Source organism: Pseudoalteromonas sp. S3260 (genome assembly GCF_005886925.1).
GTDB classification, from domain to species: Bacteria; Pseudomonadota; Gammaproteobacteria; order Enterobacterales; family Alteromonadaceae; genus Pseudoalteromonas; species Pseudoalteromonas tetraodonis.
In genome coordinates this window covers 1-57671 of the sequence record NZ_PNCV01000022.1, presented here as the reverse complement: position 1 = coordinate 57671, position 57671 = coordinate 1, and the positions used below count along the sequence as shown (strand labels likewise).

The following is a 57671-nucleotide window of genomic DNA, read 5'->3' as shown; positions in this document are numbered from 1 at the left end:
CCTAAAAGCCAAATGGGAACATTGGTGTTTTCACCAGGTATTGCTCGCACGCGCTTAGTTCCCTCATAAGGGCCTAATAATGTTTGTAACTCGCTCACTTCATTAGGAAAGTTTTCAGCACGGCTGATATCGTTATTTAATGCACGACTTGTCACAGGATCGCTACCTGGGGCGCGCCCTAACCCTAAATCAATTCGATCTGGGTATAAACTTTCTAAGGTGCCAAATTGCTCAGCAACAACTAAAGGAGCATGATTAGGTAACATAATTCCACCCGACCCTACGCGTATTTTTTTAGTGTGACCGGCTATGTGCCCCACCAAAATTGAAGTAGCCGCACAAACAATCCCAGGCATATTGTGATGCTCGGCTAACCAAAAACGATTAAAACCGAGTTCCTCAGCTTTTTGCGCATAGGCTGTACTTTTATTTAAGGTGTCACTCACAGTGGCACCTTTAGGCATAGGCGCCAGTTCTAATAACGAAAAAGGAATGGTTGATAACAAAGTAGCACCTCCAAATTAAATAGCGATTTATGGCGCGTTAACCATAAATAATGAGTCTACGGTAAGAGATGGGGGGACATTACAGTCAATTCAAGGCGCCTTGCCTTTTAAAAGCTAAATAGCGATGTGACTGAACAACAATTAAGTTAGCTATTTTTAGCAGCAGCGTGTTGACGCTTTAGTTTATACGCCTCTGAATCAAGCCCTTTTTTCCAATAGCCCGATGCAACAATTTGACTGCGCGGTATAGCTAATTCATCAGTTAATATGGTTTTTGCTTTACGGACTAATCCGGCTTCAAGTGCCATAAATACAATAGGTTGTTGCTCACTAAGTGGTAGCGATTTTAATGCGTTTATCATATCTGTATCGGGGTTATTTGTTATTAACCAAGTTACATCACGCGAGGAGTCTAAGCTAATCACATCATCTTTTGTTGGTGCATGAATAATCGCGTCAATTTTTGCGTTTATAGGCAATTGTTGCACGTAGCCTTTAATTGCATTAACCGAAGTTAAATCGCCAAGTAATAGATAATATGAATGATCATAGTTATCCAACTTTTTAGGGCCTGGCCCTGCTATACCCACTTCATCGCCTACTTTTGCTTCTTTAGCCCAATTAGTGGCTGGACCTTGGTGCATATTTATCACAAAGTCGAGGGTAAGTGCACCAGTGTGCTCATCAACATGTCTTATAGTGTATGAACGCATACACGTAGTTTTAATATTAAAGTCAACGAGGCCATTTTGTGGAATAAGCACCTTAACGTAGTTACCAATGTATTGGGCACTCAGGTCGTTAAACTCATCTGAGCCAACAATAATGCGTTGTAGATGTGGGGTTATTTGCTTTGTGCTTAATACGGTTGCTTTGCGTACTTTTTTACCCATATAAATTTACCTCATTAAAAAAGATGAATTGCACAACGCCCCATTGGTTGATAAAATCAACTATAACAATTTAATTGACTTTGTCAACTATAATGGAGTTATTATGAACTCATCATTGGCCAATACATTATTTGCTTTAATGCAAAATTATCGCGTTACCATACGCGAAGCCATTAATGCAGGTGAGCTTGGGTTAAACGCGATGCATGTGCGTTGCCTGCATATTATTGCAGCGACACCTCAGTGCACTGCTAACGATATTGTGAATCAAACCCAACGCGACAAAGCCCAAATAGCACGGTTAGTGAAAGAACTGCTCGCGCTAAACTTAATTCATAAAAATGCCAGTAAGCATGACAAGCGTTGTTTTATTCTGTCGTTTACCGCACAAGGGTGCACGCTTTACGACAAATTATTAAACGCTGAGCAGCATGTAAATGCGCAAATGTGTAAAAACTTAAACCCACAGCAAATCAATGACTTTTTACATACTGCCCAACAAATGATCAAAAACATGGATTGATCTACCATTCATTACTTGGCATAACTGATACAAAACGCATATACTGTACACTTATACAGTATATGCATTTTAGGTTGTGTTATGTTTGTTATTCCCATTTATATAGAGGCCGGTGTTTGCGGGTTTGAATCGCCTGCAGCACAATATACAGAGCTTGGCGTTTCACTTGATGAGTTATTAATAAAGCATCCTGATGCCACGTTTATTGGGATAGCGTCTGGGTGCTCTATGCAAGAAATTGGTATTTTTGAGGGCGACTTACTGTTGGTTGACCGTGCAGAAATACCAAAAGATGGCGATGTTATTGTGGCTAACTTAAATGGTTTATTTGTATGTAAGCTGCTTGATAAGACCAATGCACGCTTGCTATCAGCCTCTTCTGCTTATAAGCCGGTGCAATTGACTGAGTCAGATGAGTTTCAGCTTGAAGGTGTGGTAACTCGCTCTATTAGGCTGCATCGCCAAAGCCCTGAGTTACTTTCATGTATGCCTTAGTTGATGCCGTTGCTTTTTATGCCAGTGCAGAAAAAGTATTTGATCCGGCTATTCGCTCAAAACCTGTGGTGGTGCTTACCAATAATGACGGCTGTGTGTGTGCGGTCTGCCCAATTGCGCGTAAGCTTAATATTCCTAAATTTGGCCCTTACTTTAAAGTTAAGCAGTTACTAGAACAAAACAATGTGGTTGTACGCTCTAGTAACTATGAACTATACGCTAATTTAAGCGACCGGATGATGAGTGTAATTGGCCGCTTTTGTGACACCCAGCATGTTTACAGTATCGATGAATCGTTTTTACACTTTAATGGTTATCAACCTTTAATTAACGATTGGCAAGCATATGGGCAACTAATTAGGCGTACTGTATGGCGCGAAACCAAACTCCCTGTTGGGGTTGGCTTTGGGCCAACACCGACCTTAGCCAAAGCCGCTAACCATGCAGCTAAAAAACTAACTGGCTTTAATGGTGTTGCAGTGATTGACGATGAAGTAAGTCGCCGCACTATTTTGCAACGAATGCACTGCCAAGATGTTTGGGGGGTGGGCAAACGTTTAGCTAAAAAGCTGGCTCTCATGGACATTCATACCGCGTGGCAACTGGCTGAGCAAAGCCCAAAAACAATTCGCCGCCAATTTAGTGTGGTGCTTGAGCGCACAATTAACGAGCTCAACGGCATTACCTGTTTAAACTGGGATGATGTACGCCAAGATAAACAAGCTATTTTTTCAACTCGTAGTTTTGGTCAGCGACTTTGCGACCCCGATGCAGTTAAAACCGCCCTAATAAATCATGCTAGTGTAGTTGCACAAAAATTAAGAGCGCAACAGTCGCTCACTCATCGTATTTATATTTTTGCTGCCAGCTCATCACATGAACACGCCTTTTATAAAAAGTCAGTTATGCATCAATTTGATCCGCCTACTAACGATACTCGCGTTATGGCCAATGCGGTATCAAAGAGTTTTGAGCAAATATATCAACCGGGAATTCGATTTTATAAATGTGGTGTGGGCGCATTAGAGCTCAGCCTGCAGCAGTTTCAACAACATCATTTATTTGATAAGCAAACCGATAACCCGCAGTTAATGAGCTGTTTAGATGCTATTAATCATAGATACGGTAAAGGAATGCTTAGCGTGGCGAGCAGCCAATTAAATGATCATTGGCATATGAACAGGGCTTTTTTATCGCCGCAATACACGACTCGTTGGCGTGATATTCCAAAAATACAGTGTTAGTCGGCAACTTTAATAAATTCACATTCTACACTCGGATTGTCCAATGTGTATTTAAGCGTATTGCTGGTTAAAAAAGTAATGCTTTGTTTAATCGTTCCTTCATGGATAGGATTATCACAGCGGCTCATGCGTAAGCTATTTTCTAGGCCATCTGTTTTATATTTTAGCGAGCTGGTAATAAAACAATAATTTGGTTTTTCAATCGTACGAGTACCATTGTGTAAGGAGTTAAACAAAATCTCTTTGCCTAAGCTAAAACCTTGCTCAGGATCTTCAGGGTTATTAAATTGTAATCGGCTATTAGTACATAACCCAGAATTACTGGAGGTCACTTCGTAATTACCCAGCTTAGTTTGTAACAGCGGAATAAAGCGAGTTTTATTACTTGGGCCTGCTACTGCATAGCAGCTAAAAAGGCTTATGGTAAGTAAAACCAGTGTGAAAAATTTCATTATAGGCTCTATCCTCGTGTATCAAATATGATCAAGCACTGTGACTATGCTTAGCTATTTCTAACTATAACAGAGATTTACTATAAAAGATGTGAAGTCGTTATACCATAAACACGTCTTTAAACTGTATTTAAAAATACGTAGCTCACAGCAAATACGATTACATTTTAAAACAGTTCAGTTAGTGAAATAAGAGGATGTGAAGGATAGCGCAAGCTGTATCAAAACCTAAGCAACATAAAATGCATTACCCCTAACCCAAAGTAATGCATTAATAGTCAAAAGTGAGCGATTACTGCCAATACTTAGCAAATAATTGCGGGTAATTTTGTTTTAAAAACTTAGGTTTGTCTTTAAAGCGCTTACCTTTAGGTTGTTCAAGCCCTGAGGGGATAAAGGGTAACTCATCGTCATTACGTTCTTCATATAACAAACCTGCAATTAGGTCATACTCATCTAAATACGGGTAAGGTTGCTCGTTTAAAAAATAAAGTGGTGTGCACTGTGCAAGGCTATCGGGGTTTTCTAACGCTGCTTTAAATACCGCTTCACCCCGAGAAATTAGCCAACAACGAAATTCAGAAAAACCATATTCATCATTACAACCAGCTATTACAAACGCCGCACCAAATAAATCCCAAGTATAACTTTGGCGCATACAAATACTAAACTGTTTATCAAATTCAATAAGCTGCTCGTCGGATAAATCACTCAATGCAGCCTTAAGGGATTGGCATACAGACTCAGGCTCTGCGGTTCTGTCGTTTACAGTTACCAATCGCCAAAAATCAGTTAAGGTTAAATCGCTCATGCAATGATCTCTTTTACCCGACCTACTTGACCATCTTCTAACTGTACTTTAATACCGTGCGGATGATTAGGTGACTTAGTTAATAAACGCGACACAATACCAATGGTTAAAGTACCACTGCGTTGATCTTGTTTAAGCACAATATTAACCTCAGTGCCGGGTGTTATTTGTGAACGTGTTGGAACAGCCATATATAATCTCTTTTGCTATTTTTGGGGATTATAGCCTGCTTAATAAAATCACTCCATATTAAAGCTTTTAAAGGCCCTATAAATGCATAATTCAAGCTAATGTGAAGAATAAACAAAACCCATCGTACACATTATGGCTGCTTAGAAAATGAAATGGCATTGGCTTTAATATGTATGTTCAAGCTGGCTAACGCATTACAAATAAGCTGCTCAATGTAATCAAACTGATTTTTTTGTTTAGCCTGCTCTAGTGCAATATCATCAATAAAATAACAACTTACTTTAAACTTAGAAGGTAAATTGTTTAAGTCTGCTGAATGGGTAAGAAAGCTAAAGTCCTCCACAATATCTTTTATTTGCTCACAAGCGAGCGTTAATTGCTGACGAATACGTTTATCTAGCTGCTTTTGGGTTTTGGTCATCGTTTATTGCTGCTCGCGAGCTTGTTGTTCTTTAAATTCTTTGTAACTGTCTTGCTGCTGTTTAACACACTCATGGTATTCCTTATCTGCCATGTGGCTGCATTCACCCAACCGCGCTGATTGAATTTCATGGTAGCGGCTATCGCTGCTACATCCCGCTAACACCAATAATGCGGATAACGAAAATAGATATTTTAACTTATTATTTAACATTCAAAATTCCTACTATTTTAACGGGAAAACTACTGATTTTCGTTATTTTTGCTGTATATTGCACTGGTTTTGTATTTATAACCGTTAAGGGCACGTTATGATGTTGTCGCAGTTACAAGAGCTGTTCCAGCGTATCGATAAAAGTAAACTATTTCAATCATTTGTTATTGCAGTTATTGTTGTTTCTGCATTGACCGTGGGCGCACATACTTATTCATTGCACCCAACCGCCGAACTCGTTCTACATTGGATGGATATAGGCATAACGGTGTTTTTCTTAATTGAACTGATTATTCGCTATATTGCCAGCAAAGGTATCAAGGACTTTTTCTCCAAAGGTTGGAACATTTTTGACTTCATTATCGTGATCGGAAGTTTATACCCCGCGGCAGGCTCTACTATTTTTATTGCTCGACTGCTGCGTATTTTCCGCGTGTTACGATTAGTCTCAATGATCCCAGAACTGCGCTTATTAGTAAATTCGCTAATAAAAGCAATACCGCAAATGGGCTACATCGCACTACTCATGTTCGTTATATTTTATATTTATGCCGCCACTGGCAGTATGTTGTTTGCTGATATAAATCCGGTACTTTGGGGCGATGTGTCTATTTCTATGCTCACCCTGTTTAGAATAGCCACCTTTGAAGATTGGACTGACGTCATGTACGAAACCATGGCCGTGTACAAATTAAGTTGGATTTTTTACCTAACCTTTATCTTTTTAACTGCATTTGTGTTTTTAAATATGATGGTTGGCGCTATTTTAGAAGTGATGAGTGAAGAGCATCGCAATGCACGAGAAGAGCAAGCCGATATAGACTCACTCCCTGCCACCCAAGGCCAAGTAAACGAATTAAAAGCACAACTAGCAGAGTTAAAAGAACTACTTAAAAATAAGTAGCAGGGATAAAAAGGGCATGCATTTGCTTGCCCTTACACTTTAAATTTACCCACCAACACCGTTAAAATTGACGAAAGACGATTCATTTCGTTGCCGTTCTCACTGGTGGTCACGGCAATATCACTCACCTCATCAGCCGCATTTTTAATTTCAGTAACATTGCGGTTTATATCTTCAGCTACATGTTGTTGCTCTTCAGCAGCGGTGGCTATTTGGGTATTTAAATCGCTAATATGAACGATAGATGCCGTGATCTCACTAAATTGTTGCTGCGCCGAATGCGCAAGCTCGACAGTTTTATTAGTGGTTTCTATACTGCGTTGCATATCTTTAGAAACTTTAGATGACATAGTGCGTAGTTTATCAAGCTGTGAAGCCACTTCTTCGGTTGACTCAGCGGTTCGTTGCGATAACGCGCGCACTTCGTCGGCCACCACAGCAAAGCCGCGTCCGTGCTCACCGGCACGTGCAGCTTCTATTGCAGCATTTAAGGCCAATAAGTTAGTTTGTTCTGAAATACCGCGAATAACACTGAGTATCGACATAATGTTTTCGCTTTCAGTATCTAGCTGAGTAATATCTGCTGAGGCATTGTTTATTACCTCACATAGCTGAACCACACTTTCCACAGTTTGTGTAATAACCGATTGCCCCAAGTCTGATGCTTGCTGTGTTTGAACAGCCAAATCCGCTGCATTTGCACAACTGCTAGACACTTCGTTTGCGGTGGCAGCCATTTCATTAATAGCCGTAGCTGCCATCTCTAAAGCTTGTTGCTGTTGGCTGAGGAGCTTGTTAATTGTGCCGCTTGCGATGAGGTTTGTGATGAGGTTTTACTTACATTTTGCGCGCACTCATTAATTTGAGTTACCAGCTCGCTGATCAAGTTTAAAAATAAATTAAAGCTATTAGCCAGTTTAGCGGTTTCATCTTTGGTTTTTATTGTTAAGCGTTGGGTTAAATCACCGCCACCTTGCGATATTTCAGTTAAGCCATCACTCACTTCAACAATAGGGGCTGATATTAATTTAGAAATATAACTCGCTATAGCAACAAATACGGCAATTAATATCGCACTAATAACCAATATGGTATAAGCCATGATATTCGCCGTGCTCATCACTTCGGCTTTCTCTACTACCCCAATAAACTTCCAGCCTAAGGTAGCAGAGGTATGAATATTAGCCATATATTGTTTACCATCTATCTCTACATCAAACAGCCCTTGGGTATTTTTAGCTAAGTCGGCGTATTTTCCCCCTCAAGATCTGCTAAGTTTTTAAATCGGTAATCTGGGTGTTTAACATCCACCAGCACACTGCCACTATCTTCAATCAACATTAAATAACCGGTTTCGCCTAATTTAATATCGGCAATAATATCGGTAAGCCCGCCTAATGATACATCCATTCCTTGGGCGCCAATTAATTGCCCGTTATCAATAATCGCTTTAACCGTAGTTATACGATGTTGCAACGTAAAATTATCACGCCTATTTTACAAAAAAAACTTGCTATATTCAGGTATGAGAGATGGTAAAGCGATCATCTAGCTACAATAAATTTATTTGTGCTCATTACTCTATCCCAATAATCATTATGATATTGAACTATAATTGGTTTAACGGAATTTTAAGGTAGATTATGCCGTTATCTTCGGCGGGAGGTGGGTTGCCGGCTCTAATATTCATTTGAATAGCAGGTAAAATTAAGCGAGGCATAGGTAATTCTTCGTCACGGCTATCGCGCATTTGAACAAACTGCTCTTTGCTTATTTTAGTCTTTACATGAATATTTGTTTCTTTTTGTTCTTTTACTGTGACCGCAAAACGGTGATTTCGTTTTTCAGTCGGATAATCATGGCATACATAGATTGTTGCCTCATCGGGCATCGAGAGTAGTTTTTGGATTGAATCGTATAATGTTTCAGAGCTACCACCTGGAAAGTCGCACCTTGCAGTGCCTACGTCAGGCATAAAAATCGTATCACCAACAAAAATGGCCTCTTCATTTATAATGTAAACTAAGTCGGCGGGTGTATGCCCCGGTGTGTGCATTACTCGTATCGATAACTGGCCAACATTAAAACTATCTCCATCTTTTAATAGTCGGTCAAAATCAGCCCCATTGGGTAAAAATTCTTTTTCAAGATTAAATAGCGCCTTAAAGCTTTGTTGTACCGTTTTGATATGTTCACCTATGGCGATTTTAGCACCAAAGTGTTTTTTAAAATAAGGAGCTGCAGAGATATGATCGGCATGAGCATGTGTTTCGAGAACCCACTCTAATGAAAGAGAATGGCTTTGAAGGTACTCGCCGATTTTTTTGGCGCCTGATTCACAGCTGCGACCTGATTTATAATCAAAATTTAAAACGGGATCAATCAAGATTGCTTGCTGAGAGTTACTATCAGAAACAACATAACTAAAGGTTTCGCTATCGTCATCAAGAAATGTGTGAACATGAAATTTACTGTGCATAATATTCTCCAATAAGTCTGAACTCATCACTTGAATTAATAAAAATGACCGGAAGCAATAATATAAACGTTGGTAAAGGCCATGAAGATATTAGCGATTTAATTATTAAATAAAAAGGGCTAGCAAATGCTAACCCTCAAAGTAAATATTATTTATTATCAACAATAATACGTAACATACGACGCAGTGGCTCTGCTGCGCCCCATAAAAGCTGATCGCCTACGGTAAAAGCGCTAATATATTTTGGCCCCATGGCGAGTTTGCGAATACGTCCTACTGGAATACTTAATGTGCCTGTCACTTTAACCGGTGTTAAATCTGTAGCTGTAATATCACGCTCATTCGGGATCACTTTAACCCACTCATTGTGTGACGCTAAAATTTGTTCAATTTTCTCAACGCTGATATCTTCACGAAGCTTAATTGTCATCGCTTGTGAGTGACAACGCATTGCACCAATGCGAACACATAAGCCATCAACAGGCACAGGTTGCTTAGAGGAACCTAAAATCTTATTCGCTTCAACTTGCGCTTTCCACTCTTCTTTTGATTGACCTGATGGCATTGGTACATCAATCCAAGGGATCAAGCTGCCCGCAAGTGGCACGCCAAATTGATCTTGTGGTAAATCGCTTGACGCAATTTGCTGCGTGACGAGTTTATCAATTTCTAAAATAGCCGCTTGCGGATCGGCTAATTTGTCAGCCACACTTGCGTGGATAGAGCCCATTTGCGCGATCAGCTCTTTCATATTACGCGCACCAGCACCTGAGGCTGCTTGATAAGTCATTGGGCTGACCCACTCAATCAAATCTTGCTCAAATAAACCACCCAGCGCTAATAACATCAATGAAACTGTGCAGTTACCACCCACATACGTTTTAACGCCTTGCTCAAGGCCTTGTTCAATCACATCTTTATTGACAGGGTCTAGTACAATAATACTGTCGTCGCTCATCCGTAGTGCTGATGCAGCATCAATCCAAAACCCGTGCCAACCCGCTTCACGTAATTGTGGATACACAGCTTTGGTATAATCACCACCTTGACAAGTAATGATAATGTCCATTTTTGCCAGTGAGTCAAAATCCATTGCATCAAGTAATGGCTTTGCAGGACCCGCTAAATCAGGGCCAAGTTGGCCGGTTTGTGAGGTGGTAAAAAAAGTGGTGTCGATATGAGCAAAATCATTTTCTTGTTGCATACGCTCTAGTAATACAGAGCCAACCATGCCCCGCCATCCGACTAATCCTACTTTTTTCATTGTTTGTTCCACTGTTTGAGTCATAAGAAATACCTAATTCATTAAAAATTAAAATTCATTGCGTGAGATTTAATTTTTAGAACAGTTAATCTAGCACCCTATACCCTGCAAAACTAGTCAATAACAGCTAACTTAAAATTATTTCATATGCTTTTTTTAATTCTGAAATTAATAACGGCACAAAAAAAGCCCTACACAAGGTAGGGCAATTATTGTAAGTTTTTATATTCGCCTTCCTAGGCTATTTTGAATTAGAACTGATATTTGTACTCAACAGAGAACTCAGTCCCTTTTTCTTTTGAGCGAGTTAGCGTACCAGCAGATTCAATTTCTGATTTTTGCCCCAAAATATTAAGCACTTTAAACTTAATACTTGAGTTAAAATCAGGGTAGTAAGTATAATTCAAATCAACTGAGTGGAATGGCTGTTCCATCCAATCATCTTGCCCTTCTATACCAGGGATAATAATACGCTCACCAAATACGTTATAAACCAATGTTGCAGCATGTTCACCTGATGGTGCATCATAGCCAAGCTGCATATTCACAACATATTTAGAATGTCCCGTTAAACGACGTTTAGTATTAGTGATCGCCGCAGATACACCAGTTTGATCAACAATAGCTTGACGGTCTAGGTTTATCTCAGAATCACTGAGTGTAACATTACCACTCATAAATACATCTTGCCAAAAACCACCTAAGAAAGTGAAATCTTTAAGATAATCAAACTCAACGCCGGCAACATAGCCATCTTCAGCATTGGCAATACGTACAAGTGGCGGTCCATCTTGAGAAGGAGATTGCACCGACTCAATTGGATCAATCATGTCTTTATAAAACAGACCAACAGAGAAGTTTTCACCAGTATCAAAGTAGTTTTCCCAGCGGAAATCGTAATTTTTGATTTGCGTTGTACGTAATCCAGGCGTACCGCCAACAGGATATTCAGTTAACGGATCAATGTAAGTAGATTCAGATATCTCACGTAAATCAGGACGTACAACCGTTTCACCGTAGCTTAAACGCCATTGTGTTTGGTCGTCCTGAATATAAGTGAATGCAAGCGCACCATAAATATCATCTTCTTGAAACGCTAAGTTACCTAAATCATCATAATCGATTGAAGGATCTAAGCCACCAGTAAACGGGTCAAGTGGCACTGACACTTGCCTGAAATCTTCCCAACGTAAGCCACCTGTCAAACGCCATTTATTATTGAAGAAAAAATCAGCTTCAAAATAATAAGCATCTGTTTTTTGTGCTGAGCGGTAATCATCACCTGCAAACGTTGTATCATTAAGTATGGGTAGATTTAGTTCTGCGTTAGCTATTGCATCATCAGAAAGAATCGTATTCAGCTCATTGCCATTTAAATCAAGGTCTTTAAATGCGCGAGTGTTTATGTCAAAGCGACGATTCGAAGCTGAGCGCTCTTTAGAGACATAATCAGCACCTGATTTTAATTCTATATCCAAACCATCTAACATGATTGGAAAAGTAAAATTAAACCCGTAGTTTTCTACTTCATCATTAAGGTCTTGGAATGTATAACGAGCAGCCGTTGTGGCATTGGTTAATGCGATTTCATTAACTAAATCATAATTACCATCTTCGTTTGCATCATTTACAATGAACCGCGTCTGCATATTTCCTGGTGCATAACGGTTTGAGCGGCCGTTTGAGTATTTCCAATCAAAACCTGCATAGTTAAGAAAATCGAATGTATGCATGCCTTTGATTTGGTTTACTATTAACTCTCTCTCTTCATACCTTACATCGTAAGAACGAATACGCTTATTATCAGACTGGTTATTATTCTCATCAATACCTAGACGATCACGAATTTTATCTTCGGTGTCGCGTAAAATCAGCGTACTAAGGTCAATGCGATGAGCATTATTATACTCAATACCAAAGTTTACCATTCCAGACATTTTCACATTATGCTCAGTGGCAATGATTTTATCGTAACCACGCACCATAGCAGCACTGTTCTCACCTAAACGGAAGTCTTCGCCTTGGTACTCTTCGCCAACAAAATATTTGTTATCATAGCTAACCGCTGATAAAAAGCCGTAACGCCAATCACCTGACTCAAAACTATTACCCAGTGTTGCTGTAAACTTAGTATTGGGGTTTACACTTGTTGCTTGCGGGTCATAATCACGGTTTAAATCAAGTGCTAAAGCACGACTTTGCTCTGGTGTGAGATCATCTAATGATTGCCCAGAGTTATAAATATCCATGATTGAATCTGGTATTTCACGGGTGCCATCATCAACACCATACCAGTCATTCGAGCCGCCATTGTACTCAATGCCATCATCAAAGTTATTGGTGTTATAACCAAGCTGACCTGATACATCAAAAACAAATTGGTCTGGAATGCTTTTTAAGCGTATATCCACATTACCACCACCAAAAGAGGCTGGCATAGAAGGAGAATAAGACTTTTGCACAGACAAACTTTCAATAATTCCTGATGGAAATAAATCAAGCGGGATGACTGAGCGGGTCGGATCAGGACTTGGCACTGCTGCACCATTTAACTGAGTACTTGAATAGCGCTCACCTAAACCACGTACATAAATAAATTTACCATCGACTAAAGTTAAACCCGTTACACGGCGTAACGCAGATGCCGCATCACTATCGCCACTACGGGATATTTGGTCAGCACCCATAATATCGGCAACAAATGCTTGTTGTTTTCGCTCTTCAAGCACGGCTGTTGCAGTGCCTTTTAAACGACTTGCGCTAACCACAACCTCCTCAAGTACAGCCTCATCTTCGGCTTCAGCAGCATGTGCTGAAACGCTTAAACTACATAAAATTGCTGCGGAAAGTGTGGATAAGCAAAACTTTTTAGAAAACTGTTTCATGTTTACCTCTATCTGAAATAAGTTACAGAAAGTGTTAAAAAAGGTACTAGTACTATGTGCTAGCACCCATTCTTACTGTGTTATTCCAGACCTACTGTCCAGCCAGCTGTCCAGTCATTATCACTCGATACAGCACCAATATGTGATGTAGTATCGAAGAAGCTATCTACAGCGTTTACATCTGTAGGAGTTGTTATATCAATAGTATAGATACCATTAACTACGTCAGTTTGTCCTGATGCTACTAAGTTACCTAACGTCGCTGTCCACCAGTTTTCTACGCTAAAATCAACACCACTTGGGTCTTTGAAGTTCTCAGAACAGGCGATAACCGATGACTTAATCGTTAAGGTGCCATCTTGTGCATTTTTAACTGTTTCACTTTCAGTAAATATTGGTGCACCATTTTCATCTACTGGAATACCTTCAACCTCTAGACACTCACCCATGCCTACTGGGCCTGTTACAATCGTGTTATAGATTTGCGCACCCGTTCCCTCACGGAAGTACATGCCTTCACCGTCATCTTCACCTTTAAAGGTATTACCAATAATGGTTAAGTTAGCAATCATTGGATTTGATTTAGGCATTTTAGATGGTGTTTTACCGTCATTATCGGCTTCTATACCACGGTTAGCATCTGAGTTATCTGCAGCTTGCTTAACAAGGATGTGCTGAAGCTTACCTTGGAAACCATTATCCCAATCGATGCTGTCATCTTGAATACTAGTTAGCACAAGGTATTTAGCCTGCACATTACCACCAAAGAACTCAACACCGTCATCAGCATTTTGATGAACTTGTAAATACTCTACAGTAGTACCAGAACCCACAGCACCAAACGTAATACCGTTAATTTCATTACCAGGTGACAGTAAGTAGCCGCCATTCATAACGCGAACATAACGTAATGTTCCAGAATTATCTGCAGTGTCAGTACCACCAAAAACAGCACCGGCTTCAACACCTTCAACTTGTAGCGCACACTCGCCTGTTTCTGGACATTTATTAGATGGCGCATTACCTAGTAGTACTAAACCGCCCCATTGACCTGCTGCCGTTGCTTGACCAGCAACATCTTGACTTGAAGTAAATGAAATAGGCTTATCTTTAGTACCGTTGGCTTCAATTTTAGAGCCACGGCTAATGACAATATAATCTTTACCGTTACGACCATAAACAGTAACGCCAGGCTCGACAGTTAGAGTTGCAGAGTCAGCATTATCATTACCAACAAAAACAGCGCCATCAACTGCGTATAAGTTACCCGCTGTTAATGTTAAGTCTGACGTTATACGGCCAGATATTTCACATGTTGTCGTTACGTTATCCGCTGGTGAAATTGAAGTAGTACCTGCAGGACAACCAGCAACTGCAGCAGGTGCTGTCACTTCTCCACCACCATAACCAAATGCCCAACCTTCACGCCAATCGTCAGAATCATTTAGAGCACCGACAAAATCAACCGTATCAAAGAAGGCATCAACCGTATTAGCAACATCTTGTCCTGCACCTAGTAGTGGCGAACCAGCAATTGGTTGACCATTCACACCAAGCATAGGCTTGTCGTTGATCACATTACCTGTTTGTTGACTAAACCAAGACTCAAGCGCAAGCAACGTAGAACCGTCAGCACCTTTTGGATCTTTAAAATTCTCACCATTGGTACATGACATAAAGGTGTTTTGCATCAAAATAGTGCCATCATTAGCATTATTAACGGTTTCACTATCAGAGAATAATGCATCTCCGTTATCATCCAGCGCAATACCTTCTAATTCTAAGCACTCGCCCATTTCATCAGAGCCTGTGATCACTGAATTATATAAATGTAAGCCGGTACCTTCACGCAGGTAAATGCCTTCGGCTTCATCTTCACCTTTAAAGTTATTACCAATAATGGTTAAGTTTGAAATAATAGGCAAAGACTTAGGCTCTTTTGATGGCGTTTTACCATCGTTATCGGCTTCAATACCGCGGTTAGCATCAGTCGAATTTTTATCTTGCTCAACATACACAAACTGCATTTTACCTTGATAACCGTTATCCCAATCAATACTGTCATCGTCGATGCTCGTTAAAACAACATGCTTTAAGTTAACTGCACCACCGAAAAACTCAACACCGTCATCAGAGTTATTATGTACTTGCAAGTAATCAACGGTAGTACCTGAACCTACGGCACCAAAGGTAATACCGTTTAGCTCATTACCGGTTGAAAGCTCGTAACCAGCGTTTTTAACAACAACATATTTTAACGTACCAGAGCTATCCGCATTATCAGTACCGCCAAATACCGCACCTGCTTCCACACCTTCAACTTGCAGTGCACAATCACCTTCAGCAGGGCATTTATTTGAAATACCATTCCCAAGTAAAACCATGCCGCCCCATTGTCCAGAGGCTGTTGTTTCGCCCATTACATCTTGTTTTGATGTGAAAATGATAGGGTCGCTTTTGGTCCCTGTCGCTTCAATTTTAGAATCACGGCTTACGACTAAGTAATCAGACCCATTGTTACCAAAAATAACGGCTCCAGGTTCAATGGTAAGGGTTGCGCTATCTGCTTTATCTTTACCTACAAACACAGCGCCATCTAATGCCCAAAATGCATCCGTCGTTAATGTCGTATCTTCAGTGATTTCACCTGAAAGCACTTGCACTTTTACTTCACGACCCAAGGCAGCTGAAGCTTCAGTAGAAAGACTTTGACTATATTCACCTGGAAGATCAGTTGGCACTGGTGGTGTAGGTGGTGTAGGTGGTGCTACTGTTTCTTCAACATTAATATTAATATCACCACCGCCACAACCAGCGAGTGTAATTGCAGAAGCCAAAAGGCTGATCTTAAATAAACCAGATAATTTCATTGTTCACTCCGTTAAGATATTTAATTATTTTATTAGCGCATTAAGTAAAAACCCAAGTCACGTTAAAACACGAAAGTCATGCTTTAAGATCACTTGAGTTTTTCAACGAGCACTACCTTACGGGAGCTATGTGACAATACAGTTACACTTTAATAAACATAAAATGACAATGTAATTTATTTAAATAACAACCTGTTATGATAAATTTAAACGAAAAAAACCGCCCTAAGGCGGTTTTGGTGTTGCGATTATAAAACAGGTTTTGTAATCAAACTGGCAGCGTTTAAATTACAATAGTAGCGTTGGCAAATTATAACAATGCGGTGCGTAATGTTTCCGCGTGTAACTTTTCACGCTTGACATATTTGATCCATTGTTCAGCCAATCGCTGCGATTTTTTGTGTTTCTCGGCTTGCTCAAACGCTAAAATAGAGGCATCAAAATTTTGCATGCTGTATTGGGCCATACCTAATGCAACATAAGCGTTGGATTCAAAATCAAGTGAACCTTTATCTAATGCTAACCGAGCAGCATCAGCGGCATCTTCAAATTGCTCTAAGTTAACAAGTACTTCAGCCATACGTTGATCGTACTTACCGTGTTCCGAAAGCTCTGCCGCTTTTGCAAAATAACTAACTGATTTATTATCTTCTTTAGCTTGCACCATGGCTTCTGCGATAAATGCATAATTCTTCGCAGACTTTTCAGCAACGCCTGATTCAATCGCTTTACTCATTACACTGGCGGCTTTGTAAGCAAGCTGATTGTATAAATATACCTGTGCAAGCTGCCTTAGATCAGATTTAGAGGTTAAAAATCCTTGCTGATAAGCCGCTTCTAGGATTGCTAGCTGTTGTTTTTCTTTGCCTGTTTCGCCATACATACCACCGAGTTGCACCCAGTATTCAGGCTTGTTATAAAGCTTTACCATACGCTCAAGTACAGCAACAACATTGTCAGTTTGATTAAGTGAATAATACATAGCACGTTGCAGTACTAACCAGTTTTCTTTTGGCTGTTTGCCTTCGCTATCGCTTTGGGCAATCGCTAAATTAATATTATCAATGCCTTTTTGGTAATCTTTTAACTGATAATACGCTTGTGATTTAAGTACATAATAGGCATCAGTTTTAGGCTTGGTATTAATTGCATCCCACTTAGCTAAGAAATCAATTACCTTATTGTAATCACTGTTTGCCATTGCTAATTGCGCTAAGCTAAACGTAGTGCTGACACGTAATGTTTCTGGAATACCTTCTTCTGCTATCACCTTTTCAAATGATGCAATTGCTTTAGGCAAATCATTTTCGTTGTAATAAATAAAGCCATAAAAATTATACATCATGGCGATTTCATAGGAATTCATACTAGAAGAACGTTCTTTGATGCTATCAAGCGCCTCAAGTCCCGCTTTGGCATCACCATCATCAGCTAATTTTTGCGCGCGTGCTAATTGGCTATACACTTTTTCACGCAGTGCTGGCACCTTAGTGGTTTTTTGTTCTTGTGCGTAAACACTACCAAGCGTAACTCCTGGCAACATAGAGACTAAACTTGGCAGCGCAACACTGCTGCCTATCGCAAAAGTACACACTAATGCTGTTTTTAATAATTTCATAATCGCAATCCTCTGTTTCTAGCCGTTAATTTGGAAAGAAATTTTATTCTGCACACCTGCAACTTCAACAGCTTCGCCGTCGATCACACGTGGTTTATATTTAAACTTAAGTGCCGCATCCATCGCCGCTTGGTCAAATAATGACTCAGGTTCAGCTTTAATAACTTGTGGCTCTTTCACTGTGCCTTGCTTAGTCACTGTAAACTCAACAATGACATACCCTTCAATACCACGCGACAAAGCACGCCTTGGGTATACCGGTGCCACTTTTACTATGGGTAAATACTCACCATCACTGGTTTCTAATGCTAATCCACCCGCTAGATTTACATCAGCATCGACATTGGCAGCAAAATCAAAGTTGTTGCTAGCAGCGTTGTTATCGCTACTTTGCATTTGTGGCGATTCCATTGGCGGTGGCGGCTCTTTAGGTGTTGGCGGCTTTTGTGGTTTACGTTCCTTTTTTTGTACTGTTTCTTCTTTTTTCAAACGGACAAAATCTAACACATTCCCTTTTGCAGGCTCCGTCATGGCGCCTTCACCACCGGTGATCAATGCCTGCATACCTAAAAACAGCATAAAGGTCACCACACCCGCTATAATTAACGCAAGTACATAACGCATCACTCGTTACCCTTCTTGAGCCGCTATTGAAACATCAAATACACCCGCTGCACGCGAGGCATCCATGACTTTTATCAAGGTTTCTGTGGTGGCTTTTTTATCGGCCTGAATAACTACACTGCCTTGTGGATTTTCCGCTTTTAAGCGCTCAATGTTGGCTTGTACAGCACGTACATCTATTTGACGTTTATTGATCCAAATTTCGCCTTGATCTGAAATGGCCACTAATATGTTAGCCCGCTCTTTTTTAACTGCGGTTGCCGCTTCTGGACGGTTTACATCAATACCCGCTTCTTTAACAAACGAGGCTGTCACGATAAAGAAAATAAGCATAATAAATACAACATCCAGCATAGGGGTCATGTTTATTTCTTCTGCTTCGTCTTCTTGGAATAAATTACCTAATGGGGCTCTCATTTTACTTCTCCTAGAACAAGCGGTGATTATGTTCACCGCTTTTCAATAATTATTTAGTGGTCTAACACCATAGTGTCTTGCAACAATTCAACTTCACGCTTTGCTTTTCGTTGTAAATAGGTTGAGGCAAACACCCCAGATAACGCACCGACCATTCCAGCCATTGTCGGTATGGTTGCTTTTGACACACCTGATGCCATAGAGCGTGCGCTGCCTGTACCTGTAATGGCCATTACATCAAAGACTTCTATCATCCCTGTAACTGTGCCAAGCAATCCTAATAGTGGACACAGCGCTACCATCACATTAATCAGCGGTAAGTTTGCGTTTAATCGCATACTGGCGCGTGACACCATGGCCTGGCGTATTTGCTCTGCATTCCAGCTGTTGCGTTCACTGCGCGTTTTCCACGTATTTTTAACGTCTTTTTTGTAGTGTCGATAGCCATTAAAAAAGTACATAAATCGCTCGAGTATCAATAACCACATCGCGAAAATTAACACGGCAATGACCAAGAGAACTTGGCCACCCGTGTCGAGAAAATCACGGATAGCATTGATTGAATCAATCAATAGCACCATGGTTTAAGCTCCTTTCTCGCTTCGCTCGGCAATAATACCTGCACTTTGTTCTTGTAAAATAAGCAGTAAGCCTTTTGAGCGAGTATTCAATAAGGTGTATAAAAACACCGTTGGAATGGCAACAACAAGGCCTAATACCGTAGTAACCAGGGCTTGCGAAATACCGCCCGCCATTAGTTTAGGGTCGCCAGTACCAAATAAAGTAATTGCTTGGAAGGTATTGATCATCCCGGTTACCGTACCGAGCAAGCCAAGTAATGGCGCTACCACAGAGATAATTTTAATAAGCGTTAAATTACGGGTGATTTTTGGCATTTCGCGTAAAATGGCTTCGCTTAACTTAAGTTCAAGCGTGTCGTACGCCACATTAGGATATTGGTCTTTCACTTTCATGACGCGCCCTAGCGGGTTATCATCACGGGCTGTATCGTCTTTTAATTGACGACGGATTTTTCCACCCATCAGCAGGAGCGATACAAAACGCTCTAACGCAATTAATAACGCTAATAAGCCAACGCCTAAAATAACGTAACCAACTGCACCACCTTGATGAACTTGCTCGCTGGTATCAGGGGCTTGTACTAACAAACCTAAAATTGAACCACCCGTTGGGTCAAGCGCAAACGGCACCACACCGGTGTTTGCTTGCTGCAAATCAGCCGCAGTCGTAGTAAAGCGGCTACTTGGTTGGCGAGTAAGCTGGCTAATGGTATTGGTAGAAGGCGTATACTCTAGGTACTGACCGTCACTAATAAGGTTAAATGCACCCACACGTACCACTTCTTTTTGTACTTTATTGCCACCGTCAACAATTACATCAGTATTGAAGCGGCTTACTTTTCCTTGTTCGGTCATTTCTCGTTGTAGCTCAAACCAAACCTTTTCGATATCTTCAATAGACGCAAGCTTTGAGGTAGAACCCATTTTTTGCGCCAATTCGTCCATAAAAGTACTACGCCCAGGTAACTGAGCCGATACCACCGAGGTTGCAAACTTATTGCTAGAATCTCCAGCAACTTGTTGTAGCACACCAAATAGCTCTTTTAATGAACCCATACGCTTTGATAAAGTATCGGTCAGGTTAGCCAATTTAATTTCGTTTTCTTCAAACTGCGTTTCTAAACGCTCTGACTCGCTAAGCATCTGATTTCGTTTAGCTTGGGTGTTTTTAAGCATTTGCACTTGTTCATTTTGGCGTGCTGCAAATTCTTGTTCACGTTGTTTATTTTGCTCTGATTGCGCTGATTTACCCTGCTCTAAGGTTTTTAATAAGGCATCTAAATTCATCGGCTCAGCGGCAATGCTGGTGCCCACAAAGCTTAAGCTGGCTGCAAACACGGCCATTTTTGTCATTTTCGTTAATAATTTCATGGTAAACCTCTTATTCTGCAGCGTGAATTGGCAGTGTTAACATATCGGGGGCAAGTTGTTTGCGAGCAATGCGAAGCCCTTTATTAATTTGGCTTATGGTTGAATCTGGTAGCGCAACAAACGACTGTGACTGCTGATCCCAACTACCGGCTTGTTTACCATCGCGGGTGAGGTAAATTAGCTCTAAACGGCCAATGCGCAGAAAGTCGACTTCACGTTCTTTATTGTCCACATCAAGCAATGCGGTATACGCTTCAATAGTGCGCCCGTAGTCAACCTCAACTTGATAAGCCTCTAAGACACGACGAAATTTTTCACTTGATGTAATATCAGCGCGTTCCATCATTGCACTTAATGATTCAAGACGCTGCTTTCGCTCTTGCTTTAAAAACGGCACGTCTAAGGCAACAAACTGTTCAAGCCCAGTGATCATACGAAGCATTAAAGGGGTTATTTGGCGCTCAATAATCGATACTTGATCCATCGATAAATTAAGCGATTCCATCTCTTCTATTTGATTATTTAACTGTTTTGTAAGCTGTGCGTTATAAACGGCTAAACCATCTATTTCTTTATTTAGGGTTTTGAATTGCTGTAAACGCCCTTGCATTGAATCTGCAATCTTGTCTATTTTCGTTTGTGATTGCGCAGCTAAATTATTAATTTCGCTGCTTTTATCAATTACCGTGTTTAAATCATTGGCGTGGACTGCTGCACTTGCGGCTACAATACCAGCTAAAATTAATGGTTTAACGCCTTTCATCGTATACACCTTTGCTCGTTAATTATCGGATTTGCTAGTCGCTTTAGCCTGTTTATTAAAAAACAATTTAAAGCGAGATAGTTTCAATGAGCGAAAGTGTATAGATTAAAAATGACAAGCGTGTTGCGTAAAAAAGTCGCTTTTATGACAGCGGTAATAAATTAGCCTTATTGGCCGAATTTAAAGTGCAGGGGTAATGTTTGAAGTGTAAATTTTATAAGTAAGATTGCATTTCACTTAGCGTTTGCCGCCAATCTGTGTAGTTAATAGCAATGGGGTATGGGCTATTGTTTTTTATTAATACTAACGACGGAAAACCTTGAATAGGTAAACTGCGAACAAAGTTAAGCTCATCATCAAAGCGACGCTTAAGTTCCTTAGAGTGTAACTGCTGAGTAAATAAACAGGGATCTAAACCAATTTTTTCGCTCAGTTTAATTAAAACCGCTTCATCCGATGGGTTTTGTGCCTGTAAATAATATGCCTGCTGTATTGCCGCTATCATCTGTGGTTCTTTGTTGAAGCTGCGGGCAATTAAAGCGGCCCTGCAAGAGGGATAGGTAGAACGGCGAGGTTGGCAGTCTCGCCAAAAATCAAAGTTAAACTCTGTGCCTAACTGGCTGCTAATTTTTTGCCATATGGCTTGTAGTTGCAACTGCATATCCTGACTCATTGGCAAGTCAGTATCTGCAGCTAAACCACCCACTCTGTATTCAATGGGAAGTTTGTTTACCAAGGCAGCCTCAAGCTTTTGCCAAGTCGGTGCATAACCCCAGCACCAGCTACACATAGGGTCGTGTACATATATTAATTTACTCTGAGGCGTGTTGATCATGTACAGATACCACCTTATTTCTACCTTGCGCCTTAGCGCTGTATAAATACTGATCCGCTTGCTTTAACGCATTATTATAATCATCTACACTGTTAGTCTGAGCAATACCCATACTACACGTTAATGATACTCGCTGATGTTTGTCGGTTAGCGTCACATGGTTTTGCACACATTCTGTAAAAACGGTTGGCCAAAATGCTGGCCTCAAGGGTTGTTTGTTGCGGTAAAATAACCACAAACTCTTCGCCACCATAACGGGCTTTAAGGGCGGTTGCAGAAAATTGCGACTCTAATAATTTAGTAAACTCTATTAATACGGTATCGCCAAAATCATGGCCGTAGGTATCATTTAATTGTTTAAAGTTATCTAAATCAATGAGCAAAATAGACAGCGGCAAATAATGCGCTGGCCGTGAAGCAGCAAGCTTTAAAAAATGTGAAGTAATAAAGCGACGATTAGGCGCCCCGGTAAGCTGATCGGTATGAGCATGCTGTTTTTGCTCTAAGGTGATATCAGCAATTGCTAAATGACTGCGGTGACGAAAATATTCACTTATAAACGAAAATACTTGGCGTTGTTTATCAAAGCTATAAACGCTGTCAATATTGATTAAATTGAGCCAGCTTGGCTTATTTATTTTTGTTTTACTGATCATACTTTGAATTTTTTAACCATGCGCTCTAAGTCACTAAATTGATGCTTAAGTTTGGTACACTCTTCCAAAGTAAGATTTAGGTTTGATTGGCCTTGAATCGATAAGTCGCTGATAACGTGAATATCACTATGTAATGACTTAACGACTTGGTTTTGCTCATCCGTAGCATTAGCCACACTATGATTAGCGTCGGTTATTTGCTTTATCGCACTAATTATTTGTTTCATTACATCGCCAACTGCATCAGCTTGCTGAACACTTTTTTCACTTTCTTCTAAACTGGTTTTCATCAGCTCAACGGCAGAGCTTGAGCCTTTTTGTAGTTCAATTACCGTATTTTCAATTTCTTGCGTTGATTGCTGAGTACGTTGTGCTAATTGCCTGACTTCATCAGCAACAACGGCAAACCCTCTTCCCGCTTCACCTGCACGTGCCGCTTCTATTGCCGCATTTAAAGCAAGCAAGTTAGTTTGTTCACTCACGCCTTTGATTACCGCAAGTACATTACCGATATTAGCAGTATGTGAATCTAAACTATTAATTGTTTCTTGTGCTTGCTCTATATTTTGCGAAAGTTGATGAATGCTCGAAACGTTATTCGTTAGTGTTTGCTGATTTTTAGCGCAATATTGATCAGCATCTTTAGCAAGTGTTGAGGCATTACTTGCACTAGTTGAAATTTCTGTTGCAGTGGCTGAAAACTGGTTAATTGCCGATGCCACACTGTTGGTACGTTCACTTTGGTCGTCGTACATAGTTAATGTTGAATCTGTTTGGGTAACCAGTTTAGCAACCGCGGTTTCTAGCAACTGTGTTGAAGACTTAACTTGAACAATTGAATTTTGAATTTTTTCTATAAAAATATTAAATGAATTACTTAACTGACCAAACTCGTCATCGTTCTCAACACTGAGTCGACAAGTTAAATCGCCTTCACCTTGTGCTATATCTCTAATAGCATCATTAAGACGATACATAGGGCGCATTAAATAACGCAGTAAAAACTCCAGTGATGCAACAATCACTAAAATACCAATAATTAAAAAGACAATTGCCTTTTGACCAAACGAAGAAACACTTGAATACGCTTTACCTTTATTAACTACTACACCCAGATACCAATCAACATTTTCAATACCACGAATCTTAGTAAAGGATACCAGCGAGGTTTCACCCGCTACTTGATACTCTGTAAACTCTCTTGCTAACGGTGCATTTTTACCAATTAAGTCAGCGACTGTTTTTGAATTTAATTTACTATCAGGGTGACTTAATATTTGCCCTTTATTATCAAGCAAAAAACCATAACCGAGTCCTAAAAAATCAATATCTCCAATAATTTCAGCGACGGTTTGCATATCAATATCTGCCCCCGCTACCCCTTTAAATTGACCATCACTATTAATAGGGGCAACCGCAGAAATTGTCAGTTCGTTGGTCGTTACATCGATATAAGGCGTTGTAAAAGCCGTTGTTGTTTTATTTTCTACTAATTTATACCAAGGGCGACTTGTCGCATCAAAATCGCTGGGGAGTACAACACTTTGATCATTTAAAATAAATGTACCCGATGATTTACCTATGTAGGTATTTTTAAAATCCCCCGCAAGCTCAGCGGTATTTAATTGCGAAAGCGTTAAAGACTTGGCATCGTCATCTTGGTATGTTTTTGCGATAGAGATCACAATCGCTAATTTATTATTTAGCCAGCTTGCAATATTTTTAGAGACAGACTCAGAGTTTTGCTCTAGTACCAGCGATAACTGCTCTTGAGTTTGATGCCGCATTGAAAAATAATTATTTATGGTGAAAACACCTAAAACTAAAACTAACACTAATGATGCAGCAATGGTGATTTTGGAGGTGAATTTAAGCGAGCTAAACATAAGTACCTTAAGTATTAATCATTATTATCAGTGTCTTTTTAACAAATTTTTAACTGAATGTCTTAGCAAATATGATTTCAATGAAATTAAAGCACAAAAATAATAATAAATACTGAGATATGTAACGTCTAGGGCGGTGATAAATTAAGCTTTCTTATTATAACAAAGCGCTATTTAACCTGATTAAAATTAGTTAAATAGCTGACATCGACAGATTATGTTTTCATTTACATTTAGCAAGGGATAAACCTTAAACAGCAAATATGTTTAAGGTTGTTTTTGCCATTTCATTTTATTATTGGTATCGCGTGAAGTAATAATGGTTTCATCACTACTTTGAATACCGCCAAGCTTGGCGAGTCGATCATAAAGAACAACATTACAGGTTGCTGCTAAATTCATACAGCCTATGGTTGGAATATAAACAACTTCATCACACCATTTTAAAACGTCTTTTGGCACTGAACCATCCTCTGGGCCGAAAACATAAAATGCGTTCTCAGGGTGGGTAAACTCAGGCAAGGGAGTCGCCCCTTCTATTAGCTCTATCACCACCACTTTAGCACCTTCAGGTTTACTTGATGCTAAATTATCAGTGGCGGTTAATGGAATACGTTGCACCACATTTTTAGTATCAGTATGAAATTTTTGTGCATTTAAATAACGGTTGCCGGTAAAAAACACCTGCTTGGCGTCATAACAACCTGCTGCGCGTAATACGCCCCCCACGTTGGTCGGGCTTTTAGGGTTTATTAAACCAATACTTGCTTGTAACTTACTCACTAGTTGCAATCCTTGGTTGGCCACTCGGCAATATACAAGTCAAAATCTTCCAGTTTTACATCACAATCTTTTACGGTTTTATCTTTGACTGAAATATTTAGCTCATGCATTTTAGTTTTATCGCCGTTATTAAGTAACGGATGCCACGTTGCTAAACCGCGCCCTTCATGAAGTCGGCGGTAGCTACAGCTTTGGGGCATGAAAAAGATGTCTTTTAGGTTTTCTTTAGTGAGCTTAACGCACGAAGGAACTAAGGTTTGGCGGTTTTCGTATTCACTACAGCCACAGGTATTGTTATCAAGATATTGACAAACAATATTAGTGAATATAAGTTGCTCGCCTTCTCTTAGCTGATCGGTAGCTGTAAAGTCATCTTCGTCTTCACTGTCAATAAAGGTGTTTAAACAACACTTTCCGCATCCGTCACAAATGACTTCCCATTCTTGCTGGTTCATTTCATTGAGACTTTTGCTAAGCCAAAATTGGGTTTTTGCTAATTGTTGATCAAACATGGTGTTCTCGCGCCTTTTAAGAGCGCGCATTCTAACGTATTGCAGCAAAGCGCGCAAAGCCAATCCCTGTTCAAATAATGACTTTGCGCGATTATGTTACTGCTGAGATTTAACCCAACGTTTAATTTTTTGCTCTAAGATAGGCATAGGCAATGCGCCATCTATTAATATTTGCGTATGAAAGGCTTTAATATCAAATTGCTCACCTAACTGCTGGTGGGCGTAATCTCTGAGCTCTTTAATTTTAAACTCACCTAATTTGTACGATAATGCTTGCCCAGGCCATGCAATATAACGCTCAACCTCAGCAATAACATCGCTTTTTGCCATTGAAGAGTTTGCTAACATGTAGTCAATGCCTTGTTGACGTGTCCACCCTTTGGCATGAAAGCCTGTATCAAGCACTAAACGCATAGCTCTTAGCTGCTCATCGTTAAGACGCCCATACCACATATACGGGTCGGTAAATAAGCCAAGCTCTTTGCCAAGACTCTCTGCGTATAATGCCCAGCCCTCAGCAAACACAGTGTAGCCGCCAAATTTACGAAAATCGGGCAGGCTTTCCACTTCTTGTTGCAGCGCAATTTGAAAGTGATGACCTGGTGCTGCTTCATGAATAGATAGCGTTTCAAGTAAAAATTTAGGCTGCGCTTTTAAGTTGTAAGCATTAATGTAAAAGATACCCGGACGAGAACCATCTGGTGCAGGCCCAGCATAAGATGCCCCTGCTGCCGATTGCGCACGATACGCTTCTACTGCTTTAACAATGTAAGGGGCTTTAGGCTCAATATTAAACAAGCGCGGTAAACGCGCATCTATTTTTAGTTTAATATCTTCATAGGCAGCAATTAACTCATCGGCTGTTTTATAATAAAACTCATCTGAGTCACGTAAATGATCAAAAAACGATGCTAAATCACCTTTAAATCCCACGGTATTTTTAACCGTTTTCATTTCACTTAAAATTCGAGACACTTCACTTAAGCCAATGTCATGAATTTCATCTGCTGATAAACTCAACGTGGTGTTTTTCTTAATTTGATATTCGTACCACGCTTTACCATTAGGTAAATCAGCATAACCAACAGAATCGCGAGCATGAGGAATATAGTCGTTGAGTAAAAACTCGCTCATACGTTGATAAGCGGGCACTAATTTATCTAAAATAAGCGTTTTATACTGCTCACTAAGTTGCTGTTTTTGTTTATCAGAAAATGAGTCGGGCATGGCCTTTATTGGTGAATAAAATAATGAATCTTCTGCGTTAGTTACTACGTGCACGTTAAACTGAGGCAATAATTTTTTAGCCAATGGCATAGGCAATACCACGCCTTGTTTAACACCTTGCGCCATTGATTGTTCAACACTGGCTAACCATTTAACAAAACCATCAGCACGCTTAATAAATTGCTCATAGTCGGCAACAGTATTAAAGGGCTGTGCACTTTGACCTGAACCAAATCCGGCAAAGGTATTATGTGCTCCCGACATTTGGTTGATCGGTAACAAATAATCTTTATATTGCATGCCCTCAAGCTTCAGGGCTAAATCTCGGGATAATACTTCAAAATTCAGTAGCGCCTGCCCTGTTAATTGTGATTCATCGATTAGCGTTAAGCGTTGCTGATATTTTTTATAAAAAGCGGCTTTTTTATCGCGATTAAGCTGCGATATCACCGGCAAGAATTGATCATCGAACTCATGGCGACCGTTGTAAGTGGCGCTTAAGGGATTAAAGGTTAATGACTCATCGTAGTACTGTGCAACGAGCACATCCAACTGTTGCTCGGCTGATAACTCGCTTATTACAGGCGAGAATGGCTGATTGGTGTTTAATTGTGAGCTGGTGCTCATACAACCACTTAAGGCAAACATAACGCTACTTGCAACCAGTGCTATTTTAATAACTTTCATAAAGATCCTTGTTAGTTTTTACCCGCTAATTATGCGGTTTAAAATGGCTTAAATAAAGCAATTACGGTGAGTGGGATTCGTCGCTAAATAATTTACTCAATAGCTAATGGTTGCTACATTCAGGTAAATTTAAATAATTAAATAATAAAAATGATTAAAATAAAAAAACATTTACTGACTACATCAATCGCATTACTGAGTTTAACCAGCGCAAGTGCACTGGCAACCACCTATATATCGGCCAAAGCTTTGCTTGATGTAAAAACTGGAGAGCTAAAAGCTAATCCGTTAATCGCGATTGACGAGGGTGTAATAAGCCAAATTCAATTTAATAAAAAGCCTACGCTTACCAGTAATGATGAACTGATTAACCTACCTGAACTCACCGTAATGCCGGGTTTGATGGATATGCATGTGCATTTAACCAGCGATCCAACCGTTTCGCGCAGTGAACGTATAGGCCAATCAGTACCGCGTATGGCTATTAAAGCCAGTTACTTTGCTAAAAAAACATTAGAAGCCGGCTTTACCACAGTGCGTAACCTAGGTGCAGAGGGCTTTAGTGTTATTGCGGTTCGCGACGGCATTAATGCAGGTGATATTATTGGCCCTCGCATCTGGGCTGCTGGCCCTTCTTTGGGGATTACTGGCGGACACTGTGACAATAATCGTTTACCCCCCGAAATGAAGTATACCGCCTCGGGGGTTGCTGATGGCCCATGGGCTGTGCGTATTAAAGTACGTGAAAATATTAAATATGGCGCTAATGCAATTAAATTATGTGCAACTGGTGGGGTATTTTCTAAAGGCACAAAGGTGGGCATACAACAATACGCATTTGAAGAAATGAAAGCCATTGTGGATGAAGCGCACATGCGAGAATTACCTGTTGCCGCTCACGCACACGGCACTAACGGCATTAAAACGGCAATTAAAGCCGGTGTAGATAGTGTTGAGCACGCTAGCTTTTTAGACGATGAAGCAATCGCGCTTGCAAAAGAGCATGGAACTTGGCTTTCTATGGATATTTATAATACAGAGTATACGCTGAGCTTTGGTGAGCAAAATGGGGTTGATGAAGAAAACCTAAATAAGGAACGTCTGGTATCAAAAAAACAACGCGATAGTTTTAAACGCGCTGTTGAAGCGGGGGTAAACATGGTGTTTGGTACTGACGCAGCAATTTATCCACATGGTGATAATGCCAAACAGTTTTCCCGTATGGTTGAATTTGGTATGAGTGAATTACAAGCTATTCAAGCCGCAACCATTAACAGTGCTAAATTATTAAAGGCTGATAAACAGCTGGGGCAAATTAAAACCGGTTTTGCAGCTGATATTATAGCGGTAGACGCTAATCCACTGAAAAATATTTCTACGCTAGAGCGTATTCCTTTTGTAATGAAAGCCGGTGTCGTTTACAAGCAGTAAACCCAATACATCTTTATGAGGTTGAGCTTAGCTCAACCTTAACAATCTTTTAGCCAATGTAACTAAACTGCCCATTTAATCGTCAATACTTTATTAAAACTCCCTCTTAGTTAGGCCAACTTACACGTGCTATATCCCGTTCACGACTTTAATTTGCTTGTTTTTAGAACGCCATGCTCAATAAGCAAGCAAATAACTCATAAATAACAAAAAAAATGAACTTTTTATTTAACTTTAAAATGATAACCATTATCATTCGCGCAAATTAACAAATGCGAATGGTTATCAGTTTATGAAAAGATTTCAATACTCTCTCCTCTCTTTAGCGTTTTTAAACGCAAATTTAGCAATGGCTAACGAGTCACAAGTTAATTCAGATATTGAACGAATTAGCGTTTATGAGCAACAAAACCGAGTAGTGATGAATTCAGGTTTAGCAACTAAATCAGACATGTCACTAATGGAAACCCCTGCACCCGTGGTTATTGTTGATAAAGCACTGATTGAATCACAAGGTATTGATAGTCTTCAGGATGTGATCCGCAATGTGAGTGGCCTAACGCAAGCCGGTAATAACTATGGCATTGGTGACAACTTAGTTATTCGTGGCTTGGGCGCTAATTATACCTATGATGGCATGTATGGCGGCGCAGGCTTAGGCAATACCTTTAATCCAACGCGTTCTTTAGCCAATGTTGATTCGATTGAAGTGTTAAAGGGTCCTGCAACTGGACTGTATGGTATGGGTAGTGCCGGTGGTGTGATCAACCTGATTGAAAAAAAACCACAGTTTAACGAGCAACATACCCTAGAAATGGATATCGGTCAGTGGGATAGTTATTCGCTTGCACTCGATAGCACCAATGCACTAACTGATGATTTAGCTTATCGAGTAATGGCCAAAACCGCCTCTAGTGATGGCTTTCGTGATTTAAAAGAACAACGTGATGAAATTTACTCGTCTTTAAAATATGTGCTTAATGACCAACAATCTTTTGTATTGTCTGGGGCATATATTAAAGACGCTATTGCAGTGGATTCTATTGGCCACCCTATTCGTATTTTTAACAATGAATCGGTTAACGGTTTAACTGCTGGTGAAGTATCAGGCGCCGATTTAGTGAATGACCCTACAGCAAGTGGCTTACAATTGAGTGAAGTACAACGAGATGAACTAGCTAACTCTTTGGCAAGCAATGATGGTTTAACACCCTTTAACTTTGGCACCAATGGCATAATATCACCGATGGCAAAGGATAACGAAGGTGAAGAGCTGCGTTTTAAATTAGCCCATAATTATTACATTAGTGATGATTTATTTGTTAATCAACAACTACAGTACCGTAATTACACCTCAAGTTTTGCCCGCCAAACAGGTGCTTACAACTACGTTTACTGGAAACGTAACGGCGTGATCAACCAAGACCCACGCGCACCGCTAGTTGTTGATGACGTGTTATACCCTTTTGCAGCCAGACGCCAAGAGTATCGCCAAGTAGAAGCAGATGAGAAATCATGGCAATACTTTTTAGATTTACGTTATGACTTTATGCTGGGCAATATAGAAAACGAATTACTGGTTAATGCCAACTACGAAGACCGTGATATTCGTTTTAAACAATATTCAATTTATGATGCCGATAAGGTCATTAAAAACAAAGCCGGTGAAGTGATTTATCAAGGTGCACTACCGTATATTTTTGATATACGCCAGCCAAATTGGCCTACAGGTGAATTTAATGATTACGATCCGCTTAAAACCAGTGATTACAATAAAAAAGTACAGGCATGGGGCGTAGGCCTTCAGCATGTTGCCTACATTAACGATAAAATCACCACCCGTATTGGGATTGCTCATAATCGTATTAAACAAAGTTACGAGCACTTTGGTGTTGACCCTCGTTATAGCAAAAGCCGCGCAAATCCAACGCCAGAGGCAAACACCTCAGATAGCGGTTTAACGTACAATTTAGGTGCTACTTATCAAGTAAACGCTGATATGGCTTTGTTTTTAAATCACTCAAAAGGTCGTACTGCCTACAGTGTACTTGGCTCTGTTGCTGGTAATGAAGCCGATAGAGAAGACTCAGAATCTGTTAGTAACGATTTAGGATTTCGTTTTAAAGCGTTTGATGACCAATTACTGGCTTCAATTGTAGTATTTGAAAGTGCACGTACAAACCTAGAGTACGCCAACCCACTTTATGAAGCAGGCGTGTCTGCACCAAACGTAGTGGAGAGCTTCTTTGATGGTGAAGAACAAACCAAAGGTGTAGAAATTGACTTAAATGCGTATTTGAACGATCAATGGAAAGTTAACTTCAACGGTGTTTATCAAGATGCTAGAGATAAAACTAACCCAAACAGCACAAGCTTTGATACTCGCCAAAAAGGCGTGCCTTATGTAACTGCTAGCTCATGGGTAACTTACTCTGCGGCGTTATTTGAATTACCTCACGCAGTAGATTTAAGCGCAGGCTTAACGTTTGTTGATAAGCGCAGTACTAACTCAAGTTCGTTCGGTATTGATAACGGCTACGTCCCTGCTTATACCGTGTATGATGCTGCAGTTAGCTATAAAGCAGACAACTGGCAAATGCAATTAAACATTAATAACCTGTTTAATAAAAAATACTATTCTAAAGCCATGTTTTTAGGCGGAATGCCAGGTGAAGAACGTAATGCAAAGCTAAGCTTTAGTTACACACTTTAATAGTTTAATAATTTAAAAAGCACGGTATTTCAATTGAGATACCGTGCTTTTTTCATGTAAAAACTTAATATTAAATCGTAACAACTATGCGGCCGTTTATTTCGCCTTTAAGCATGTCATCAAAAATTTCATTAATATCTTCAAGTTTTTTCTCTTCAATGATGGCTTTTACTTTGCCTTGCGCAGCAAATTCAAGACATTCTTGCAGGTCTTTGCGCGTACCTACAATAGAGCCAACCACTGAAACACCATTTAATACGGTGTCAAAAATTGGCAATGGCATGTCTTCAGGCGGTAATCCAACCAATACACATTTCCCCCCTCGGCGAACACTTTTATAAGCTTGTTCAAAACCTGGTTTTGATACTGCCGTACAAACAACAGCATGCGCGCCACCTACTTGCTCAAAAATGGCCTCACTGGGCACCACTTCTTTAAAATCAAGCGTAATATCAGCACCCAACTCTTTAGCTAGCGCCATTTTCTCTTTACCAGTATCTACCGCAATAACATTAAAGCCCATTGCTTTTGCATATTGCACTGCTAAGTGCCCTAAACCACCCACACCGACAATAGCAACCCATTGACCTGGTTTAGCGCCAGACACTTTTAAAGCTTTATACGTTGTTACGCCCGCACAAAATAAGGGGGCAGCTTCAGCAAAACCTAAACCTTTCGGTATTTTGATGATGTAGTCACCATGAGCTAAACAGTATTCTGCATACCCACCGTCAATAGAGTAACCAGTATTATGTTGCGATAAACAAAGGGTTTCGCGTCCATCTAAACAAAACTCACAATGGCCACATGCACTGTATAGCCATGGTACGCCTACTCTATCGCCCACTTCTAAGTGCTTAATATTACTTCCTAGTTTTTCTATTACACCAACACCTTCGTGTCCAGGTACTAATGGCATTTTTGGTTTTACCGGCCAATCACCATGACATGCGTGTAAATCAGTGTGGCACACACCACAAGCGGCTATTTTTACTAGGACATCGTTAGGGCCTACTTCTGGAATAGGTAAATCGGTGATCGCTAACTTGCCTTTATATTCTGTATTTATTGCTGCTTTCATAGTCATTCCATCGTTTATAAAAAGTTTATGCTATTTAACAAGGGCGTTAAACAGCAAGATTATGTTGCATACCCGCAACATACCTCACTATAAATGCTTAAATATTAATCTATATCAATCATTAGTCGTAAAACGTGGTTTTTTATCCCAGCTTAAGTCTTGCCATACTTAACCAGCGTGCTAGCATAGATTTCATTTATTTTTGAAACTTGTAACAATGACATTATCAGAAAAAAACTTTGCCTTTGTAATGCATTGTGGTGAGATGGGCAGCCGCTGGGGATTTAATCGCACCATTGGACAAATGTGTGGTTTATTGATTATTACTAAAGATCCAATGACGGCAAATCAAATCGCTGATGCGCTAAGTATCTCTCGCGGTAACGTGAGTATGGGGATCAAAGAATTACAATCTTGGCAGCTGATCAAAGTAATGCATATCCCAGGAGATAGAAAAGAGTACTATGCCCCTGCAGGCGATATTTGGGATATGGCAAATCGCGTATTCGAAGAGCGCAAAAAACGTGAAGTCGAGCCTACACTGAGCTTACTCCGAGATAACTTACTAGACGAAGCAAGTAACGACGATGAAATTTATGCTCAAAAACAAATGGGCGAAATCCATAACTTACTTGAAACAGTAACTAAATGGTCCTCAGAATTACAACGTTTAACTCCTGAGCAGCTTAATAAGCTAATGAAACTAGGTTCAGGGATTGGCAAAGTCATTGACCTAAAAGATAAAATATTTAAAAAAGAAATTTAGTCGATATGTAACTCACAAAAAAGCCGCAATTTGCGGCTTTTTTTAGTTATTTGCTTTAGCTTAAATCTTTGGGTAAGCAATTCTATCTGACAAATAGCCCACGCTAGTTGCAAAGTAATATGACCGATTCCAGTGCATAAATACCTTGTAGTTGTCGTATGCTAAATACATGCGCCCATTTACATCATCAGGCATCACTAGTGCAGCATCCACAGCAACATTTGGTAAATCGCTGCCATCAGCACGACGAACCCCTAATGCTTGCCAATCAGCGAGTGAGCGCTCTGAATTGTTCCAATATTCAAGCCATTGCTTACGTGTTTTAGTACCGCGTTTTAAAATATACTGCTGGTCAAAATCAGCAGGTAATTGAACTTGGCGACCCCAGGTTAAGTTGTCATTCCAACCCTCTTGCTTTAAGTAATTAGCAATAGAGGCAAACGCGTCTTCCTTGGTTGTCCAAATATCTTTGCGGCCATCATTGTTGTAATCTACAGCATAGGCATTAAATGAGGTTGGCATAAATTGAGTTTGCCCCATTGCACCTGCCCATGAGCCTTTAAATTTATCAAGCGTAATATGACCCGACTTTAATATATCCAGTGCTGCCCATAATTGGCGCTTGTATAGAGCTTCACGGCGTCCATCAAATGCCAGTGTTACCAACGATGAAATCACGTTGTGGCCACCTTGAATGGCACCAAAATTACTCTCTAAGCCCCAAATAGCCACGATAAAGCGTGCTTGAACACCAAAGTCTTTTGCGACCTTCTCTAAAACTTCTTGGTTTTCTTTATATAATTTACGCGCACGATCAATTTTCCATTGAGGCACACGTTTTGGTAAATATGTTTCCAGTGTTTCTTTTACTTCAGGCTGATTTTTATCTGCAGAAATCACTTTTTCTTTATAAGATGCAGTGGCAAATGCTTGCTCAATTAACTGAGTATCGTAGCCTTTAGCTATTGCCTCTTGCTTTAAATTAGTAAGGTATTGTTGAAACTCAGCTTGGGTTTTTGCCATCACCGATGAGCTTAAACATACACCACACAATACAACTGCTAATTTTTTAATCACTATCTACTCCATTTTGTTTTCTTAATTGACTCAGCAAGTTTTCCTCTGGTGGCGGAATTTGTAAATAATAGCCTTGGTCGCTAAGCGACTGTTTTAAAGTGTCTAAATCCGCTACGCCTAATTGAGTTCGCTTAGCTAAGTTAATGATCATCACGTACTGAGGTTGACCAAACATGGCCATTAAAGGTTCCGGAACTTTACTAAAATCGTCTCTTTTTTCAATAAATAAGAAAGTATCTGCTTTTTTCTTACTTTTATATACCGCAGTTAGCATTATGGCCCTATAAAATCTTGCTTAACAGTGCTACACACTATAACATGGCAATAATAATAAGTTATAAAAATTAGTGTGGAAACTTTAATAAAAGCCTTGTTCAGCCTAGGTTTATATAAAGTTACATGCTAACTAGACAATCCAGTTGAGCATCTATGTCGGACCAAATTTTTGAGCTAAAAGGCAACCTTTTTACATTATCAGTTTTACATCTTTATAGTACTGATATTAACCTTTTAGCAGAACAACTGTATGTAAAAATAGCCCAAGCCCCAAAATTCTTTGAGGGTGCCCCCATTGTCGTTAATTTAATTGAAGTAAAAAACAGCACAATCGACTTTGTTCATTTAAAATCACTTATTGAACGCATGAGCTTTAATGCGGTGGGTGTATGTAATGGTTCGGATGAGCAACACAAACAAGCAAAAGCTGCAGGGTTATCTGTTTTAAACTATTCACAAGACGTTAAGAGTGAACCCGCAAGAGTAGAGCCTAATACGTCAGTGGTTGAAAAAACCGTGTATTTACCAGCACAAATTATTAATGGTGCAGTACGCTCAGGCCAACAAGTTTACGCCAAAGACCGTGATTTAGTGGTGTTAGGTGCAGTAAGCCATGGTGCAGAAGTGATTGCCGATGGTAATGTACACATTTATGGAACTCTACGCGGCCGTGCTATTGCCGGTGCAAAAGGGCTAGAAAACGCATATATATTTTGTAATAAATTAGAAGCAGAACTCGTTTCAATCAATGGTAATTACTGGATCAGTGACTCACTGCAAGGTGAACACTGGGGTAACGCAGTTCAAATACAACAAAAAAATGAATCTTTAGAAATTTCAGCTTTGGTTAAAGGATAAATCTCATGGCAAAAATAATTGTCGTTACCTCGGGTAAAGGGGGTGTTGGTAAAACAACATCAAGCGCAGCAATTGGTACAGGCTTAGCACTAAAAGGCTACAAAACTGTTATCATCGATTTTGATATCGGCTTACGTAATTTAGACCTAATTATGGGTTGTGAACGTCGCGTAGTGTATGACTTCGTTAATGTAATCAATGGCGAAGCCAACCTTAACCAAGCACTCATAAAAGATAAACGTGTAGAGAAGTTATTTTTACTTCCTGCATCACAAACACGCGATAAAGATGCACTCACACGCGAAGGTGTTGAACGTGTACTTAATGAATTAAAAGAAGACTTTGACTACATAGTCTGTGATTCTCCGGCAGGTATTGAAGCCGGTGCAATGATGGCAATGTACTTTGCTGATGAAGCAATTGTAACCACTAATCCAGAGGTTTCATCAGTACGAGATTCTGATCGTATACTTGGAATTTTACACAGTAAATCTAAACGCGCCGAAGAAGGTTTAGAAAACATTAAAGAGCATTTGCTAATAACACGCTATAATCCAGATCGTGTAACAAAAGGTGAAATGCTATCTGTTGAAGATATCCAGGACATTTTAGCCATCGACTTACTAGGTGTCATTCCTGAATCTCAAGCAGTACTTAGTGCATCTAACTCAGGACAACCCGTTATCCTTGATAGCGAATCTGACGCAGGCCAAGCTTATGCCGATGCGATCAGTCGTTTATTAGGTGAAACGGTTGAATTTAGATTTTTAGATGTTGAGAAAAAGGGTTTATTCAAACGGATATTTGGAGGTTAATGTGTCTTTACTTGACTACTTCCGCTCAGAAAAGAAAAACAGTGCGTCATTAGCAAAAGAGCGATTGCAGATCATTGTCGCGCACGAACGTTCTCAGCGTGGTACACCTGATTACTTGCCGCAATTAAAGCAAGATATATTAGATGTCATTCGTAAGTACGTAAATGTAGGCGCCGATGCGGTTCAAGTTCAGTTTGATCAAAATGAAGACGATTTAGCCGTACTCGAGCTCAATGTCACATTACCTGACGAAGAAAAGAAATAAAAAACAAGGGCGCTAAGCGCCCTTTTTATTTGTTTGTAACTCGCCTTTATGACTTTAATTATCCCACTCTTTAAGAGCGTCTTTAACAAAGTCATAGCGCCATGAACTGAGTAAATCTGGCTTTATGTGATTTGCTTTTTGTTCATCCGTTAATTTCCAATTCCAACTAATTAGCTGATTAATTTGCTTTTTAGATGCCATGACGTCTTCTGGTATATTGTGATCTTTAGCAACTTTCGTAATTTTTTGTTTGATTTCTTTCGCTACTTTTTTATACGTAGGAAAATCAATTAAACGTTTTAGTACTTGTGGGTGCTGCTCAGGTGGAACTGTTTTAGCCTGCTCAATGCACTTTAAAATTTCAACTCCTGAACGATTCACTTCAATAGGTTCAACACCTGGAATTTGTCTCAAGGCATTTAAACTTGAAGGACCTCGTTTAGCGATTTCAGTCATGTTATGCTCTTTTAGCACAAAGTTAAGCGCTAGATTTTTTCGAATTGCTTTATTTCTTCGCCACACAGCTAACTCTTTAAGTACCGCTAATTCATGCGGCTTAAGCTGCCATGCGTTTTTAATCTCTTTATAAAGCAGCTCATCTGGTGTTTGAAAAGCACGCTTGTTTGCCACCAATTCACTTTCGTTAATAACAATATCAAATAAATCGGCCGCTTTAATGCTGTCTATAATTAACTCAAAACAAGGCAGTAAGTGAAACGTATCGGCCGCAGCGTATTCAAGTTGTTTTTGAGTGAGAGGACGTTGTAACCAATTGGTGCGCGATTCACTTTTATCAATTTCAATATTCAATAAGGTTTTTACCATTAAGGCAAACCCCATACAGTTGCCCTCACCTAATAGCTGAAGTGCAAACTGAGTATCAAACAATGGATAAGGAACAAAACCTGCGTATTTTTGAAAAACTTCAATATCTTCTGAAGGAGAATGAAGTACTTTTAACACGTTTGGATCTTTAAGTATCTGCCAAAAATCAAATAAGGAAAGCTCTGCTAGCGGGTCGATAAGTGCTAAATGTTCGCCATCATAAACTTGAATGAGTGCAACTTCGGGATACAAAGTACGGCGGCGCATAAACTCGGTATCAATAGCAAGAATGGGTTTGTTTTTTATTTGTTCTACAAACGTATTTAGCTCATTTTGGGTTTGGATCAATTGGTAGTGCACTGAGTCTCCTACAATAAAAAAGCCGACATATGTCGGCTTTTTTATAGTTGCTAATCTTTTAAGGCTCTTCTGAGGATTTTACCCACGTTAGTTTTGGGTAACTCATTCTTAAACTCAACGAGTTTAGGAACCTTATAATTAGTTAAATTATCACGACAATGTTTTATTATATCTTTTTCAGTTAAAGAAGGGTCTTTTTTCACAACAAAAACTTTAACTTGTTCACCACTAATGTCATGAGGGATACCAACCGCGGCCACTTCAAGCACGCCTTCATGCATGGCAACCACTTCTTCTATTTCATTTGGGAAAACATTAAAGCCTGAAACAATAATCATGTCTTTTTTACGGTCAACAATATAGAAGAAGCCTTCATCATCGTACGTCGCAATATCACCGGTTGCAAACCAACCATCTTTTAAACATTCAGCCGTTGCATCAGGGCGATTATAGTAACCAAGCATTACTTGCGGACCTTTTACCCACAATTCACCCGGCTCACCTTTAGCAGCTTCTTCACCGTTATCGAGCATTAATTTAATGTCAGTACTTGGCGCAGGTAGACCGATAGAGCCATTATAAGCTTCTAAATCATACGGGCTAATTGTGACTAAAGGAGAACATTCTGTCAGGCCATAGCCTTCCATTAGTTTGCTGTTAGTGACCTTTTGCCATTTTTCTGCAACAGGGCGTTGTACTGCCATGCCGCCGCCTAATGACATTTTAAGGTGACTAAAATCAAGCTCAGAGAAACCAGGGGTATTTAATAAGCCATTAAATAAAGTGTTCACCCCTGTAATAGCAGTAAATTTATGCTGACTAAGCTCTTTTACAAATCCAGGCATATCACGTGGATTAGTAATTAAAACGTTTAAGCCGCCGTATTTCATAAATGTTAAACAGTTCGCTGTTAATGCAAATATATGATAAAGCGGTAGCGCGGTAATAACCACTTCTCTACCACGCTCAAGCACGTTATCTAAACAACCAGATACTTGCTCAAGGTTACCCACCATATTACCGTGGCTCAGCATTGCCCCTTTAGACACACCGGTTGTACCACCGGTGTATTGTAAAAATGCTAAATCGCTTAAGTTAACCTCTGGGCGCTTATAGCCATTCAGATCAGCTTTTAATAAATCACAAAAGTTAATCGTGTTAGGCAACGTATAGCTTGGTACCATTTTTTTGAAATGCTTAACCACAAAATTAACTAAATGCTTTTTAAAACCACCCATCATGTCACCAACCTGCGTAACCACAATGTGTTTAACGTCAGTATTAGGCAGCGCTTTTTCAAGCGTGACAGCAAAGTTAGCAAGAATAAATATTGCTGATGTTTCAGAATCTTTTAATTGGTGCTCTAGCTCACGAACTGTATAAAGCGGGTTAACGTTAACCACCACACACCCTGCGCGCAGAATACCTAATATAGCAATTGGGGTTTGCAACAAGTTTGGCATCATAACAGCGACTTTATCGCCCTTTTTTAACCCTAAATCGTTTTGAATATAAGCCGCAACACGTTTTGTTGCTGCGTCAATTTCGTTGTATGACAATGTTTTACCCATATTAGTAAATGCAGGTAAATCTTTGTAATCATTAAAACTTTTTTCAAACACTTCAAGTAATGAGTTGTAGTGCTCAGGATCGATTGTTTCAGGCATACCTTCTGGGTAGCGCTTAAGCCAGGTTTTTTCCACTCTTAGCCCCTGTTTATAATTATATTTTTATTAACCTTAATCTAAGTAAGGCACTTTCACAATTGAGCAAATACTCTAATCTAGAGATAATCCCACATTTATCGGTAATATACAATTAACATGCACTACTTTGCACCATAAATGCGTGAATGTGTTCAAAACATAGTCCACTACTTTGCATATGGCAATGATGCCCACCAGGCACATCTATTACACTCAAGTTATTGTAATATTTACTATACTTGTCTAGATTTTGTTTTACAAATGGATAACCTTTATCACCTAATATTAATTGGCATGGTGCAATTAATTCTTTTATTGCACCAATACATTGCGCTTCATCAAATCGAAAACCTGAGTGATTTTTAAGCTTAGGATCGCAAGTTAGCTCAAAACCGCTGTGCATTTGTTTTATGTTTCTGTCCATCAGCAATGCAATTTGTTCATTATTTAAATCAGTTGTTTTTGCACGTGCTTGATAAATTTGCTGTTTTGAAGTGTATACCCGTGATTTTTTTGTACTAAACCTTGCTCGGTTTAGTATGGCATTTCTTAGCTGAGAACACACTTCATCGCTATCGGTAGTGACACAACCTATACCTTCAATAAAAGAAACAGATTTTACATACTCACTAAAACAACTAGCAAATAGTCCTGCAACCATAGCCCCCATAGAATGACCGACTAAGTGTACCTTCTTTAACTTAAGCGCTGTGATTAATGCATACACATCATCCACATAATCAATAAAGTAGTAATGTGCCTGAGGGCTTCGCCAAGATGACAGTCCATGCCCTGGAAAATCAATGCAATACCATGTTTGCGAAGGTGCAGCTCGACTCAGCATAGGCACGAAGCTAGCACAATTATCTAGCCAGCCATGCAGAGCGATAACGACGTCTTCACCGTCTCCAAATTTAATACCGTGTATATCTAGGTCATTAGCTTTTACCGAAAATGGTTGCAACGCAAACCTCAACTTTTTTATTTGGTTATGGCCATAACATACAAGAGTTAATACACAATTAATAGAACTGAACTCACAGAACACACACTTAAATTTCGAGATTTCATAACATATTCATTTATTTATCTTGCTATCGGTATACAATAATAGTCGCTATTAAAATAAGTACACTTAAAGGGTACACACAATGAAAAAACAGTTCGGCTTATTAGCGCTTTTATGTACAACAGGAGCATTCGCTCAAACAGCGCCTAAAAATGTTATTTATATGATTGGTGATGGCATGGGTCCCGCTTTCACTACCGCTTATCGTTATTACAAAGATGACCCTACAACAAAAGAAATAGAAACAACCGTTTTCGACACTATGTTGAAAGGCATGGCGCACACTTATCCTGATGACCATACTTATGTAACAGACAGTGCCGCAGGTGCAACTGCACTTAGCAGCGGCCATAAAAGTTATAATGGCGCAATCGCTGTCGATACGGCCAAAAAACCGGTTAAAACCATGCTAGAAATTGCAAAAGAGCAAGGAATGACAACAGCGTTAGTGGCTACATCACAAATTAACCATGCAACACCTGCAAGCTTTGCCGCACATAATGAATCAAGAAGAAATTATGATGACATCGCAAACGACTACATTGACAATAAAATTGCTGGTAAATTACCGGTTGATTTAATGTTAGGCGGTGGTACTCAATATTTTATTCGTGATGACAGAAACTTAGTCGACGAATTTAAAAAAGCAGGTTATCAATACGGCGACGATATTAAAAACTTAGGTCAAATCACACAAATCCCTGCCATTGGTCTATACGCACCTAAGGGATTACCTTTTGCGCTAGATGAAAACCCAACGAGATTAAAACAGTTAACCTCTAAAGCGTTTGATTTGCTTGATGGGCAAAACGATAAAGGCTTTTTTGTGATGATTGAAGGCAGCCAAATTGACTGGTGTGGTCACGCAAATGACATTGCTTGCGCAATGGCTGAAATGGACGACTTTGCAAAATCAATCGAAACGGCAAAAGCCTATGTAGATAAAAACCCAGACACTATTTTAGTGATCACGGCAGATCACTCTACAGGCGGCCTAACAATTGGTGCGCATGGCCAATACAAATGGGAAACCGACATCATCAAAGGTGTTAAAGCCACTGCGGGTACGTTAACCAAATTATTAATGGAATCAGATAACCTTAAAACGGTATGGCAGGCCAATACCCGTATTGAGTTTACAACTGAAAACGAAATTAAACTTAAGCAAGCTAAAGCCATGGGTGAAAAAGCCCTTAATTTAGCGGTTAAAAGCATTATTAATGATTTAAGTTTCACTGGTTGGACAACGGGCGGACATACCGCTTCTGATGTTCAAGTATTTGCCTATGGTAAAAATAGCGATGACTTTATTGGTTCACAAAACAATACTGACATAGCTAAAAAACTGATTAGCTACATAGAACAGTAATCACTGTTATGAAAATAAAAAAGCCCGAATGATTCATTCGGGCTTTTTATTTGGCTATTAATTTTATAATTAAGCGTATATATCAACACCAATTAAGCTTTGAACTTCAGCTCTTCGCTCTAAATTAGCAAACTCAGTGTAAGTAGAAATTGCCTTACTGACTTGCGCACTCGGTTGATCGTAAATAGTTTGGCTGTACTGGGCCTCTTTAGTGTTCGCTTTTACAAACTCTTTTGCGAGTTCAAGCCCTTCAGGACTGCTCTTAACATAATCTGTGTTTGTTTTCTGTGGTATTGGCTGCTCTGATAGTCGTTCAGGCTTTGCCGTAACAACAGCAGTAGAACGCACCTTAGCAGGGATATCACCTGTAAAAAAACCAGAGCTTATAGGCAGCGACATTACGCTTCTCCAACCAACAACATGCTTAAATTATGATTTAAAATAGCTCAATTTGCAAACAATACAACTTAGCGTTATTCGCGGCCCGGTAATTTTTTCCATGTCACAGTGTCACGTACATACTTAGGCTGGGCATCACTGGCTTTTACGCCATTACCTGCAAGGTACTGCGCATCTACTAAGGCTAACATGTATTGTGCATCGGGTAGTGTAATCTCAGGGTGTACACTCACATTTGTAAATGTAGTTAATGCATCGGGATAACTTTTAAATCCAGTCCCCACACCAGTTGCCGCTTTATTTGTGTCTATCAATGAAGCATCAAGCAGTTCAGGTTTAAAAACACGTTCTTCACCTTGGAGTGTCATCAAATTATTATTAACTTGGTATTGGGCAAAGTATATTTCCCCCATACGCGCATCAATGCTTGAATAAACCACTTCATCGCCAAATTGTTCAAACGCTTGTTGCGCCATAACCGCTAAAGTAGAAACCCCCACTAGCGGTAAATTCGTTGAATATCCAAGCCCTTGTGCTATCGCCACACTAATACGCACACCCGTAAAGCTGCCTGGACCTTGGCCAAAGCCAATAACATCTAAATCTTTTAATTTACAATTTGCTTTATTAAGCAGCTCATCAATAAGTGGCAGAATTTTTTGGCTATGCTGCTGCGGACACTCTTCAAAATGATGAAATGTTTTACCCTGATAATGCAAAACAAGCGATAAAGCCTCAGTAGAAGCATCTAGGGCGAGAATGTTACTTTTGATCATTTTTGTACTCAATTAATATGTTTTAAAAATGTATTTGCATCTTCTAAGCTACGTGTACGGCGCATTGGCGGTAAACTCTTTAAAAATACTTGTCCATATTGGCGTGTAACTAAACGATTATCGCAAATTACTAACACGCCTTTATCTTTGTTATCACGAATTAAGCGACCTACCCCCTGCTTTAAGGCTATAACCGCTTGTGGTAACTGAATATGCGCAAACGGGTCTTTTCCTTGCATCTGGCAATCTTGCATTCTAGCTTGCAGTAGCGGATCATCGGGCGCTGCAAACGGCAGTTTGTCGATAATAACACAGCTTAAAGTACTGCCTCTTACATCAACCCCTTCCCAAAAGGACGCTGTACCGAGTAACACGGCATTACCATGACGGGTAAATTTTTCTAATATAATGCGTTTAGACATTTGCCCTTGCATGTAAACCGGGTAGTCCATTTGTGTGGTTAAGCCCTCAGCCACTAAATGCATCATTCGGTAACTAGTAAATAGCACAAAACAACGCCCTTTTGCTGATTTTATGAGTTCGAGGGTTAACTTTACAATCGCATGCGGCATATTATCGGCGTGCGTTTCAGGTAAATAGCGCGGCAAGCACAATAGCGCCTGATTTTCATAATCAAACGGGCTATCTACCATCATACTTTGCTTTGGTTTTAACCCAAGGCTGGCATTAAAGTGAGTGAGTTCGTTGTCGACCGATAACGTGGCCGAGGTAAACACAAACCCTGCGCCAGACTCTTTCATCATCAAAGCAAATTTAGCCGATACATTCAGTGGCGTTATATTAATGGTTAAATAGCGCCGCGTGGTTTCGTACCAATAACTAAAGCCTGTTTGGGCAGTATCAAATACGCGCTCTAACTGGCCTTTAAATGCCAGCACCCGCTCAAATGGGTGTTCTATTTTATCACTTCGTTCTAGGCAGTGTTTTAAAACCTGATACACAAATTCTAAATCACTAATAACGCGGTGTAATGCAGAGCAAATAAGCTTATTACTGAGCTTTTCACGCCAATCACCGCGGCTACCATCCACACCAAACTGCAATCTTAAATCGGCGACACTGGTTTCCAGTTTATTCAAACTTTTGCCTAATTGCAGCATGTCAGGAATTTCAGCGCGGTAAATAGCGCGTAAATCATTAATTAAATCCACCAGCTTTTTAGTACTCATGGTTTCGCCAAAATAGTCGCTGGCAATTTCACTTAACTGGTGGGCTTCATCAAATATATAAGCATCTGCGCTGGGCATTAGCTCTGCAAAGCCAGACTCTTTAACCGCCATATCGGCAAAAAATAGATGATGGTTAATCACGACAACGTCGGCATCCCCTGCTTTTAAACGCGCTTTACGAATGTAGCACTCTTGAAAGTCAGGGCACTCTTTACCTAAACAGTTATCTGCAGTCGAGCTGACATACGGCAACACTTTGGCATCTTCTTCAATACCAATACAGTCGGCTAAATCGCCCGTATGCGTTTCACTGGCAAATTTAGCAACCATAGCGAGCTGATGCATTACATCAGGGTCGTCTGTGGGTACGTGTGCAACATGTTGGGTAAGCCGATAAGTGCATAAATAATTGGCACGCCCTTTTAACAATGCCGTTTTTTTAGCCGCGCCTAAGGCTTTTACTAATACAGGTAAATCACGATGATACAGCTGTTCTTGCAGTGCTTTAGAACCGGTTGAAATTATTGTTTTGCCTTTAGATTTAAGGGCTGGCGCTAAATAAGCAAAGGTTTTACCTGTGCCAGTACCGGCTTCAACAACAAGCTGGGAACTTGTTTTTAATGCATCCTCAACAGCCACGGCCATATCAATTTGAGGTTGGCGTGGTGAGTATCCATCTATTGATAAAGCCAAAGGCCCGGTTGCACTAAACAGCTGTTTGATAATACCAATCACTTTATAAAAAATAATAGCGGGATTCTACGTAAGCTATTGATGAAGGGCAAGCCAAATAGCGTGAGAATTTGGCCTTTAAAGGGGCTTATGCCCCTGTTAATTACTGTGCAATTATAGTTAACTTAATGCCACTTGCATTACGATAGCCTTTAACATCTATATGCCATATACCTGCCTGGGGTGCATAAATAGTGCAACTTTCTGTGTTGCCGTTTTTATATGGCCTACACACAAATTGTGTATTTGAAGATGGCGCACCGAAATTTAAATACAAATCAGCATCGCCACTTCCGCCTGAAATAGCAACGTTCAGTGAGGCATAACCCGCGGCTTTTTGCTCAGTAAAGCCATGGCTGACTTCATGCGCAGAAACATCTAAACTCACCAACGGGTAGAATGTATTTTGGCCATCACCAAAGGTCATTGCGCTGCCATCCCAAAACGCATTTTCATAGTTACTTGAGTAATGAACCCGCATTTGTAACTGAAAACTCAAAGGCGCAGTACCTAACCAATCGTTATACATATTAAAAATAACGTTACCAAAAAAATGAGCATCGTTTAGCGGTGAATAAGCACCGTTAATTTCTTTAAACGTATTTTCAGGACATGTAAATGAATACGCAGAAGAGCCACTTGTTCCGCCATTTAAATTAATAGTGCGAACATTTGCGTTATTCATGCTACAAGTATTACCTGATTGACTAACATCTAGGCTGTCAAAATCAGTTCCATATAAATACTTGCCTGTTTTTAGATTACCGCCAGGGCCTGTTGCATTGGCATTTTGCAGTTTATCGTAACTAAGCAAGACCTCACCGGTGTTAGCATCAATGATCAGGTATGGCCTTGATGGTGACTTGCCATAAGTAACATAAGACACTTAATAAACTAAATGCGCCTTATTTTGATCGTCAACCCAGATAGCAAGTCTGGATTGCTCATTATGTTTTTTTAAGCCTACTGATTTTGCAGCTATACCCGTTTTAGACCCTTTTAAAATCGCATCTTTTTTTGTCAATTTAGCCGATACATCAGATAAATCTTCCTCAATGTTATATACAGCTGCACCGTGGTCTTTTTTAAGCATCCCAATATTAAATGTTAAGCTGACCGTATCACCAATGACAGGAATGCCCTGATACGTTTGTTGATAGCGGCGGGTTACTTCTCCGTTATTGCTAGTAAATTCTTTTAATACAACTAATTCGTTCCCTACACTCAACCCAATCAACTGATTTGGACTTACTGATAACAAGGAAGCAGAGTTTGATTGCACCCTATTATTAATTGTCGGTTGTTGATTTAGGTATTTCTTATTCGCAGCTACTGCATTTGTTGCTTGAACAAAGTTAAAGCAGCAAAAGTTGCAATTGTGATTTTAGATAAATTTACGTTTACGCTCCGTTAAAGTTTAAGTTTTTAATATATTTGTATTAATCGCCACATTGTGTACCCGCTTAAGGGTCGTAGTAGGCCACAAACTTAAATAACGAAAATAAACATTTAATTTACAATAACTTAAAGAACACCGCTTTAACTAATGAAGGCCAGAGATAACACTTCGTATACATATATTTACATAAGACAGCCAGCAAAAAGCATTAGATTTTAAAATCACACGCTTTATTGTTAATCACTAATCGACTGCTCAATGAGTATGTAGTTGCAAAGGAAAATACTTTACCTGTTGAGCTTTAAAAGAGGGGTAATCTATTTTAAATGGGTAGGGAGTAGCTTTAAAAACACGCAGTTCATAACCATGCACCACTACTTGCTATGTTTAAACAAATTTGCTTTTATTGAGGGCGATTTAAACTTGAGGCAATAACGGCATCGCCAATCACTTGTACTAAGCCCATGTATCTAAATGGGGTTTGTCGTCATCTTCTTCAGCGGTTTTATTGCGCGATTTATTTTCGTCAAACGCCAGCTTATGTTGCTTTTCTACTTCTCTTTTTTTACGCTCTTCTAACTCGACTTTTTTGGCACTGGCACTTTGTTGAACCCCAGCAACATGAAAAGCCCCTTTAGATTCAAGCGTTAAACGCGTAATAGGCCCTAAATAAGGGATCATTATATCCATGCTTGCCTCCATTGAATTGAACGTAATTTAATCACTATAAAGCTGTTGATAAATAAAGCAATACTCTAATTATTATCGGCAGTTATAAGATATTCTTTAATTAAAGAATATTTTTCTTGCCATGATGTTAGTGAATGTGTTTTTATAAATGCGAAATTTATTAAACAAACAGCAGCTAAGCGTTAACATAGTAACGAATAGCTAAACAGGATATAAAAATGCTTAATTCACTGACAGTTGTACATCACCACCATCATTCATCGGAATAACCTGTCAGGTCTTTCGCTGAGAGGTTGTTCCTAAAAGGAAACCTCTGGCGAATCAACATACCAAGATTCATTTTCGCCCTGAGGTTTCCCTCGGGGTTTTTAGTTTTTAAATTAAAGGAAAATGAGTAATGAATAATAGTAATCGTCTTCGTATCGCCATTCAAAAAGGCGGCCGCCTATCTAAAGATTGTCAAGATCTGCTTAAGCAACTGGGTGTAAAGCTCAATCTTCGTGAGCAGCGCCTAATAGCACACTCAACCAACATGCCTATCGACGTTTTGCGTGTACGCGATGACGATATTCCTGGCTTAGTTATGGACGGTGTATGTGATTTAGGTATTGTTGGCGAAAACGTACTAGTAGAAGTACAAGCAGAAAGAGAACGCCAAGGTGTACCGAGTGAAGTAACAAAGCTTGCTAAACTTGACTTTGGTTACTGTCGTTTAGCACTCGCATGGCCACAAGAACTTGGTAAGCAAGACAAGAGCTGGTTTGAAGGCAAACGCATAGCAACCACTTACCCAGAAATTTTAAGCCAATACCTAAAACGCGAAGGCATCAACGCCAGTACAGTAATGTTAACAGGTTCAGTGGAAGTAGCACCACGAGCAGGACTTGCCGATGCTATTTGTGATTTAGTTTCTACAGGCGCAACGCTTGAAGCAAATGGCTTAATGCAGGGTGATACCATTTTAGAGTCAAATGCTTGTTTAATCCAAAACACTCAACTGCAAGACCCTGAAAAATTAGCGCTCATCAATAAACTAATGCCGCGTTTACGTGGTGTAAAGCAAGCTAAAGAAAGCAAATACATTATGTTACACGCACCAAAAGACAAGCTTGATGAAATTTGTGAGATTTTACCTGGCGCTGGACAACCTACATTATTGGCTCTTGCGGGTAATGATGAATATGTTGCCCTACACATGGTGAGCAGTGAAACCCTATTTTGGGAAACCATGGAACAACTTAAGGCCCTTGGTGCCAATTCTATTTTAGTTATGCCAATTGAAAAAATGATGGAGTAACAACAATGCTTCGTTGGAATGAGGAATCATCACAAGTTCAAGCGGCGGCGCTTATGCGCCCTGCTGTATCAGCAAGTGAAAAAGTAGAAAGCATTTGCCAGACTATTTTGGCAAAAGTTAATGCGCAAGGCGATGCCGCTTTACTTGCATTAGCAAAAGAGTTCGATAATAGAGCCAAGCCGCGTTTACGTGTACCACTTGATGAAATTAATGCCGCTGAGAAAATGCTAAGCCCAGAGCTTAAATATGCAATTGATACCGCTTATGCCAATGTGAAATGTTTTCATCAAGCGCAACTGCCAAAAGATATTAAGTTATCGACTCAACCCGGTGTTGACTGTGAACTAAAATATCAAGCCATCGAAGCAGTCGGTATTTATGTACCAGGAGGGAGTGCCCCTCTTCCATCATCGGTTATTATGCAAGGTGTATTGGCGCAGTTAAGCGGTGCAAAAACCGTGGTCTTAACCACCCCAGTACAAGGTGATAAAGCAATTAACCCGGCTATTTTATATGCCGCTAAATTATGTGGTATCACCACAATTATTGAAAGCGGCGGTGCAGGCGCGATTGCTGCAATGGCTTATGGTACTGAGTCTGTTCCTAAAGTGAATAAAATTTTTGGCCCAGGTAACAGCTTTGTCACTATGGCAAAACAGTTAGTCGCACAAACGATTCCAGGTATGGCGATTGATATGCCAGCAGGGCCATCAGAAGTGTTAGTGATTGCAGATGAACGTGCAAACCCAGAGTTTATTGCTGCCGACTTACTGTCTCAAGCAGAACACGGGGCTGACTCACAAGTTATTTTATTATGTAACAGTGAAACCATTATTGAACAAACGCAAGATGCGCTTACTCGTCAATTAGCTAACTTAAGCCGAAAAGACACCGCTGAACAAGCGCTGGCCAATTCGTCACTTATTTTAGTGGATTCAATAGCCCAAGCATTTGATGTATCAGCGCAATATGGGCCAGAGCACTTAATTTTACAGCTGGCAGATGCAAGCCCGTACCTTGATGCGGTTAAAAATGCAGGTTCAGTATTTGTTGGCGACTACACACCAGAATCGGCTGGCGATTATGCATCGGGTACTAACCACGTATTACCTACTTACGGTTATAGCGCGACATACTCAAGCTTAAACTTGCTTGATTTTTTCCGCACATACACAGTACAAACTATTAGTAAAAGTGGCTTAACTGAGCTTTCAAAAGCTATTTTACCACTGGCAGACGCAGAAGGCCTTGATGCCCACGCTAATGCGGTTTCAATTCGTTTAGAGGCAATAAACAATGAGCAATGAGAGCGCCCAAGCAACCAGCTTATTACCTGATAATATTGCAGCGCTTGCTGCTTACAGCTCGGCTAAAAGTGAAAAGTTAACAGGCACAACGTGGCTCAATGCCAACGAAAGTCCGTATGCTAAAAACCTTGAGCTGAGTATTGAAGATTTAAATCGCTATCCCGATCCACAACCACAATTGGTTATTGATCGCTATACAGCTTACACCGAGCTTAAAAGCGACAATGTCCTTATGACGCGAGGTGCAGATGAAGGCATTGAACTTTTAGTACGCACGTATTGCCAGCCAGCTAAAGATAGCATTGCGCTGTTTTTGCCTACCTACGGTATGTATAAAGTAACTGCTGATACGCACAATGTGGCTATTAACGCGCTTACTCAAGAGTTATTATTAACAGCCAATGTTGATGATATTGTCACTGCGGTCGGTAGCTCAAAACTGGTGTTTATTTGTAATCCAAATAACCCAACAGGTAGTTTAACGCCGCTAGATAAAGTAAAAGCCATTGCCACTGCGCTTGCAGGTAAAGCATTGGTGATTGTTGATGAAGCCTATATAGAGTTTTGCCCAGAGCAAAGTGCAACACAACTTATAAACGAGTTTAGTAATATTGTAGTGCTACGTACACTGTCAAAAGCGTTTGCGTTGGCAGGCCTGCGAACCGGGTTTACCCTCGCTCAAGCCAGTGTACTTGCGCCCATTCGTAAAGTCATTGCACCGTATCCGGTATCGAGCGTGGTAGCGAGTATTGCAGCGCAAGCCATTGCCCCTGATGCCATTACCTCTATGCGTCGCCAGGTGAGCATTTTAAACAGCTTAAAATTAAAGCTAATAGAGTGGTTAAACGCCTCCCCTGCTGTATTAAAAATTCTCACTGGTGAAGGCAACTTTGTTACCTTAAAATTGGCCGATAAAAACTGCTTTAAAGTTGCCCTAGAACAAGGCTTAGTCATGCGAGCATTTACCTTATACGGTGAAGACGACTGGCTACGCATTTCAATTGGTAGCGATCAAGAATTAGAACAAGTAAAAATTTGGCTCGATGGTTTAACCACCCCAACAGCCCTATCACAACAGGAAGTATCATGAGTAATCCCTATTTATTTATAGACCGCGATGGCACGATTATCGAAGAGCCTATCACCGACAAACAGGTTGATAGCCTAGAAAAATTAGTGTTTTTGCCAAATGTGATCCCTGCTCTATTACAACTTCAAGCGGCAGGTTACCGCCTTGTAATGGTTTCAAACCAAGATGGTTTAGGTACTAACAGTTTCCCTACTGCGGATTTTGATATAGCCCAAGACAAAATGATGGACATACTCAACAGCCAAGGGATTAAATTTGATGAAGTTCTGATCTGCCCTCACTTTGATGAACAAAATTGTGACTGCCGTAAGCCAAAAACAGGCTTACTGACCGAGCTTATGCGCTCTGGCAACGTAGATTTAGCGCGCTCTTTTGTAATTGGCGACCGCCAAACTGATATTGGACTTGCCAATAACTTATGTTGTGAAGGCATTTTGTATGACGGCAGTTGGGATGCCATTGTCACTAAGTTAACAACCGCGAACCGTGAAGGCCGTGTCACTCGCAACACCAAAGAAACTCAAATCGATGTGCAAGTTAATTTAGACCAAACAAAAAATGGCGAAATTAGCACTGGCCTTGGCTTTTTCGATCACATGCTGGATCAAATTCGCACTCACGCAAATATTGGCTTAAATATTAAAGCCAAAGGCGATTTACACATTGATGAGCACCACCTAGTTGAAGATATCGGCATTGCACTTGGCCTTGCCCTTAAACAAGCGCTAGGTACAAAATCACAAATAGCGCGTTATGGTTTTGCCTTACCTATGGATGAATGTAAAGCAGAAGCGCAAATTGACTTATCGGGCCGCGCCTCGTTTGTATTAAATGCCGATTTTAGCCGTGAAAAAGTGGGTGATTTAGACGTACAAATGGTTGAGCATTTTTTCAAAAGCTTAAGTGATAACGCTGCAATTAGTCTTATTTTGTCGGTAAGTGACGGTAACTGTCATCACCAAGTAGAGGGCTTATTTAAAGCATTTTCTCGTGCTCTGCGTATGGCTATTGCGCAAGATACCAGCCAACAAACAGCCAGCTCTAAGGGGTGTTTATGATTGCCATAATTAATACCGGTTGTGCCAACATTAACTCTGTTCGTTTTGCCTTTGAACGCTTAGGTAAAAATCCTGAGGTGATCACCTCACCTGAGCAACTAAAAGGCTTCGAACGTGCTATTTTACCCGGTGTAGGCCATGCTTCTGTTGCGATGAAACGCTTAAAAGACGCTGGTTGGCAGCAAGCAATTGATGAATATCAGCGCCCGCTGATGGGCATTTGTTTAGGCATGCAATTACTTTGCGACAGCACAGAAGAAGGCAACGTTGATTGCCTTGGCAAAATTCCGGGTGTTGTTAAGCACTTAGAAGTGGGCACATTAACCTCACCACATATGGGCTGGAATGACCTAAGCGTGCTAAAAGAGCATGCCCTTACCAAAGGGTTATCGGCGCAAGATCAAGTGTACTTTGTGCATAGCTTTGCGCACACAGTAAACGATGCCACCCTAGTTAGCGGTGAATACGGGCAAGCTTTTTCAGCGATAGTTGCCAAAGATAACTACGCAGGCATGCAGTTCCACCCAGAGCGAAGCGCCAAAGTAGGCACCCGACTTTTACAAAACTTTTTAGATTGGCAGCTGTAAGCGCAGCAAAAAAATAAGAGAAATAAACGTGATTATTCCAGCACTCGATGTATTACAAAACCAAATTGTGCGCTTATACCAAGGTAAGTATGATACAGCACAATTTTACCCTTTTGAGCTTGGCGCACGCTTACAAGATTACGAAAATAGCGGCGCAGGCAAACTGCACTTAGTTGATTTAGAAGGCGCGCGCGATCCAAATAAAAAACAGTGGCAGCATATACAAGCTGCGACTAAAGCGCTTAATGTTCCCTATCAAGTGGGCGGGGGTATTCGTTCAGAGCAAGATGTTGCTGACTGGCTTGAAGCCGGTGCTAACCAAGTCGTGATTGGCTCAATGGCCGTTGAAAAGCGTGAGCAAGTAAAGGCGTGGATTGAAAAGTTTGGCAGTGAACACTTTGTTATCGCACTAGATGTTAATAAAACTGATAACGGCTGGGCACCAGCAACACATGGTTGGTTAAGTGAATCTGAGTTTGGCTTGTTCGAACTTGTTGATTTTTACGTGGCACTTGGCGTGGTTGATTTTCTGTGTACTGACATCAGTAAAGACGGCACCATGACCGGCCCTTCGTTTGCACTTTATGAAGACTTAACAAACCACAACAGCGAAATTAAAGTTCAAGCGTCAGGCGGTGTAAGCTCACTGGATGATATTGCAAAGCTGAAAAAGCTGGGCGTTGGTGGTGTTATTTTAGGTAAATCATTACTCGATGGTGCCTTTAATGTTGAGGAGGCGTTAGCATGTTATCAAAACGCATAATTCCTTGCTTGTATGATACCAGATATTTATAAGAAATAATAAAAACTAAAAAATCATAAAAACCCAATAATTTTAAGGGCTTATAGCTATAGTCAAGTAGTAAGCCCTATCCACCCCATTAGATTAATAATATAAAAAATGTAGCCTATACATCTCCAATTGACTATTATAAATAACAAGTGTCGCCTATATGTATCCTATGACAGTTAAACGCTCGTTCCCAAACGCGGTCACGTTGGAAAGTTAGATTAACTTTATCATTTATATTATTTTACTTGTTTGCTTTATCTTTGCTTCTACCTTTGCTAACCAAATCAGCGGAATAATAATTAAAGAAGATCCTATAGCCAAGCTCAGGTCCGGTATTTCATCGAACCACAGCACCCCTACAACTACAGCACCTAATAAGCCAGTGTATTCGGCACTGGAAATTTTACTGGCTTCGATTGCTCTATATACCAATACACATATACCAGCATAAATTAGGATAAAAGTGTTGGAGCCTGTTGCCGTTAACATTGGAGACCAGTCCCAAGGTTTGCCTTCCCATAACGCTAACCCAAATGCGGCTGGGATACCTACTAGGTTGGTGAGCATTAAAGTTTGGAACACATTATGATGCTGAGGTAATTTACGAACCAATAAATTATTTACAGCCATAGTCAATGCGACGACAAGGGCGGCAATCGCTGCCCAATTAATTTGTGTTGGTTTAACCACGATAAGTACGCCGATAAAGCCCAAAACAGCAGCAGCAATTGAGTGGCTAGTCAGCTTTTCCTGAAACAATATCATGGCTAACGGCAGCATAAGCAAAGGCGCTGTATAGAAAATAGCATTTACGGTAGCTAACGGCAGAGCGCCCAGAGCGAATACCATAAATATTGCCCCTAATAACCAAATGTGGCCACGTATAAAGTGCCATTTGAGGCCAGCGAAGAGGCTTTGTTTATTACTGAATAGACAAAATGGAAGTAAAATCAGCACTGCGGTCAATTGACGAAATAATACAAATTGGTATATGGCAGTATCTGCTGGCAGAGTTTTTATCAAAGCGTCAGAAAAAACACCAATTATATTTCCGATGATAAGTAATGTCATCGCGAGTCCGACAGTTATTTTGGGCATTTCATTACTCCTGCTACATTCTAGAAAATGTCAATGGAACTGAATTAATAGAGTTACGTTTGTAAAACGGTTATATGATTAGCGTATTCCATACCTTATATGATGTATAATGTTTAAAATTTTTTTAGTATGAGCTAAATTTATAATGAAGTTGCCTCCTTTACGTGCCCTGCAATGCTTTGAAGCTGTTGCGCGACTTAATAGCTTTTCCAAAGCTGCTGAGCACCTCAATGTGACTCAAAGTGCGGTTAGTCACCAAGTTCGATTACTCGAAGACTATTTGGGTGAAACTCTGTTTAACCGACAGGGGCGTTCTTTTTCCTTGACTAAGGTCGGGGAACGTTACTTTGAAGAAGTGACTAACTCATTAGGAAATCTATCAAATGCCAGTCAAATGATACGTCACGGGGAATCAGGCAATCTTCGTTTGGCTTTATATAGCTCTGTTGCGGTGAACTGGTTGATACCGAAGTTAGAAGATTTTAGAAATCAGCACCCAGAAATAGAAATAACTTTAAATATGGTCGGGGATCAACCGGATTATAATGACCAATTTGCGGATTGTTTTATTACAATGAATCCACCGGAACGTAACTTTGTCAATCAATTCATGTTTACTGAAAAACTTTATCCAGTGTGTGGAAAAAAGCTTTGGCAGCAGTTAAGAAATAAGCCTCTACCTGATTCATTATGGCAACACCCGTTATTATCAGTACAATACTCAGATACAAATGAAAGTCTTGGTGACGACTGGTTACGTTGGTGTATGAGTGGTAAATTTGAATTACCTAAAGACGTCAAAATTAATCAATTTAGTCATGTCTTACTTGCCGCTGAAGCGGCTCGATATAATTTGGGAATTACCCTCATTAGTAATTACATGATGGATGATCAGGATCGCCAGCAAAGTCTTGTGCGCATACCTATGCACGAGCTTATTACCGGAGATAAATTCTATTTTGTCTATAAGGAAACACGAGCTAGGCAACCTGATATTATGAAATTAGGTCGTTGGCTTAAACAGCAGTGTTATGAACTGGAATCAGCTTAGCTATTTAAATCAGAGTTGAAGCTAGATGAGTTCAGCACGTTTATTCAACCCCAACGACACCCAAAACTAACCGACTTTTGTACGAACTTAACAAGCATCACTCAACACAATGTCGATCATGCACCATATTACCCTGAAGCAATTAACACTTTCCAAAATTGGCTAGGCAATTACCATAACTACCTGTTTTGCAGTTGGGGTGAGTATGGCAAACAGCAGGAGCGTTAAAGCTTGCTCAAATCTCACTCACCGGTTCTCATCATCGTGGAATCGATGATGCTAATAACATGATCAAGTTAATGCCGTATGTGATGGGAAGAGTATTTATTGATAGTCAAAAGGAAATTCTCAAAATAGAAAATAATAATATTACCATGCGCCCCATTCACCACAGCTAGGGCACTTCATATTAAATGGCTCGAGCGCTCTTGCTGAATGATAGCTCCAATAAAGGCCATTCTTTATCAAACGAGTGCTGCTTTTATCGCTAGCGCAGTGGTTATATATTTGAAGTTGTTCACATTCACAACACTGCATCCATACCGACTTAGGTGTACGCTCAACCCAATCACCATGCCTATTTCGATAGCGAGTAGTCTTTTTTAAGTTTTTGACGTCACTGGAGCCACACCTTATGCAAATCGGGACTGCTAGACTGCTGTCATTATCCAAATCGCTAGTTTTAGCATCTTCTAACTTATACTGAAGAAACATACCCAGTAAGCGTTGTAATTCGTCTGAGTAAAGTGAGCGATCTATAGGGCTTAAAAAAACAGCCCCCCGATCATGAGAGAAAAGATTAGCATCGTCGTTAATGTTTAGCTCTCCTAGGAAGCTGTGTTTCCCCCATAATTGTGCAGTAATAGGATATTCAATTAGGTTATTACAGGGGTGAATAAGAAATACAGGATTTGAATTGTTTTCACTATAATTTTTACCGTCGAACAATTCATTAATTTTTGAAAGCATTCCTCCTGCTTTATCAAATGTTAGTTTATCGTAAAACTTCGCGTCTAATACAAAACGTTTAAAATGGCGCTCGGTAGTACCGTCGATATTATTGGAAAACCACGTCAGATCCAAAATAAAGTCAGGGCGCTTATTATTTGATAAAGATTTTTCATACCATAGCGAAATATATCTTTTTGCCTCATCATTAGTTAAATTTACGTTAATATCTGTTTTGTTAGACTTTACTGCTTCAATAAGTTTATATTTCCAATCCTTCTGTGGTACAAACCTAAACGAATTTTTTAGAACAAGTATGAGTTGTATTAAAGTCCAACGTTCATATAAAAGAGGCATATTTACCAGCCCCATATCATCTATTTGTTCAAGGTTTAATAAAAGCTCATCATCTGTAAGTTTAGTGATATCTCTCAATACCTTATAGCCATTATGAACGGCCTGATAATTAATATTTTGGACGAATGTCATTGAGTTAGGAAAATTAGACGAAGTGCCGTCTTAGAGCGCGAGAA

At 40.0% G+C, this 57671-nt stretch carries 56 protein-coding genes and 2 pseudogenes (1 of these 58 running past the window's edge); 19 read left to right on the top strand and 39 right to left on the bottom strand.

Translation table 11 applies throughout. From position 1 onward, the window contains the following. Both CWC14_RS04535 and CWC14_RS04530 read right to left on the bottom strand, forming a co-directional pair. On the bottom strand, positions 1-506 hold the 5' portion of the coding sequence (locus CWC14_RS04535; protein ID WP_138561522.1) for an LLM class flavin-dependent oxidoreductase. 487 nt of this gene lie to the left of the window's left edge; 506 of the gene's 993 nt are visible here — the first part of the coding sequence; it begins with the start codon at positions 504-506; its stop codon lies off the left edge, out of view. Positions 507-652: 146 nt separating this feature from the next. Then, entirely contained in the window at positions 653-1399 is a 747-nt protein-coding gene (locus tag CWC14_RS04530) for a siderophore-interacting protein (protein WP_138561520.1), read from the bottom strand. A gap of 103 nt (positions 1400-1502) precedes the next feature. Between CWC14_RS04530 and CWC14_RS04525 the strand changes: the two genes are divergently transcribed. The 3 genes from CWC14_RS04525 to CWC14_RS04515 all read left to right on the top strand — a co-directional run bounded on the left by CWC14_RS04525 (position 1503) and on the right by CWC14_RS04515 (position 3661). Beyond that, entirely contained in the window at positions 1503-1922 is a 420-nt protein-coding gene (locus CWC14_RS04525; RefSeq protein ID WP_036954740.1) for a MarR family winged helix-turn-helix transcriptional regulator, read from the top strand. 81 nt (positions 1923-2003) lie between these two features. Then, positions 2004-2417 carry a LexA family protein gene (locus CWC14_RS04520; RefSeq protein ID WP_013463339.1) on the top strand — a complete coding sequence of 138 codons (414 nt, stop codon included), beginning with the start codon at positions 2004-2006 and terminating at the stop codon, positions 2415-2417. Continuing rightward, positions 2405-3661 carry a Y-family DNA polymerase gene (locus tag CWC14_RS04515; RefSeq protein WP_036954743.1) on the top strand — a complete coding sequence of 419 codons (1257 nt, stop codon included), beginning with the start codon at positions 2405-2407 and terminating at the stop codon, positions 3659-3661. The genes CWC14_RS04520 and CWC14_RS04515 overlap by 13 nt, the downstream gene beginning before the upstream one ends. On the opposite strand, the gene CWC14_RS04510 is transcribed toward CWC14_RS04515, so the two are convergent. From CWC14_RS04510 to CWC14_RS04490, 5 genes are all read right to left on the bottom strand, one after another. Further along, positions 3658-4113 carry a hypothetical protein gene (locus CWC14_RS04510; protein ID WP_008468096.1) on the bottom strand — a complete coding sequence of 152 codons (456 nt, stop codon included), beginning with the start codon at positions 4111-4113 and terminating at the stop codon, positions 3658-3660. The two genes, CWC14_RS04515 and CWC14_RS04510, sit on opposite strands and share 4 nt — an antisense overlap. A 292-nt stretch (positions 4114-4405) precedes the next feature. Further along, positions 4406-4924, bottom strand: a complete 519-nt coding sequence (locus CWC14_RS04505) for a DUF4240 domain-containing protein (RefSeq protein WP_013463337.1) — start codon at positions 4922-4924, stop codon at positions 4406-4408. Further along, complete coding sequence (locus CWC14_RS04500; RefSeq protein ID WP_036954748.1) at positions 4921-5115, bottom strand: YwbE family protein; 195 nt, start codon at positions 5113-5115, stop codon at positions 4921-4923. Before CWC14_RS04500 ends, CWC14_RS04505 begins: the two co-directional genes overlap by 4 nt. A 131-nt stretch (positions 5116-5246) precedes the next feature. After that, positions 5247-5537 (bottom strand): hypothetical protein, encoded by a 291-nt coding sequence (locus CWC14_RS04495; RefSeq protein WP_008468099.1) that lies wholly within the window; start codon positions 5535-5537, stop codon positions 5247-5249. Positions 5538-5540: 3 nt separating this feature from the next. Further along, positions 5541-5750: a hypothetical protein gene (locus CWC14_RS04490; RefSeq protein ID WP_008468100.1), complete on the bottom strand. Its 210-nt coding sequence runs from the start codon at positions 5748-5750 to the stop codon at positions 5541-5543. Between the two features lie 100 nt (positions 5751-5850). On the opposite strand from CWC14_RS04490, the gene CWC14_RS04485 reads away from it, so the two are divergent. After that, the gene (locus CWC14_RS04485) at positions 5851-6654 is read left to right on the top strand and encodes an ion transporter (RefSeq protein WP_024601010.1); all 804 of its coding nucleotides are present in this window, start codon (positions 5851-5853) and stop codon (positions 6652-6654) included. A gap of 32 nt (positions 6655-6686) precedes the next feature. On the opposite strand, the gene CWC14_RS19680 is transcribed toward CWC14_RS04485, so the two are convergent. From CWC14_RS19680 to CWC14_RS04400, 19 genes and pseudogenes are all read right to left on the bottom strand, one after another. Then, entirely contained in the window at positions 6687-7415 is a 729-nt protein-coding gene (locus tag CWC14_RS19680) for a methyl-accepting chemotaxis protein (RefSeq protein WP_235190259.1), read from the bottom strand. 2 nt (positions 7416-7417) lie between these two features. After that, positions 7418-7843: a HAMP domain-containing protein gene (locus CWC14_RS19675; protein ID WP_249928696.1), complete on the bottom strand. Its 426-nt coding sequence runs from the start codon at positions 7841-7843 to the stop codon at positions 7418-7420. A gap of 50 nt (positions 7844-7893) precedes the next feature. Beyond that, entirely contained in the window at positions 7894-8130 is a 237-nt protein-coding gene (locus CWC14_RS19670; protein WP_036954751.1) for a PDC sensor domain-containing protein, read from the bottom strand. Between the two features lie 133 nt (positions 8131-8263). After that, positions 8264-9133, bottom strand: a complete 870-nt coding sequence (locus CWC14_RS04475; protein ID WP_016900184.1) for an MBL fold metallo-hydrolase — start codon at positions 9131-9133, stop codon at positions 8264-8266. A gap of 148 nt (positions 9134-9281) precedes the next feature. Continuing rightward, entirely contained in the window at positions 9282-10421 is a 1140-nt protein-coding gene (gene asd / locus CWC14_RS04470; RefSeq protein ID WP_036954755.1) for an aspartate-semialdehyde dehydrogenase, read from the bottom strand. Positions 10422-10648: 227 nt separating this feature from the next. Beyond that, positions 10649-13282 (bottom strand): TonB-dependent receptor domain-containing protein, encoded by a 2634-nt coding sequence (locus CWC14_RS04465; RefSeq protein ID WP_016900182.1) that lies wholly within the window; start codon positions 13280-13282, stop codon positions 10649-10651. 80 nt (positions 13283-13362) lie between these two features. Next, a complete protein-coding gene (locus tag CWC14_RS04460) occupies positions 13363-16152 on the bottom strand; it encodes a beta-helix domain-containing protein (protein WP_013463330.1) in 2790 nt (929 codons plus the stop codon). A 310-nt stretch (positions 16153-16462) separates the two neighbouring features. After that, complete coding sequence (locus CWC14_RS04455) at positions 16463-17770, bottom strand: tetratricopeptide repeat protein (protein ID WP_016900181.1); 1308 nt, start codon at positions 17768-17770, stop codon at positions 16463-16465. 18 nt (positions 17771-17788) lie between these two features. Continuing rightward, positions 17789-18394 carry an energy transducer TonB gene (locus tag CWC14_RS04450; RefSeq protein ID WP_016900180.1) on the bottom strand — a complete coding sequence of 202 codons (606 nt, stop codon included), beginning with the start codon at positions 18392-18394 and terminating at the stop codon, positions 17789-17791. Between the two features lie 6 nt (positions 18395-18400). Beyond that, positions 18401-18811: an ExbD/TolR family protein gene (locus CWC14_RS04445; RefSeq protein WP_008111500.1), complete on the bottom strand. Its 411-nt coding sequence runs from the start codon at positions 18809-18811 to the stop codon at positions 18401-18403. A gap of 53 nt (positions 18812-18864) precedes the next feature. Further along, positions 18865-19392 carry a MotA/TolQ/ExbB proton channel family protein gene (locus CWC14_RS04440; protein ID WP_008111501.1) on the bottom strand — a complete coding sequence of 176 codons (528 nt, stop codon included), beginning with the start codon at positions 19390-19392 and terminating at the stop codon, positions 18865-18867. 3 nt (positions 19393-19395) lie between these two features. Further along, the gene (locus CWC14_RS04435; RefSeq protein ID WP_138561518.1) at positions 19396-20763 is read right to left on the bottom strand and encodes a MotA/TolQ/ExbB proton channel family protein; all 1368 of its coding nucleotides are present in this window, start codon (positions 20761-20763) and stop codon (positions 19396-19398) included. Between the two features lie 10 nt (positions 20764-20773). Next, positions 20774-21526: a DUF3450 domain-containing protein gene (locus CWC14_RS04430; protein WP_010388835.1), complete on the bottom strand. Its 753-nt coding sequence runs from the start codon at positions 21524-21526 to the stop codon at positions 20774-20776. A 214-nt stretch (positions 21527-21740) separates the two neighbouring features. Beyond that, positions 21741-22361: a DsbA family protein gene (locus CWC14_RS04425; protein ID WP_138561516.1), complete on the bottom strand. Its 621-nt coding sequence runs from the start codon at positions 22359-22361 to the stop codon at positions 21741-21743. Further along, positions 22339-22930 (bottom strand): annotated as a pseudogene (locus CWC14_RS04420) (GGDEF domain-containing protein); the annotation flags it as partial. The gene CWC14_RS04425 and the pseudogene CWC14_RS04420, both read right to left, overlap by 23 nt. Before the next feature lie 83 nt (positions 22931-23013). Further along, positions 23014-24903 carry a methyl-accepting chemotaxis protein gene (locus CWC14_RS04415; protein ID WP_138561514.1) on the bottom strand — a complete coding sequence of 630 codons (1890 nt, stop codon included), beginning with the start codon at positions 24901-24903 and terminating at the stop codon, positions 23014-23016. A 267-nt stretch (positions 24904-25170) separates the two neighbouring features. After that, positions 25171-25686, bottom strand: coding sequence for an RNA methyltransferase (locus CWC14_RS04410; protein ID WP_138561512.1), 516 nt, complete (start codon positions 25684-25686; stop codon positions 25171-25173). Continuing rightward, the gene (locus CWC14_RS04405) at positions 25686-26198 is read right to left on the bottom strand and encodes a YcgN family cysteine cluster protein (protein ID WP_138561510.1); all 513 of its coding nucleotides are present in this window, start codon (positions 26196-26198) and stop codon (positions 25686-25688) included. Before CWC14_RS04405 ends, CWC14_RS04410 begins: the two co-directional genes overlap by 1 nt. A 96-nt stretch (positions 26199-26294) precedes the next feature. Beyond that, positions 26295-28112, bottom strand: a complete 1818-nt coding sequence (locus tag CWC14_RS04400) for a DUF885 domain-containing protein (protein WP_138561508.1) — start codon at positions 28110-28112, stop codon at positions 26295-26297. Positions 28113-28271: 159 nt separating this feature from the next. Between CWC14_RS04400 and CWC14_RS04395 the strand changes: the two genes are divergently transcribed. Beyond that, positions 28272-29543: a Xaa-Pro dipeptidase gene (locus tag CWC14_RS04395; protein WP_171036823.1), complete on the top strand. Its 1272-nt coding sequence runs from the start codon at positions 28272-28274 to the stop codon at positions 29541-29543. Between the two features lie 292 nt (positions 29544-29835). After that, positions 29836-32256, top strand: a complete 2421-nt coding sequence (locus CWC14_RS04390) for a TonB-dependent receptor (protein WP_138561504.1) — start codon at positions 29836-29838, stop codon at positions 32254-32256. Between the two features lie 70 nt (positions 32257-32326). Here CWC14_RS04390 and adhP read toward each other — a convergent pair whose 3' ends face one another. Continuing rightward, positions 32327-33337: an alcohol dehydrogenase AdhP gene (gene adhP / locus CWC14_RS04385; RefSeq protein ID WP_138561502.1), complete on the bottom strand. Its 1011-nt coding sequence runs from the start codon at positions 33335-33337 to the stop codon at positions 32327-32329. Between the two features lie 217 nt (positions 33338-33554). Here adhP and CWC14_RS04380 point away from each other — a divergent pair, with 217 nt between their 5' ends. Beyond that, positions 33555-34103 (top strand): GbsR/MarR family transcriptional regulator, encoded by a 549-nt coding sequence (locus CWC14_RS04380; RefSeq protein ID WP_010388849.1) that lies wholly within the window; start codon positions 33555-33557, stop codon positions 34101-34103. A gap of 60 nt (positions 34104-34163) precedes the next feature. On the opposite strand, the gene CWC14_RS04375 is transcribed toward CWC14_RS04380, so the two are convergent. Both CWC14_RS04375 and CWC14_RS04370 read right to left on the bottom strand, forming a co-directional pair. Beyond that, positions 34164-35180, bottom strand: a complete 1017-nt coding sequence (locus tag CWC14_RS04375) for a lytic murein transglycosylase (RefSeq protein ID WP_054201590.1) — start codon at positions 35178-35180, stop codon at positions 34164-34166. Beyond that, complete coding sequence (locus CWC14_RS04370) at positions 35173-35454, bottom strand: YcgL domain-containing protein (RefSeq protein ID WP_008111526.1); 282 nt, start codon at positions 35452-35454, stop codon at positions 35173-35175. Before CWC14_RS04370 ends, CWC14_RS04375 begins: the two co-directional genes overlap by 8 nt. A 155-nt stretch (positions 35455-35609) precedes the next feature. On the opposite strand from CWC14_RS04370, the gene minC reads away from it, so the two are divergent. From minC to minE, 3 genes are read left to right on the top strand one after another with little or no spacing between them, the layout of a single operon-like run. Beyond that, the gene (gene minC, locus CWC14_RS04365; protein WP_008111529.1) at positions 35610-36314 is read left to right on the top strand and encodes a septum site-determining protein MinC; all 705 of its coding nucleotides are present in this window, start codon (positions 35610-35612) and stop codon (positions 36312-36314) included. A gap of 5 nt (positions 36315-36319) precedes the next feature. Further along, positions 36320-37129 carry a septum site-determining protein MinD gene (minD, locus tag CWC14_RS04360; RefSeq protein ID WP_008111531.1) on the top strand — a complete coding sequence of 270 codons (810 nt, stop codon included), beginning with the start codon at positions 36320-36322 and terminating at the stop codon, positions 37127-37129. A 1-nt stretch (position 37130) separates the two neighbouring features. Continuing rightward, the gene (gene minE / locus CWC14_RS04355) at positions 37131-37394 is read left to right on the top strand and encodes a cell division topological specificity factor MinE (protein ID WP_008111532.1); all 264 of its coding nucleotides are present in this window, start codon (positions 37131-37133) and stop codon (positions 37392-37394) included. A gap of 54 nt (positions 37395-37448) precedes the next feature. Here the strand turns inward: minE and rnd are convergent, their stop codons facing one another. From rnd to CWC14_RS04340, 3 genes are all read right to left on the bottom strand, one after another. Beyond that, the gene (gene rnd / locus CWC14_RS04350) at positions 37449-38579 is read right to left on the bottom strand and encodes a ribonuclease D (RefSeq protein WP_138561500.1); all 1131 of its coding nucleotides are present in this window, start codon (positions 38577-38579) and stop codon (positions 37449-37451) included. A gap of 50 nt (positions 38580-38629) precedes the next feature. Beyond that, on the bottom strand, positions 38630-40282 hold the full coding sequence (fadD, locus tag CWC14_RS04345; protein WP_138561498.1) for a long-chain-fatty-acid--CoA ligase FadD: 1653 nt from the start codon (positions 40280-40282) through the stop codon (positions 38630-38632). 115 nt (positions 40283-40397) lie between these two features. Then, complete coding sequence (locus CWC14_RS04340; RefSeq protein WP_076923227.1) at positions 40398-41249, bottom strand: alpha/beta fold hydrolase; 852 nt, start codon at positions 41247-41249, stop codon at positions 40398-40400. A 187-nt stretch (positions 41250-41436) separates the two neighbouring features. Here CWC14_RS04340 and CWC14_RS04335 point away from each other — a divergent pair, with 187 nt between their 5' ends. After that, complete coding sequence (locus CWC14_RS04335; RefSeq protein ID WP_138561496.1) at positions 41437-42723, top strand: alkaline phosphatase; 1287 nt, start codon at positions 41437-41439, stop codon at positions 42721-42723. A gap of 69 nt (positions 42724-42792) precedes the next feature. Here the strand turns inward: CWC14_RS04335 and CWC14_RS04330 are convergent, their stop codons facing one another. From CWC14_RS04330 to CWC14_RS04310, 5 genes and pseudogenes are all read right to left on the bottom strand, one after another. Further along, positions 42793-43122, bottom strand: coding sequence for a hypothetical protein (locus CWC14_RS04330; RefSeq protein ID WP_013463304.1), 330 nt, complete (start codon positions 43120-43122; stop codon positions 42793-42795). 74 nt (positions 43123-43196) lie between these two features. Then, on the bottom strand, positions 43197-43898 hold the full coding sequence (gene tsaB, locus CWC14_RS04325; protein ID WP_138561494.1) for a tRNA (adenosine(37)-N6)-threonylcarbamoyltransferase complex dimerization subunit type 1 TsaB: 702 nt from the start codon (positions 43896-43898) through the stop codon (positions 43197-43199). An 8-nt stretch (positions 43899-43906) separates the two neighbouring features. Further along, a complete protein-coding gene (yoaA, locus tag CWC14_RS04320; RefSeq protein WP_138561492.1) occupies positions 43907-45823 on the bottom strand; it encodes a DNA repair helicase YoaA in 1917 nt (638 codons plus the stop codon). Positions 45824-45923: 100 nt separating this feature from the next. After that, positions 45924-47203 (bottom strand): annotated as a pseudogene (locus CWC14_RS19910) (M4 family metallopeptidase). A 472-nt stretch (positions 47204-47675) separates the two neighbouring features. Further along, a complete protein-coding gene (locus CWC14_RS04310; RefSeq protein WP_036984009.1) occupies positions 47676-47909 on the bottom strand; it encodes a hypothetical protein in 234 nt (77 codons plus the stop codon). Between the two features lie 397 nt (positions 47910-48306). On the opposite strand from CWC14_RS04310, the gene hisG reads away from it, so the two are divergent. From hisG to CWC14_RS04280, 6 genes are read left to right on the top strand one after another with little or no spacing between them, the layout of a single operon-like run. Then, a complete protein-coding gene (gene hisG / locus CWC14_RS04305; protein ID WP_076920229.1) occupies positions 48307-49206 on the top strand; it encodes an ATP phosphoribosyltransferase in 900 nt (299 codons plus the stop codon). A gap of 5 nt (positions 49207-49211) precedes the next feature. Beyond that, positions 49212-50513, top strand: a complete 1302-nt coding sequence (gene hisD / locus CWC14_RS04300; protein WP_138561490.1) for a histidinol dehydrogenase — start codon at positions 49212-49214, stop codon at positions 50511-50513. Further along, the gene (gene hisC, locus CWC14_RS04295; protein ID WP_138561488.1) at positions 50503-51603 is read left to right on the top strand and encodes a histidinol-phosphate transaminase; all 1101 of its coding nucleotides are present in this window, start codon (positions 50503-50505) and stop codon (positions 51601-51603) included. Before hisD ends, hisC begins: the two co-directional genes overlap by 11 nt. Further along, positions 51600-52661 (top strand): bifunctional histidinol-phosphatase/imidazoleglycerol-phosphate dehydratase HisB, encoded by a 1062-nt coding sequence (hisB, locus tag CWC14_RS04290; RefSeq protein WP_076923194.1) that lies wholly within the window; start codon positions 51600-51602, stop codon positions 52659-52661. Before hisC ends, hisB begins: the two co-directional genes overlap by 4 nt. Then, positions 52658-53248 (top strand): imidazole glycerol phosphate synthase subunit HisH, encoded by a 591-nt coding sequence (hisH, locus tag CWC14_RS04285; RefSeq protein ID WP_069439727.1) that lies wholly within the window; start codon positions 52658-52660, stop codon positions 53246-53248. Before hisB ends, hisH begins: the two co-directional genes overlap by 4 nt. A 28-nt stretch (positions 53249-53276) precedes the next feature. Further along, a complete protein-coding gene (locus tag CWC14_RS04280) occupies positions 53277-54011 on the top strand; it encodes a 1-(5-phosphoribosyl)-5-[(5-phosphoribosylamino)methylideneamino] imidazole-4-carboxamide isomerase (RefSeq protein ID WP_076923193.1) in 735 nt (244 codons plus the stop codon). 261 nt (positions 54012-54272) lie between these two features. On the opposite strand, the gene CWC14_RS04275 is transcribed toward CWC14_RS04280, so the two are convergent. Then, entirely contained in the window at positions 54273-55139 is an 867-nt protein-coding gene (locus CWC14_RS04275) for a DMT family transporter (RefSeq protein ID WP_138561486.1), read from the bottom strand. Between the two features lie 145 nt (positions 55140-55284). Between CWC14_RS04275 and CWC14_RS04270 the strand changes: the two genes are divergently transcribed. Then, the gene (locus CWC14_RS04270) at positions 55285-56190 is read left to right on the top strand and encodes a LysR substrate-binding domain-containing protein (protein ID WP_138561484.1); all 906 of its coding nucleotides are present in this window, start codon (positions 55285-55287) and stop codon (positions 56188-56190) included. Positions 56191-56205: 15 nt separating this feature from the next. Next, the gene (locus CWC14_RS20035; RefSeq protein ID WP_076923190.1) at positions 56206-56418 is read left to right on the top strand and encodes an exonuclease domain-containing protein; all 213 of its coding nucleotides are present in this window, start codon (positions 56206-56208) and stop codon (positions 56416-56418) included. Positions 56419-56559: 141 nt separating this feature from the next. Here CWC14_RS20035 and CWC14_RS04260 read toward each other — a convergent pair whose 3' ends face one another. Continuing rightward, the gene (locus CWC14_RS04260) at positions 56560-57573 is read right to left on the bottom strand and encodes a hypothetical protein (protein ID WP_212746542.1); all 1014 of its coding nucleotides are present in this window, start codon (positions 57571-57573) and stop codon (positions 56560-56562) included. Positions 57574-57671 lie beyond the last annotated feature (98 nt).

Bases quoted from the DNA above. Each gene is read 5' to 3' on its own strand.
- CWC14_RS04530 (WP_138561520.1), bottom strand. From the start codon at position 1,399: ATGGGTAAAAAAGTACGCAAAGCAACCGTATTAAGCACAAAGCAAATA.
- CWC14_RS04525 (WP_036954740.1), top strand. From the start codon at position 1,503: ATGAACTCATCATTGGCCAATACATTATTTGCTTTAATGCAAAATTAT.
- CWC14_RS04520 (WP_013463339.1), top strand. From the start codon at position 2,004: ATGTTTGTTATTCCCATTTATATAGAGGCCGGTGTTTGCGGGTTTGAA.
- CWC14_RS04515 (WP_036954743.1), top strand. From the start codon at position 2,405: ATGTATGCCTTAGTTGATGCCGTTGCTTTTTATGCCAGTGCAGAAAAA.
- CWC14_RS04510 (WP_008468096.1), bottom strand. From the start codon at position 4,113: ATGAAATTTTTCACACTGGTTTTACTTACCATAAGCCTTTTTAGCTGC.
- CWC14_RS04505 (WP_013463337.1), bottom strand. From the start codon at position 4,924: ATGAGCGATTTAACCTTAACTGATTTTTGGCGATTGGTAACTGTAAAC.
- CWC14_RS04500 (WP_036954748.1), bottom strand. From the start codon at position 5,115: ATGGCTGTTCCAACACGTTCACAAATAACACCCGGCACTGAGGTTAAT.
- CWC14_RS04495 (WP_008468099.1), bottom strand. From the start codon at position 5,537: ATGACCAAAACCCAAAAGCAGCTAGATAAACGTATTCGTCAGCAATTA.
- CWC14_RS04490 (WP_008468100.1), bottom strand. From the start codon at position 5,750: ATGTTAAATAATAAGTTAAAATATCTATTTTCGTTATCCGCATTATTG.
- CWC14_RS04485 (WP_024601010.1), top strand. From the start codon at position 5,851: ATGTTGTCGCAGTTACAAGAGCTGTTCCAGCGTATCGATAAAAGTAAA.
- CWC14_RS19680 (WP_235190259.1), bottom strand. From the start codon at position 7,415: ATGGCAGCTACGGCTATTAATGAAATGGCTGCCACCGCAAACGAAGTG.
- CWC14_RS19675 (WP_249928696.1), bottom strand. From the start codon at position 7,843: ATGGCTAATATTCATACCTCTGCTACCTTAGGCTGGAAGTTTATTGGG.
- CWC14_RS04475 (WP_016900184.1), bottom strand. From the start codon at position 9,133: ATGCACAGTAAATTTCATGTTCACACATTTCTTGATGACGATAGCGAA.
- asd (WP_036954755.1), bottom strand. From the start codon at position 10,421: ATGACTCAAACAGTGGAACAAACAATGAAAAAAGTAGGATTAGTCGGA.
- CWC14_RS04465 (WP_016900182.1), bottom strand. From the start codon at position 13,282: ATGAAACAGTTTTCTAAAAAGTTTTGCTTATCCACACTTTCCGCAGCA.
- CWC14_RS04460 (WP_013463330.1), bottom strand. From the start codon at position 16,152: ATGAAATTATCTGGTTTATTTAAGATCAGCCTTTTGGCTTCTGCAATT.
- CWC14_RS04455 (WP_016900181.1), bottom strand. From the start codon at position 17,770: ATGAAATTATTAAAAACAGCATTAGTGTGTACTTTTGCGATAGGCAGC.
- CWC14_RS04450 (WP_016900180.1), bottom strand. From the start codon at position 18,394: ATGCGTTATGTACTTGCGTTAATTATAGCGGGTGTGGTGACCTTTATG.
- CWC14_RS04445 (WP_008111500.1), bottom strand. From the start codon at position 18,811: ATGAGAGCCCCATTAGGTAATTTATTCCAAGAAGACGAAGCAGAAGAA.
- CWC14_RS04440 (WP_008111501.1), bottom strand. From the start codon at position 19,392: ATGGTGCTATTGATTGATTCAATCAATGCTATCCGTGATTTTCTCGAC.
- CWC14_RS04435 (WP_138561518.1), bottom strand. From the start codon at position 20,763: ATGAAATTATTAACGAAAATGACAAAAATGGCCGTGTTTGCAGCCAGC.
- CWC14_RS04430 (WP_010388835.1), bottom strand. From the start codon at position 21,526: ATGAAAGGCGTTAAACCATTAATTTTAGCTGGTATTGTAGCCGCAAGT.
- CWC14_RS04425 (WP_138561516.1), bottom strand. From the start codon at position 22,361: ATGATCAACACGCCTCAGAGTAAATTAATATATGTACACGACCCTATG.
- CWC14_RS04415 (WP_138561514.1), bottom strand. From the start codon at position 24,903: ATGTTTAGCTCGCTTAAATTCACCTCCAAAATCACCATTGCTGCATCA.
- CWC14_RS04405 (WP_138561510.1), bottom strand. From the start codon at position 26,198: ATGTTTGATCAACAATTAGCAAAAACCCAATTTTGGCTTAGCAAAAGT.
- CWC14_RS04400 (WP_138561508.1), bottom strand. From the start codon at position 28,112: ATGAAAGTTATTAAAATAGCACTGGTTGCAAGTAGCGTTATGTTTGCC.
- CWC14_RS04390 (WP_138561504.1), top strand. From the start codon at position 29,836: ATGAAAAGATTTCAATACTCTCTCCTCTCTTTAGCGTTTTTAAACGCA.
- adhP (WP_138561502.1), bottom strand. From the start codon at position 33,337: ATGAAAGCAGCAATAAATACAGAATATAAAGGCAAGTTAGCGATCACC.
- CWC14_RS04380 (WP_010388849.1), top strand. From the start codon at position 33,555: ATGACATTATCAGAAAAAAACTTTGCCTTTGTAATGCATTGTGGTGAG.
- CWC14_RS04370 (WP_008111526.1), bottom strand. From the start codon at position 35,454: ATGCTAACTGCGGTATATAAAAGTAAGAAAAAAGCAGATACTTTCTTA.
- minC (WP_008111529.1), top strand. From the start codon at position 35,610: ATGTCGGACCAAATTTTTGAGCTAAAAGGCAACCTTTTTACATTATCA.
- minD (WP_008111531.1), top strand. From the start codon at position 36,320: ATGGCAAAAATAATTGTCGTTACCTCGGGTAAAGGGGGTGTTGGTAAA.
- CWC14_RS04335 (WP_138561496.1), top strand. From the start codon at position 41,437: ATGAAAAAACAGTTCGGCTTATTAGCGCTTTTATGTACAACAGGAGCA.
- CWC14_RS04330 (WP_013463304.1), bottom strand. From the start codon at position 43,122: ATGTCGCTGCCTATAAGCTCTGGTTTTTTTACAGGTGATATCCCTGCT.
- tsaB (WP_138561494.1), bottom strand. From the start codon at position 43,898: ATGATCAAAAGTAACATTCTCGCCCTAGATGCTTCTACTGAGGCTTTA.
- CWC14_RS04310 (WP_036984009.1), bottom strand. From the start codon at position 47,909: ATGGATATAATGATCCCTTATTTAGGGCCTATTACGCGTTTAACGCTT.
- hisG (WP_076920229.1), top strand. From the start codon at position 48,307: ATGAATAATAGTAATCGTCTTCGTATCGCCATTCAAAAAGGCGGCCGC.
- hisD (WP_138561490.1), top strand. From the start codon at position 49,212: ATGCTTCGTTGGAATGAGGAATCATCACAAGTTCAAGCGGCGGCGCTT.
- hisC (WP_138561488.1), top strand. From the start codon at position 50,503: ATGAGCAATGAGAGCGCCCAAGCAACCAGCTTATTACCTGATAATATT.
- hisB (WP_076923194.1), top strand. From the start codon at position 51,600: ATGAGTAATCCCTATTTATTTATAGACCGCGATGGCACGATTATCGAA.
- hisH (WP_069439727.1), top strand. From the start codon at position 52,658: ATGATTGCCATAATTAATACCGGTTGTGCCAACATTAACTCTGTTCGT.
- CWC14_RS04275 (WP_138561486.1), bottom strand. From the start codon at position 55,139: ATGCCCAAAATAACTGTCGGACTCGCGATGACATTACTTATCATCGGA.
- CWC14_RS04270 (WP_138561484.1), top strand. From the start codon at position 55,285: ATGAAGTTGCCTCCTTTACGTGCCCTGCAATGCTTTGAAGCTGTTGCG.